Here is a 46,305-nt window from a genome sequence, read left to right as displayed (position 1 = left end):
TCCTTGATATTGTAAAGAAAGACTTAGAATCACTTCTCCAAAATACTGAACTAATATTTATATTATAAATAATTCTATCCTTTTGGGCCTCGAAATCATAATAAATTATTTTATCACAATCAACTTTTAAAGCGAATTTTCCATCTGGGGATATCTCACAAGAACCAGATATTGAAGGATATTTGATCTTATCATCAATAAATTTATTCTTCTTTAAACTGTAAACTAAAACTGTATCCTTTTTTTTCATTTTGTTGTATTTAATTAACAATCTGCCATCGCCATAACAATACCATAAATCGATCCAGTCATTTTTGCCCTGAGGCATATGTTTAATTTTATTTACAATTTTAGTTTTTATATCTAAAATATACACTTCTTTGTCTGTGTTTAATATTACTTTCGAACTATTTTTATCCCAAAGTATTTGTCTGTTTTCAACGGACATCGGTTTCTTTATAAGATACTTAGAACTATTATACTCATATACAAATAACGTATCCGTATCAAAAAAAGCGATATAATTGCCATTAGGCGACCATTGGGGCATTATGTAACCCCCATTGGCATTATGTGTAACTTTTAAATTGTATGACCACGGAGTGTAATACTCTATTCCAAACAATGAAGAATTGAGCATTATTAATAGCGCCACAATATATTTTCTCATTATTTCTCCTAATATTTATTGCTTATATTCTACTTATTTAACTCCCAACCAATATTATCTCTAAGCATATCGTAATAATGTGTACCACTAGGATTATCATCTTTTTTCAGCTTTCCCTTGCCTTTGCTTTCACGATCCTTAAATACTTTAATAAAACTTCCTTTAATGATAAATTAATATGGGTTGAAAAAAATTATTGTAAAAATCTAATCCCGATGAATTCGAATAAAAATTTGATCGTCGAATGCACTTCCTTTACCGCCACCAATAATAAAGAATTAATCCCAGCAGCATTAACCCCATTGAAGCCGGCAGCAGGTAGCGGTATACCTGGCCCCAGTTGGCCTCAAAATATTCCCGGGTCAGGGCCAGGCACAGATGGCTGGGGGAGATCAGCACCCCGCCCAGTCCGGCCACAAACGCCAGGACATACCAGTTGAGCGATCCTGCCGGAGACCCGAATATTCCCAACAGCAGCGGGAACGCCACTGCCACATAGCCCTGGCTGATTCCGGTCAACAGGCCGACCATGAACGGCAGTATTGTTATTATGGCCACCTTGGGCACCCCGCTGCCCAAAAGTATTCCGGGCAGGGCAGCTATGGCCCCGCTGGTCTCCAGCATCCCCTTGAAGACCATCACCCCGACGATCAGCAGCAAGGTCATCGGCTTGAATGATTCCCACAGCAGGCGGGGTATCTTTTTAATTTTATATTTCAATCCCATGGCCAAGCCTGTCACCGCAAGGGCTGTCATAATGGCCAAGTCGAATTTGAAGGCCAACACCGATATTATCACGAACAGCACCGGGGACATGGTCAGCAGCACATCCCTCCAGGCCTTTTTATAATCGTCCGCCTGATCCCAAACATCTTTCTTTACCCCGCGCCAGCCCACCAGCCAGCCTATGACGATAGCTCCGGCAGTATAGGGCCATTGCTTGTATATCAGGTCGGCCACCGGGCGGGCGGCCAGCACCGCCGCCAGCAGCAAGCCGGGGTACAGCGGGAATACCGCCTCCCAGATATGGCGGTACCAGTAGTTGATGAAGGTTTTCCGGCCGGGCGAAAGATCCATATGCTGGGCGGCCTCCTTCACCAGCGGGGCGGAGAACATGGCGCCCCCGGCCGAGGGCAGGAACCCGATAAATGCCGGCATGAAAGAGGCCACCAGCCGGTGGTCGCGGAACAGCACCTTTAAGGCGCCCACCATCCTGGCCAGCAGTCCGCCGGTCCGCAGCAGGTTCTCCAGAATGGATATCAGGTAGAGAACGATGATAAGATATATGGTGGTCTCAAAATCCAGGGCCGCCCTGAGCGCGCTCTGCCCCATATCCCCCGGCGATACCCTGAATAAAAGACCCAGGGACAGTGACGCCAGAAGCATCACCGGGCCCAGCGGCCACTTGCGCCATAACAGGAATATTATCAGGGCAAAAATCAGCAGTATTTTTATTATTATCAGCATCGTGGTTAATGGATATATTTTACGTTTCTCGCTACATTTTACTTTAATTGTCCTGTCAGGTCAATGCTTTTTAGCGGGTCTAATCCCCTTGTCTGGCTCCGTCATTCTGGGCCTGGCTCACTGCCCAACAAGTCGAAGAATCTATATGCCGAAGATCCTTCAATGGTCAATTATGTAGTAGCGTTCAGGATGACGACATAAAAATAGGGCCCCTCTCTTTATTGGTGGCGAGGGATCATTGTTTGTACTATTTTCTTGACATTCCCCGGCTGGTAAAATATACTTTTTCAATGAGTGATCGTAATAAAAGATATTCCCTGGTCAAACCAGATAATTGGGGCAAGGTCTATCCCCGAGTCATCCGGGCCGAAAAGGATTTTTGCCAGATAGAGCGCAGCGACAGGATACTGGTCGCTCTTTCCGGCGGCAGCGACAGCCTGGTAATGCTGGATATTTTGGCCCAGCAGCATAAGAAGCTTGGCCGCAGCCTGGGAATATCAATCATCGCCGGGCATGTGCCGGGAGAGTACCAGGGGAAACCCATCGCTCCGTTAAAAAGGCTGGAGGAGATCTGCGGCGCCATAGATATGCCTTTTGTGACTTTTGCCACGCCGCTTAGCGATGATATTTTTACAGATTGTTTCAAATGTTCGCTGGCCCGAAGAAAATCTCTTTTCGACCTGGCGGAAAAAAACGGCTGCAATAAAATAGCTCTGGGACACAATGCCGATGATATAGTGGAGACGGCCCTGCTGAATATCATGTATTCCGGCAAACTGGCCGCCATCCTGCCCAGGCAGTCTATCATCAGGGGCAAACTGCATATCATCCGCCCCTTGGCCTATGTGTGGAAGACTGAGATAATGAAATACTCGCGGCAGAGGTTCGGGCGGGTAAAAACCTTCTCCTGTCCCGGAGCAAAGGATTCCCAGCGGCTGGTCATCCGAAACATGTTGAATCGTTTGCAGTCTGACGGCTCCCCGGTAAAGGAGAATATCCTGAAAGCGATCTCCAACCCCAAGTTGGAATATTTGCCGACAATTAATGTTAAATGAAACAAGACACTAATATGCTTAATCATATCAGATTAAATGAGGTTTCTGAGCGCCAGTTCCTGGCATTCTCCGCAACCTACCGCCGGCACGATGAGGACCGGCATCAGTTAAAAGATGGCCAGACTTTCCGGGAATATATAGCCGCACTCAACCGCTATGAGGACCCGGACAACCTGCCGCCGGGAAAGGTCACGCAAATATCCTTCTGGTTCCTGAACGAAGACAATGTTCTTATAGGCAACAGTAGGCTCAGGCTTAGCCTCAACGAGTATTTATTGAACATCGGCGGGCATATCGGCTTTGACGTGTCCCCCGAACATCGCCGGAAGGGATACGCTACGGAAATACTGCGGCTAACCTTGAACGAGGCCCGAAAGAACGGGACCCACCGCGTCTTGGTCACTTGCAACGAGGGCAACCTCCCCTCTCGGAAAGTGATCGAAAATAACGGCGGAATCCTTGAGAACATTGTTATAGAGGACTCCACCGAGAAAAATATCCTGCGCTTTTGGATAAATCTTAATGAGTGCGGCAAGTAGTTGCACTTATCGCTCATGATGCTGACAAAAATGCGTCATTGCGACTTCTTGTCATACCTGCGAAGGCAGGTATCCAGAAGGTTTATACTAGATTTCCTCCTTCGTTCGCCATCGGCGAACTCCGGCGGACAGGCCCGCCGGAGTTTATATCCTGAGCAAGGCCGAAGGACGGGAATGACGAACTGACATAATTAAACTGTTATGGTAAGCAATCAATAAACCCCTCTGGTTGATAACAAAAAGGACTAATACCATGCCTTACGCTTTCAATAATATTGATAACCCCCACTCCGAGACTGAAACGATCGAGCAGACCATAAGGGACAACATCGGGTGGGCGGTAAACAACAAAAACTTGGAACAATTATATTCTTCGGTAGTAGAGAACAAGGAGCTATTCTTTTTTCAGACCGACTCTAAAAGCACCATCAATGGCATCGGGCAATTTAAAGAACTGGTTGAAAAACTCTTTATGCAGGATGCTTTCAAAGCGATAAAATACGAGCTTCATGAACTCAGGATCAATCTTTCGCCATCCCTGCAAACCGCCTGGTTTGCCTGTCTGCTGGATGATTTCAACACCTTCAAAGGACGCCCGGCCAACTGGGAGAAGGTGCGCTGGACCGGAGTCCTGGAGAAAATAGAGGGAAGTTGGAAGATATTCCAGATGCACTTCTCCCAGGCCGAGGATTTGGTAACAAAATAATATTAGGCAATTATAAAAAGATTTTATGGCTTGGGTAGTTCTTATATCAATGCTCCTTTCCGGCGGACTGTATCTGTTCTTCGGATACCGCAGCGTCGCCGGGTCCATTCAGGCCCTGGCCGAAGAAAGCCGGACCGACATGCGGGCTATGATCTTCCGGATCGTTTCGGTGGCAGCCCTGGTGCTGCATTTCATCTGCTTTCTGCTTTACAAGGCCTTCCCGGCCTTCAAATTCATCCCGGCCGAATTTTTATGGAACCGCTGGTTCTCCCTGGCCGCCGCGATCATAGTCGGCCTTCCCGCCGCTGTCATCTGGATTCGGGGGATGATAGACGCCGGCCCGGAGAGCATAGCCGTAAAAGACCGGCAAACGTCCGTCCACGGGATTTATAAAAATATCCGACATCCCCAGGCCCTGGGCAAGATGGCTCTCCCCCTGGTGGCGGCATTGATATTGAACTCCCCGTTCCTGGTGATGTTCTCCCTGCTGTGGATCCCCGCCTTTTACCTGCTGTGCCGCATCGAGGAGAAGGACCTGGAGCTGCACCTGGGCGCGGAATACCTGCACTACAAGGGAGCCACCGGGTTCTTCGTTCCCCGCAAGGCGGTTATCCATCATGCCCTGCCGGAGAACTGCCTCAACTGCGGGACAAAACTGCACGGAAAATACTGCCACGACTGCGGCCAGAAGAACACCGACATCAACGTCCCCTTCAAAGAACTGCTGCACGAATTCCTGTGGGACGAACTGCGGATTGATTCGCGCTTCTTCCACACCCTGTCGCCGCTGATCATCAAACCCGGTTTTCTGACTGCCGATTATGTAGCTGGCAGGAGGGTGCGCTACATTCCGCCCTTACGGACCTATGTGATCATCAGCTTTCTGCTGTTCCTGCTGCTGGCCATGGCCAGCAAACGCTCCCATTTGGAGGAGTTGCATGAGGAACCCGAGACAAGGACAGAAGCCCGGGCCGTGGAGAGCGCTCCGAAGCCTATTATCGGTCAGGATATCCCCGCTGCCGGGGAGGATACGTTAAGCTTCGACTTTCGTTTCACCAGGATGGTCGAGGAGGGCTACCGCCGTGGGGCCAAGAATCCAGAATTGTTTGTGGAAACGCTGATAGAACGTTTTGCTCAGGGCATGTTCCTGCTGATGCCGCTGTTTGCCCTGCTTTTAAAACTGCTTTATATCCGCTCCGGCCGCTATTACATGCAGCACCTGATATTCTCCATCCATTTCCACGCCTTTGTTTTTCTGACCATCCTGGCGATCACCGTTACCCGCTTTTTCCGGATACCGGTGCTCAGCCAGTGGATGAGCCTGCTGATCATGACCATTCCCCTGTATCTGTATCTGAGCATGAAGAGATTCTACCGGCAGGGCTTCTGGCCTACTTTTATCAAACTGAACCTGCTCTCCATTTCCTACGGGGCGATATTCACCGGGTTTATCCTGGTGATCCTGCTATCCTGGATAGTTTTATAAAAATAACCCCGGTGTTTTGAGTTGACTTCAGGTAGGATATATAAGATAATTATCATTGAACAACACAACAAACTTATTATCTGGCTTGATCTATGAACCATCCGGGATTGCTTTCATATTCGGTGATCATCTCCTTGAGCCTTCTGGTGATAATGTCGTACCTGTTCGACATTCTGGCCCGGAAGTCGCGCATTCCCTCGGTCCTGCTGCTTTTAACGGTGGGGATCATCCTGCGCTTTGTCGGCAGTCATCTGAACATCGCCTTCCTCAACTCCCGGATGTACCTGGAGCTGTTCGGCATCATCGGAGTGATTCTGATCGTGCTGGAGGCCACTTTGGAGCTGAGCCTTACCCGGGAGAAACTGCCGGTGATAAAGAAATCGATGGCCTCGGCGGTGCTGGTCTTCATGGCCTCCTCCCTGCTGATAGCCCTGGTGATCAAGCTGGTTCTGAATGCCCCGTTCCAAAGCTGTTTCGTGAACGCGGTCCCCCTGGCCGTCATCAGCAGCGCCATTGTGATCCCCTCGGTCTGCAACCTGGGCCCCGATAAAAAGGAGTTCATGGTTTATGAGGCCACCTTCTCGGACATCATCGGCATCATGATCTTCAACTTTGCCATCCAGAAAAGCATCTGGTCGGCCTCTTCGGTGTTCTCGTTCGTTGGCAACCTGACGGTCATCTCGCTGATCTCGGTGGTCTGTTCGCTGCTGTTGCTGCTGTTCATAGACAAGATCGCCGGGCACAATAAATTCTTCCTGCTGCTCTCCATTCTGTTCCTGGTGTATTCACTGGGCGAGCTGCTCCACCTTTCGTCGCTGCTGCTGATACTGGTGTTCGGCCTGACCATCAGCAACGTCTATCTGATAGTCCGGGGCCCCATCAAGAAATTCCTGAACCCCTACAAGCTGACCTACGAACTCCGGCAGCTCAAGCTGATCACCTCGGAGTCGGCCTTCGTCATCCGGACCTTCTTCTTCGTGCTTTTCGGCTACTCCATCCACCTGGCCTACCTGCTCAATATGGAGATCATCCTGCTGGGCAGCCTGATAATGGTAATGATCTTTACGGTACGTTATTTTCACCTCAAATATATCGCCCGGGTCAGCCTGTTCCCCGAGCTGTTCATCGCCCCCCGCGGGCTGATCACTATCATTCTGTATTACAGCATTCCCCAGCAGTTCATGCTGGCAAGGTTCGGAGAGGGGGTGCTGTTCTTCGTGATCCTGGTCTCCAGCCTGATAATGATGGCCGGCCTGATGTACACCGGCAACAAAGTAACCGAAGAAGCGGAATGTCTGAACATTTTAAGCAATGGCAAACAGCCGCCCCCTCAATCGGAAGGAAACTGAAAGAAAAATAATGAGATCCAAAGTAGCAGCATTAAAGGTCAAGCCGGAGAGCATACTAAATGATATCGCCCGGCTGATGGACCTGGCCGGTTTCCGGGAGCAGCTCGACCCCAAGAAAACCGTCATATTAAAGGATAACATCTCCTGGCATTATCCCTTCCCGGCGGCCAATACCACCCCCTGGCAATTAGAGGGAGTGATCAAGGCCCTGCGGGATGCCGACTATAAAGATATATCCTGCGTCCAGAACAAGACCGTGGTTACCGATACTTTCAAGGGCGAGGATCTCAACCGGTATCTGCCCATCCTGAGAAAGCACTCTGTTCCGGTGCTGTATAATTTCAAGGCGGCGGATATGAAATGGGTATCTTATGTTCCCCAAGCCAAGATGCTGGCCTTGGATAAAATATTTCCCGAAGGGATACTGGTGCCGGATTATTTCTTCGACAAGAACATCCTCCATCTGCCGACCATGAAATGCCACATCTACACCACCACCACCGGGGCCATGAAGAACGCCTTCGGCGGGCTGTTGAACACCAAGCGCCACTACGCCCACTCCTGGATCCACCAAGTGCTGGTGGACCTGCTGGCCATCCAACAGGAGATCCATTCCGGGCTGTTCGCAGTAATGGACGACACCACCGCCGGCAACGGGCCGGGGCCCCGCACCATGTATCCGGTGATCAAGGATTACATGCTGGCATCAAGCGATCCGGTGGCCATAGACGCCGTGGCGGCCAAAATGATGGGCTTCGACCCCATGAAGATAGACTACATCCGGCTGGCCCATGAACGCGGCCTGGGCTGCGGCAGGCCCGAGGAGCTGGAGTTGGTGGGTGACGACATCTCCGGAGAGAGCTGGAATTTCAAGGTGGGCAAGAACCTGGTGCGCCGGGTGGGCGGAGATATGATCTGGTTCGGCCCCCTAAGGGGCATGCAGAACTTCTTTTTCCGCACTCCGCTGGTCCACTTGTTCATCCTGGCATCGGAGGTTTATCACGATTACCTTCGCTGGCCTTTGTGGGACAGCCGGGTCTATCGCCGCTGGTTGAAGAATACATCCTGGGGCCGACTTTTCGGCAGTTACCCCGAGAGGTGATCGAACTGAAAACTCCTTTATAAGCTTGACAACCATAGCCTTAAAATATATAATGAACCTGTGTGACTGTCCTCAAACATCCCCCTGAAATTTATCCTCAGGGGGGTATGAGTTATATGGCAATGATCGAAACAAAATCTTAAAAAACCTACGGAAGAATCCTTATGTCCAGAGTGGTGACCACTAAAGAGGGCCTGGCCAAAATGAAGACCGAACTGGAAAAACTGGTATCGGTGGACCGGCCCAATGTATCGGAAGCCCTGGCCCATGCCCGCAGCTTGGGCGACCTTTCGGAGAATGCCGAATACCATGCCGCCAAGGAAAAGCAGGGCATGATCGAACGGAAGATCCGCCAATTGCAGACGGACCTCACCAACGCCGAGGTGATTGATCAGAGCAAGCTGGCCAAAGGGGTGGTGGTCTTCGGCAAGACCGTCAAGGTGAAGGACCTGGGCGACGGCACGCAGGAGACCTACATCCTGGTGGGGCAGCATGAGGGCGATTTCGACCAGGGCAAGATCTCGGTGGAAAGCCCCATCGGCAAGGGTCTGCTGGGGAAAAAGGTGGGCGATATCGCGGAGATAACGGTCCCGGCCGGCACCATCAAGTATAAGGTAATATCTATAACGTAAGGGTTTGATTTATCAAGCCTGAAACGATTGCCATAAATTAACCGTAGGGGCGATCGGTTATCGCCCGGTAGTAAAGGAGCAATATGCCAGACATTAAAGTTGCCGTCCTGATGGGATCCGACAGCGACCTTCCGGTGATGGAGAAAGCCATCGAGACCCTGAAAGAATTCGGGATAAAACCCCAGGTGAAGATCCTCTCCGCCCATCGCCTGCCAGATAAGGTGGCCGGGTTCTGCAAGGAAGCCCGCAGCAGCGGCTTCGAGGTCATCATCGCAGGGGCCGGGCTGGCCGCCCATCTGGCCGGTGCGGTGGCCGCCAACACCACCCTGCCGGTGATCGGCGTTCCTTTGAAATCCGGCGCCCTGGCCGGGGTGGACGCCCTGTATGCCACGGTCCAGATGCCCTCCGGCATCCCGGTGGCCACCGTGGCCATCGACGGGGCCAAGAATGCGGCCATCCTGGCGGCCGAAATATTATCCATCAAATACCCCGACATCGCCCAGAAACTGGAGGATATGCGGGCCAGGATGCGGCAGGAGGTGGAGAAGAAATCCGCCCAAGCGGAGCAGAAATACAATCAGTAATCTCGCCAACGCATTCAAGCCGAAATGGCCACCCCACAATACAAACTAAAGAACCTCTGGCTACAGGCCGGTGAAAGCTATTATGCCTATACCGTATATCTGCGCAAGGCTGAGGTGCTGGACCTGGCGGGCGAATGGCAGGAATCTGTAAGGCTCTTGACCAACAATTATGAGTTTGCCAAAATAGCTGGGGCCAAGAAGGAAACAGCCGACTCCGAGGTCAAACGCATCCGGTTGCTTCGTTATCTGGGAAAAACTCAGGACTTTCTGGTACCGCTCAAAAAAGCCCGGGCGATCTATAAAAAACTGGGCGATGAGGGCGGCCTGAATCAGGTCACCAACGAGATCGGGCTGGCCTATCGTTTTTCCGGAGATAACCGGAAAGCCGAAGACTGTTTCTGCCTCCTGATCGATAGGGCCGAAAAAAGCGGCGGTCTCAAGCACCTGATGAGCGGGCTGGGCAACCTGAGCCAGATATATATGCAGCAAGGCAAACACGATCTAGCTTTGGAATATCTCAACCGCTGTATGGACATTTCGCTGCGTCAGAACGACAATACTTTTTTGACCATTCTTTATGGGAGCATGGGTAATACTTATTTTTATCAGGACCGGCTGGATCTGGCCATGGAGCATTATCAAAAACAGTTTCATTCGGCGACTAAATTCGGCGACATCGCCAATATCAGCGTAGCCGTCGGAAACATCGGCAATATCCATAACCGGCATGGCGATTTCGCCCGGGCCCTGGAGTGTTATCGTGAAAAACTGGATCTCTCCCAAAAACTCGGCTACAAAATCGGTATCCTGCAAGCCTTGGGCAATATGGGCCTGGCTTTGACCGAATTGGGGGATATGACGGAAGCCCAGGGATGTTTTGAACGCCAGCTTGCCGTTTCCCGGGAAGCAAACGATCCCGAAGGCATCGAGGGGGCCTGCAGCGGATTGGGGGAGATCTTCACGCAGTTGGCTGACTATACCAGGGCTGAGGAATATTTTAAACTGGCCATCGCTGTCGACATTGAACATGGGCTTAGAAATGACCTGGCGGTGGATTATCTGGGCCTGGCCGAAATGTACCTTAAAAAAGGCGATGCCGGTCTTGCCCGGGAAGCGGCTAGCTTGGCCTTGGTAGCCGCCCGAGAGATCGGCGATGACGAACTTGTAGCAAAAGCAGCACGGCTTCAGAAACAACGGACCGACGTCTGAAAAAACAACCTGCCTGATAATATTATTCAAACCTTCACGTTAAATAAAAGAGGGAAACCGATTTCATGAAAACCATCACCCAAACCAACTTCCCCGATCTTAAAAAGATATCCCAGGGCAAGGTGCGCGACATCTACGACCTGGGGGAGCATCTGCTGATCGTGACCACCGACCGCATCTCGGCCTTCGATGTGGTCCTGCTCAACGCCATTCCCCAGAAGGGCTATGTGCTGACCCAGATCTCGAAGTTCTGGTTCGGCAAAATTTCCGGCATCATGCCCAACCACCTGGTGGCCACCGAGGTGGCAGACTTTCCTGCTGAATGTCATAAATACAAAAATGAACTAGAGGGGCGCTCCATGCTGGTCAAAAAGGCCCAGCCCCTGCCGGTGGAGTGCATCGTGCGCGGCTATCTGACCGGCTCAGGACTGAAGGACTACAATAAGACCGGCCAGGTCTGCGGTATAGAACTGCCCAAAGGGCTGGTGGAATCCAGCCGCTTGGATCAGCCCATTTTCACCCCCTCCACCAAGGCGGATATCGGCGCCCATGACGAGAACATCTCCTTCGAAAAAATGTCGGAGATCCTGGGAGGAGAAAAGGCCGATCTGGTCAAAAAACTTTCATTGGAGATCTATGGCACAGCCCGGAAGATCGGCGAGGAAAAGGGCATCATCATCGCCGACACCAAATTCGAGATGGGCGATTTTAACGGCGAGCTTATACTGATAGACGAAGTGCTGACCCCCGACTCCTCGCGCTTCTGGCCCCTGGCCGGATACCAGGCCGGAAAATCGCAGCCCAGCTTCGACAAGCAGTTCGTCAGGGATTACCTGAGCACCCTGGACTGGAACAAGCAGGCGCCGGGCCCGGAACTGCCCAAGGATGTGATAGACAAGACCAGCCAAAAATACCTGGAGGCTTTGGAGATACTGACCGGCATCCAGCCGCAGGGCTAAACCTCAATAATTTTAGGAACCAATCATTATGCTTCAGATTTTTCAGCGCGGCAGTACTTTGGGGATGATCTTCGGCTACGACATCTTCACCGGCATCATCATGGTCGGCCTGTTGTTGGTCTCCGTCTTTTCCTGGACGGTGATAATCTATAAACGGCGCTCCCTGAACAATATCGCCAAGGCCAATAAAAGGTTTATGGAAAAGTTCAAACAGCGCAAAACCTTCGATGACGCCTTTGCCTCATCCCACCCGGCTTCGCCCCTGTTCCTGATCCTGGCCGAGGGGCTGGCCGAGGCCCAGCGCCTGTCCGGCGGGCAGAAGCTTTCCTTTCCCCTGGAGGTGCTGCCCAACATCCAGGCCGCCATGGACCGGGCCATCGGCGATCAGGTGGAGGCCATCAGCCGGCGGCTGATCACGCTGGCCACCATCGCCAACGTCACTCCGCTGATCGGATTGCTGGGCACGGTCTGGGGTATCATGGTGGCCTTCGTGGACATCAAGCGCTTCGGATCCACCAGCATTCAGGTTGTGGCCCCCGGCATCGCCGAGGCCCTGGTGACCACCATCGCCGGGCTGGTGGTGGCCATCCCGGCCTCCATTGCTTTCAATGCCTACAACAGCCGCATCCGCCACATGGCCGGGCAGATGGAGAACCTGTCTTCGGAATTTTTGGGCGACCTGCGGGTCCATTCGGTGTTCGGGGGGAAGTAGCCCCATGAGACGGGAGCGTTTCCATATCCCGCCCCTGGATTCCATCAACATCACCAATCTGGTGGATGTCTGCATGGCCCTGCTGATCATTTTTATGATCACCGCTCCAATGATGCGCTCCGGGGTGGAGGTGGCCCTGCCCAAGGCCGATTCCTCCAAGCCCCAGATAGAGGAGGGCCTGACCATAGTGCTGACCTCCGGAAGCAAGATACTTATCAACGACCAGCCGGTATCGGCCAAGGCCTTTTCCCAGGTGGTAAGGGGGCTGCTGGCCCGGAACGCTGCCCGGCCGGTTTACCTTAAAGCCGACAAATCGGTGCCTTACGGTTTGGTGGTGGAGATCATCGGGCAGTTGAAGGAACTGAAGGTCAACAACCTGGGCTTGGTCACCGAACCCAAAGCCAGCAAATGAAACGGGAATTCTCCATATCGCTGTCCTTTCATCTGCTGTTGTTTCTGACAGTGATTTTTTTTGCCAGGGTGTTGAACCTGGCATCCCAGCCCTCCTATCCGGCGGTATATCAGGTCAACCTGGTGTCCCTGCCCCAAGTCTCGGGAAGCGAGGGCCAGGACATGGAGAGCGCCCCGGTTCCCGAAGCCAAGCCTTCGGCCCAAAAGGAGCCGGCTGCCCCCAAGGTCAAACCGCAGCCGAAAGCAAAGACTCCGGATAAAAAGCCGAAATCGGCCGGCGGCCCGGTGGTGCCGAACCTTCCCCAGGGAATGAAGGTGCTGGCCGCCGAAGGGGTCTCCCCGGAGGGGTCATACTACCTGGGCATGATATTGACCAAGATCAGCCAGCATTGGCGCAATCCCTACCAGGGCGAGAAACAGGTGATCCGGTCCACCATCTATTTCAAGATCGATCGGCAGGGGAATCTGCTGGAGGCCAACCTGGAGAAATCCTCCGGCGACGCTCTGTTCGACCAGGCCGCCATCCGGGCGGTCTACCAGGCCAAAACTTTCCCGCCCTTCCCGCAGGAGATGAAGGTATCGGTGCTGGGGGTGCATTTTGAATTTGAGTATGTGAAATGACCCGTTTTGCTCTGGCCGTACCGAAATTATCGCCGACAATAGAAGGCAATCTAAAGACCCTCATAACCTTCACCGAAAAGGCTTCTAATGAAGGGGCTGATCTGGTATTATTCCCCGAAGCTTGTCTGACCGGGCTGATAAATAATGACCAGCCTGATCATGACCTTTTGTTGGGGCAAACCGTTCCCGGCTCTATAACCGATAAGCTTTGTTCCTTGTCTGCGGAAAAGAATATCTCTATTGCCCTTGGACTGCTGGAGCGGGTGAAGAATTCTCTTTACGATACTGCCATATTGATTTCCCCGGACCAGGGCATTGTTTTAAAATACCGAAGGATGTCACCGGGTTGGCATGGGCTTCAAGCCGATCAGAACAGATATCGCCAGGGAACCGGCATAGAATCTTGTGGTATTGCCGGGCTGCGCACGGCGTTTTTAATCTGCGGTGATCTGTTTGTCGATGCCATCTGCAGCCGGTTATCCGCCGTTAATCCCCAAATTTTGTTTTTGCCCATGTCCCGCTCCTTTGCCAACGGGTCGGCAGATCAAGAGAGATGGAATACTGAGGAACTCCCCGAATATTCAAAAAGAGTAGCCGCCATTAAAGTTCCGACCCTGATGGTGAATTATATCGGTTGCCGGGAGCAAGGCGATACCAGTTTTGGCGGGGCGGTCGTTTTTTCGGCCGATGGGCAAATAAAAGACCAACTTCCTTTAGGGAAACCCGGCATGATCTATTTCGACCTTTAAATATTATTTATACACTATAGAATGACACTGAGCATATATCTAAATAAATATTTTATTTCGGCTGTTGTTTTTCTTCTGGGATGCCCTTTTGTTGCAGCCCAGACCGACGTCTACCTGAAGCTGTCCACCTCGGAAAGGCGGCCCATCGAGCTGGTGGTCACTCCCATCCAGGCCCAGGGGAAAATTTCCAAGGAGACTGTCGCCAAAGTTAAAGAGACCATCGATGTGCTGTCTGACGACCTAGCTTTCTCGCTGTACTTCCAGCTGATTGAGTCCCCGGACAGCGATCCGGGATACGGCTTCAAGAAAGGCCAGGTCCAGGCCGGGTCCTGGCAGCTGCTGGGGGCCAAGATGCTGTTGATTCCCGAACTGCGCAGCGACAAAAAGCAGGATCACCTTAAGGTCCGGATCTACGACCTGGGCGTGGGGCGCGATATCTTCACCAAAGAAGTAGTTGTGGATCACTCCCGTGGCCAGGCCCACCGGATCTGCGACGAGATCATCAAGGCCCTTACCGGGGAGAACGGCGTGGCCTCCACCAAGATAGCTTTCTGCCAGAAGAACGGCCAGAACAAAGAGCTGGCTTTGGTGGATTATGACGGCCACAACCTGCAAAAATTAACGGCCCTGAACACAATCAACCTGTCGCCCGACTGGTCGCCCGACGGAAGCAAACTTGCCTTCATTTCCTTTCAACGCAACCGGACAGAGATCTACTCGCTGGATATGAAGGCCTGGAAGCTTCTGGCCATTTCCCAGGTCGAGGGGCTGAACACCTCCCCAGCCTGGTCACCCGACGGCCGAAAAATGGCCCTGACCCTCTCCCGGGACGGCAATGCCGAGATATACCTTTATACCTTGGACAGCCGGTCCTTGCAGAGGCTGACCAACAGCTGGGCCATAGACTGCTCGCCGGGCTGGTCCCCTAATGGCCGGGAGCTGGTTTTCACATCGGACCGCCCGGGCAGCCCCCAGATCTATTTGATGGATACCGACGGCTCCAATATCCGGCGGCTGACCTATCAGGGAAATTACAACACTTCACCGGTGTGGTCGCCCAAGGGCGACAAGATCGCCTTCGTCTCCCGCATCAACGGACTTTTCCAGATCTGCGCCATGAATGTCACCGGCGACGGCTACACCCAGCTGACCTTCGAGGGCGATAACGAGGATCCCTCCTGGTCGCCCGACGGCCTGCATTTAGCGTTCTCCTCCAACCGCATCGGCAGCAGCCAGCTGTGGCTGATGCACTGGGAGGGCTCGGGCCAGAAGGCCGTCACCAACCTCAGCGGGGCCTTGATGCCGGCCTGGAGCCCGGTTTCAGTTCCTTGAAATACTAAACTATCACTATAACAATATAAAGGAGTTAATCATGAATAGATTGTTGATCCCGTTATGTGTTTTTGCCGCTCTGACTATGGTGTTTTCAGGCTGCGCCAAAAAACAGACCACTCCGCAGGAGGAGATCGTCAAGCCGGAACTCACCGTTGAGAAGCCGATCACCACGCCCGAAGAAAAAAAGCCCGAGGTGAAAATCGATTTCTCCACCGTCTACTTTGGCTTCGATTCATATTCAATAGAGGAGGCCTCCGTCTCCCTGCTCACCGAGGCCGCCAAACTCCTGCGCAGCTATCCCCAGGTATCGGTCAGGCTGGAAGGACATTGCGACGAACGCGGCACCACCGAGTATAACCTGGCGCTGGGCGAGAAGCGCTCGGTGGCCGTCAGGGATTACCTGGTCAACCTGGGGGTGGAGCGCTCCCGCCTGGCCACCGTCAGCTTCGGCAAGGAAAAACCGGCCGACCTCGGGCATAACGAGATCAGCTGGGCCAAGAACCGCCGGGTGGAATTCGTGATCGAAAAGAAGTAACATGAAGAAAACAATCCTGTTCATTCTCTGCCTTCCCCTGCTGGCCGGATGCGGTGTCAAGAAGGAATACGTCCGGATGCGCGACCAGCTGGACTACCTGGAGACCAGCCAGAAGAAGATGGAGAGCCAGATGACCCTGATGGACAGCCTGCTTCGGGCCCAGACCGATATCACCTATCAGCTGAACGCCGAGATGCGCACCCGCTGGGGATCGTTGAACGAGCGGATGATGAGCATGGACCAGCAATACGAGGATCAGCAGTCGCGGCCCATGGTCCAAACCCTGCCGCTGGGTTCCTCGAAGCCCGACAACAGCCAGCAGATAAAACCGCCAACCCCGCCGGAAAAACCCAAGGAGACTTCTTCACAACCCGACCCCAAACAGCTGTATGACACCGCCTATCTGGATATCACCCGGGGGAATTACGACCTGGCCATCGCCGGGTTCCGGGAATTCTTGAAGCTTTATCCCACCAGCAGCCTGGCCGATAATTCCCAATACTGGATTGGCGAAGGATATTACGCCCAGAAAAAATACCAAGAGGCCCTGGCCGAGTTCGAAAAGGTCATCGCCCTGTACCCCAATCAGGATAAGGCGGCGGCGGCCTATTACAAGTCCGGCCTCTGCTATAAAGAACTGGGCAATAAAGCAGCCGCCAGGGAAAACTGGGAAATCCTGATAAAGAAATTCCCGCGCAGCCCCGAGGCCGGACTGGCCCAGGACCGGATAAAAGAACTGCCATAACCCTATAACCATTTTTGGAGAGATAAGAATGCCCAAAGTTGCCGCCAAAAAAAAATCCAAGAAGAGAAGCAATGAACGCCGAACACCGCTTTCGGAGAAAGAATTCCGGGATCTGATCGAGACCGGCAAGGCCACCGAAAAGGAGCGCCGGGCCTGGGAGGAGCGAAGGAAAAAATGAGTTTTTTAAAGAATATCTTTGGGCCCAAAGGAACCAAGCAGGGCCATGCCATCAGCATTCAGCAGGGAGTGGCCGCCAACGCCCTTTCCATCCAGGCCCTGATAAATGTCCTGGTGGCCAAGAACCTCTGCACCCGCCAGGATTTGTTGGATGAGTTGAAGAAGATATCCAGCCAGAATCAGCAGCATGCCCAGCCCAAAAAATAACGACAGCGAGCTTTTCGCCCAGGCCGACCAGCTATCCCGCCACGGTAAGCGCAAGGAGGCCCTAAAAGTTTACCGGGAGATCCTGGCCATTCCGGAATTGCAAAAAGAGAATGCTTTGGTCCTGGAACTGGCGCATTGGGGTCTGGCCGAGCTTTTGATTCTGGAGAGGGATACTGCCGAAGCCGAGAAACACCTGCTGGCCGCCATAGGGCTCAATCCCAATGAGGCCAACTATTACCAGCAGCTGGGCTCGCTCTACAGCTATATGGACCGCTTTGAGGATGCCATCGTCCAGCTGAAGAAGTCCCTGGACATCCGGCCCACCCATCCCCAGACCATGCATCTGCTGGGGTGGGCGGTCTTCATGTCCGGCGATCAGAAGAGCGGCCGGCAGATATTGGAGCAGGCCGCGGCCCTGGATGAATGCGACGCCAGCATTCTGAATGACCTGGCGGTCTGCCTGGTGGAGATGAGATTATATGGTGAAGCCCTGAAACATCTGAACCGGGCCCTGGAGCTGGACCCCGATAACCAGCTGCTTGAATCCTACCGCCAGATGGTGATAGTCAAAAAAGCCTCCTTCTAAGGAGGCTTTTTTATTGTTTCTAAACTTTGGTAGTTTTACGTTTTTGTGCTTTTTTAGCTATCGCCTGATTTATCCGACGGGGTTTTTAGTGGTTAATTTTCAAAACGAACAAAACAATGTTTCCTTGCTTATTGTACGGCGATTCCGGCTAAAAATAAAACTTGGCCCAAAGCTCCACCTTGCTTTCATATTGCTTGCTGCCGTATTCGGAATTTCCTTTGCCGGCAAACAGGGACGGCCAAACGACCAACTCAAAATTTGTTATCGGTTTATAGCTGACGGGAACCCCTACCGAAGAACTGCGGTCTTCCAGATTATAAATCCATTGTACGGCCGGGGTGAAATACAGCCAGTTGAACGGTTCCGGCCAGGATGCCTTGAGATACAGATATTCCCGCATCAGGTTGGAGCTGCCAAAATATACCCGGCTGACACTTAAGGCGCTGGCTATGGCTGCATTGTCGCCCGAAGCGGCCGCATTTACCAAGAACGCATTGTACTCTTCAAATTGATCCCCGCTTAAGCCGGCATCATTAAGGTAATATTCCGCAATAGTGGTGATATTCCATCTATTCAGCCATCTCAGGCCAATAAGGTAGGAGGATCCGTCAATGTTGTCAGTTTGAAGGCTGTCTTGTAGAATATAATATCTGGACTGGTTGGCAAAACTGCTGAACTCTCCGTGGATTTCCAGGCTGGAAAGGATATTCCGCGAAAAATCAAATCCGATACTTTTGGGATTTATCCTGCTGAAATAACCCATCAGATCGATATCCGTATCCCAAAGCAGAAAATAAATCTTTGCGGCGAGGTCGGTCTTTTCCGCCTCCGCTATTTTGCCGTTAATTGTGTTGACCGCGGGCGCCAGGATCAGGTCCATTGATAAATTATTAAGCGCCCCCCTGGAAAAACTTTTGGTATATTGGTAATTCATTGACAAAATTCCCGATTGCGCCAGCTCGGGGTTTTCCGGATCTTTTTGGGGGTTGACATATCCCACCGGATTAAAGGCATACCCTTTGCCCCAATTAAACATCTTTTGCCCCAGCAGCAAAAATGAATTGCCTGGTAGGTCCACATTTCCATAAAGTTCATACAGGCCAAAATCCGCCTGGCTGGCGTCAAAATATTCCAACTGGGTTTTCACATGAACCCCGAGATCTTCGGTCCGGTAGTCTCCGTTTAAATAAAAATCAACCCGGCACGAAGTCAGAACATCGGATAACTGCCGATCGACGTACTGTAAGGAATACAGCGGGGAGTTTTTTCTGCTTTTCAAAAGGGAATATCTGGCGTCAAGCTGGCCGCTTAGCTCCAGGGTTTCCTTTTGAGTTTCCACCGGGGGCACTTCAAAAGAATAATCCTCGGCCCGGGAAACCGCACTGAAGATTAAAAGACAAAGCAGCCCCGCCAAAGACCTCATTTTCTTAACCCCTCAAGCTGGGACATAAAGTTTAGGGTGAACACTTCGTCCTTGAGGGTTCTGGATTTCACCTGGGTATAGATCATGGTTGAAAGGTATCCCTTATATAGCGGGCTGTGCGTTTCTATAACCGCCGGGCGGATCAGGCCATTGCCAAAATTCTTCATTTCCTTAAAGTCCAGGGTTTTTATCAGCATTCCGCTGGCGGAATAGCATTCTATTTTCTTCAAATTTTCGTCTTTGGTGGTCCACATCTTAAGCTTATCGTAGGCCACGGCTTTGTTTTTCGCTTTTAATTCCAGAATATATCCTGTTTCTGTTTTCTCTGTTTTTTCGACATCGTATTCCGCGCTGTAGTCGACCTGCATGATATCGGCGTTGTTGAACACCCCGCCGGTGATGGATTGCAGGCTGGTTATGCGTATCGGCTTGCCCACATTGGGTATGTAAAGCCACATATTATCGCCCAACCTTAAGGTGGTCCTGCCCTTTTCGCTGGCCGGGGAAAGATACAACATGGCAACTTTATCCTTCCCTTTTTTTACCGTATAGAAGATAAATTCTTTTTTTCGGCCGTTGGGCTCAATATTTATCAGCTTCCGGTAGGCCTCATAACTTTCCGGCATAAGTTTTTCGTCTATTCTTTTTAACAGATCGTTTCCGCTTTGGGCCAGGGCCAGTCCGGCAATGGAAACGAACAATATTGCCAGGAAAGCTATTTTGGTTTTCATGGATGATCCTTTCTTTTAAATATGCCTTAATGCTTCAACCGGCTCCATTTTGGACGCCTTGAGCGCCGGCTGCAGGCTGGCTAGGGCGGATATTATAACCACAATTATCAAGGCCAGCAGAACCTCGGTGGTCGGTATTTGAGGTGACAGCGAAAGCTTCATTGATCCAAAGGTGAAATTTAATTTTACCCAGCCGGTAATTAATATCACAACTATGCCTATGATATTTCCGGCTACGGCGCTGAATAAACCCAGCAAGAGCCCCTCGGTCAGGAACAGCGCCAAGATTTTTGAAGGAGCCGTGCCGATGGATGCAATGGTGCCTATTTCCCCGATCCGCTCGTAAACCGACATCATCATCACGTTGAGGATGCTGATCAAAACAATAGCCACCAGGACTATGCGCACCACCATAATCAGTAACGTAACAATCTGCGCTATGCTTGAAAACGGAGACAACTCCTCCCAGGAATGAATTTCAAAACCCGGCTTGCCGGTTTTTTCGCCCGGGTCTTGGGCAATGCTCTTTTTTAAAGAGGCATAGGCTGAGTTTAGTTTGTTAAAATCATTGAGTTTGATCGCAATTTCGGTGATTTCGCCGCCCTCGATCCTTAACAACGATCTGGCATCTTCAATATGAATGTACCCGTCCTTCCCCTGAGGGCCCATTATGTTTTCCGAAACACCCGAAATTTTAAAGGCCATCCCGTTAACCGAGCCGTCTTTATTGGTGGCCACCAGAACGGCATCGTCCCCCACTTTCAAGTTCAGGCCATTGGCGATGTTAAGCGGAATAACGATGGCACCGGGCTTCACGAAAGTGGCCGGATTGGAGTCCCCCTCTTTTATTCTTTTTACCAGATCGGGGCAGGTCATGCTTTCTTTTTCCGGGTAAACCGCGGTCAGCCTCATGTTGGTCGTCTGCGCAAAGTTGCTGATCATTGCCCCGAACCGGATCCTTTCGGAATAGGCCTTCACGTCAGGATCGTCGTCCAATGTAGCTTTGATCGCTTGTAATCCTTTTTCGCTGATGGTGATATCCAGCGGCAGATTATCCATTGACCCTACATAGCCTTTTTTGTGAATCTGAACGTCGCCCAGATTGGAGTTGGTAAGGATGCCGACCACCTCGCTTTTAAATGAGGCCCCAATGCCGCCGAATATTATCACCAGGGCCACGCCCACAGCTATCAGCGAGGATGTCAACAGCGTCCGGCGGGTGTACCTTAATAGGTTGCGCCAGGCAATTTTTATTACGTTCTTCATTTCAGGGATCCTCCTCCGGTGTTTTTATTTTCCTGGGCCTGGGTTATCAAACCGTCCTCGATGGTATAAATGATTTCCGCCTCGCCCACAACCTTGGGGTCATGGGTGGCAAAAATAAACGTGGTGTTGAATTCTTTCTTCATCTCGTGCATAAGTCCCATCACTTTGTAGGCCGTGTCGTGGTCCAGATTTGCGGTGGGCTCATCCGCCAGAACCAGTTTCGGCTCCGTCACCAGTGCCCGGGCTATGGCCACCCTTTGCTTTTGCCCCCCGGAAAGCTGGGACGGGTATTTGTCTTTTTGATCCTTCATCCCCACTTTCTCCAACAGCGCCAGCACCATTTGTTTTCGTTTTTCCAGAGGCACGTTCTGAACCATTATCAGCGGGTATTCAACGTTTTCATAAACCGTCAAAACCGGAATCAGGTTAAAATTCTGGAATATAAACCCGATGTTATCTCCCCGGAATTTAGCCGATGTTTTCCGGTCCATCCGATTGACCTCCACCCCGGCCACCGTGACGGTTCCCTCGGTTGGTTTATCCAAGCATCCGATCAAATTCAGCAGGGTCGTCTTCCCGCTGCCGGAGGGCCCGACAAAAGAAATGAATTTGCCTTTTTCTACCATCAGGCTTATCCCTCGCAGGGCCGGAACAATCACGTCTCCGGCCAGGTAGTTCTTCTTCGCATTTTCAATAATCAGTAGGCTCATCTTACCATCCCCTTTTTGTTTTTTGGTCAAATCAATTCTGCTGCAGTTGTTCTTTCGGGCTGTCGAAAAAACCCCACCATATAATTCATCTTTTTTGCGGCTTGCGATTACCGCTTAGCAATAATCGAACATATTTTAACCGTATATCAGGATACAATAGATTTATTCACAAGTCAAGCCATACCCCAGAAAAACGCTCTCAGACAATACACAGTAGTGCGGCAAATGATGCTATTCATTTCGTCAGCCATCGCATTCCTACCGCCAGATGGTGATAGTCAAAAAAGCCTCCTTTTAGGGAGGTTTTTTTAATACTACCAATCTTTGGCAATTTTACGTTTTGGATAATTATTGATTTAACTAATAAATACTTCAAGAGGTCATTCTCGCGAATGCGAGAATCCAGATCTGGTTGCCCATTTTCACGGGCATGACAACAAAATCGTTCGAAACACTGATAAGAATTATGGGGCTATTTAAGTGTCAGTAAAATAATCCTTCTGTATATTTTATTCCAGCTTTCTTTTGAACCGCATGACGCTGAGCGACAGGATGCCGATCCCAAAAATCAGCAGGGCCAGGGCATGGGGCCACAGTTCAACCAACCCCGATCCCCTTAGGAATATCCCCCGGATGATGGTATAGAAGTACCGCAACGGCAGCAGATAGGTAAGGGCCTGGACCACCAGGGGCATGTTCTCTATGGGAAATACGAACCCGGACAGATAGATCATCGGCATCATCACGAAGAAGATGGCCGTCATCATGGCCTGCTGTTGGTTGGAGGACACAGTGGAGATGAACAGGCCCAGCCCCAAAGTGGTCATGATGAACAGCAGGCACAGGGAAAACAACAGCGGATGGCTGCCCCGGACGGGAATCCCGAACCACTGGGTAGCCACCAGCATCACCAGCAGGATGTCGATGACCCCGATGCAGAAGAAGGGGGTCAGTTTGCCGATTATCAGCTGATATGACTTGATGGGAGTCACCAGCAGCTGGTCCATGGTGCCGTTCTCCCGCTCCTTGACTATGGCCAGGGAGGTCAGCATCATGGTCATTATCATCAGCAACAGCCCTAGCACGCCGGGCACCATGAAATTCCGGCTGCTGAGTTCGGGGTTGTACCATATCCGGATCTCGGGGTTAACCGAAAGCAGGGCATTTTTTCGGGGGCCCGGGGATCCGGCCAACTGGAGGCCGATATAACGGTTGATGATTTGGCTGGCATAGGCCAGGCCGATGCCGGAAGAATTGGCATCCGAACCGTCAGCCAACGCCTGGATCTGGGGCTGTTTGCCAGCCAGCAGATCGTTTCCGAACCCGGCCGGGATCACAATCCCGACCGAAGCTCTGGTCTCGGTAAGGGCAATATCTATATCCGCGGTTCTGGTGGTGCTTTCCACGGTGCGGAAATATCCGGAATTAGTGAAACCGCTCAACAGCTGACGGCTGTAATAGGAATTGTCGTGGTCGCAGACAATCATGCTTACCTCCCGGACATCCAGAGTGGCCGCATAGGTAAAGACCAGCAGTTGTATGGCCGGAGCGATGATGTTGATGGCCACCATCTTGGGATCCCGCATAAACTGCAGAAACTCTTTTTTAATTATATGAAGAATTATTTTCATGTCTTTGTTGCGGTCGAGTTCGATCGACATTCTGTATTTATTATCATAGCCCCGCCCTTTTGATCCTGATGGCGCTCACCGAAAGCATCACCGCGGCAAATCCCATCAGGAAAAGCAGCTGGTCCCAGATCGCGCCGAAACCGGCTCCTTTTAGGATTATGCCCCTCAGGGCCACCAGGTAATACCTGGTGGGCACGGCATAGGTTATCAGCTGTATTGCCTCCGGCATATTTCGGATGGAAAAAACGAATCCCGACAGCAGAAAGGACGGCAGGATGGTGGATATTACCGCCACCAAAAAAGCCAGCTGTTGGGTTTCGGATATTGACGATATCAGCAGTCCCATGCCCAAGGCGCCCAGCAGAAAGATAAAAGTGGTTAGAAACAGCAATAACAAGCTGCCCGTGACGTAGACATCGAATAAAACATAACCCACCACCAGTATGATTGCCGTCGACAGCAGCGAAATAGCAATATAGGGTATCGTTTTGCCCATTATCAATTCCAAGGGTTTTATCGGAGAGACCAATATCTGCTCCATGGTGCCCCTTTCCTTTTCCTTGACTATCGACAGCGAGGTGGAGATGACCCCCACCACCATCAGAATAAAGCCGATCAGCCCGGGAATAAGGAATTTTGCGCTCTTCAATTCGGGATTGAACCATATCCTGGGCCGGTAATCTATCGGCTGGTTGATGGCGGCGGCCCCCATCCGCCGGGCGACCTTGATGGTAAGACGATACGAATAATTTTGGAAAAAAGCATTAAGGTATCCCTGAATGGTGTTGGCGGCATTGGCGTTTACCCCGTCCAATATCACCTGTACCGTCGGGCTCCGGCCCCTGGCCAGGTCAGCTGCATATCCTCGGGGAATCACGATGGCCGCCCGTACTTTTTCACTGCCCAGGAGATGGTCCAGCTCTTTTACCGCTGCCGGCAAATGTTTTACCGTAAAATATTCGCTGTGGGAAAACTCGCTGATCAAATGCCGGCTTTCCTGGCTGATGTCCAGGTCCACTACCGCCAGGGAGGTGTGCTTAACGTCAAAATTCAGGGCATAGCCGAACATCACCAGCATGAACAGCGGAATGAAGAACAGTATCCCCAAGCTCCGCTTGTCCCGCATTATCTGGCGTAGTTCCTTTTTAATGACCGAAGCGACCCTGTCTGTTTTTGTGCCGGGGCTAATCAAAGGCATCGTTCATTTTCCTTCCGGGTTTTCGGTCGGTGTCTTTTTTTCTATTAGGGTGATGAAGACATCCTCCAAGGTAGGGCTTACCTCCCTTATATTTTCAGACTTTATATTTTCCGTCCCCACGGCTTTGATTATCTCCTTTTTGCCGGACTGGACATCCTTGACGCTGACATGAAGCGAATTGCCGAAGATGGTGGTCTCCAGGGCCCAGGGCAGTCCCTGGATCAGGCCCATGGCTTTGACCACATCGTCGGACTTGAATTCCAGGATGGGGTTTTTGATCCATTCTTTTTTCAACTGATTGGGGCTTCCGCTGGCTACGATCCGGCCGGCATGCATCAGGGTGATCTGGTTGCAGTATTCGGCCTCGTCCAGGTAGTGGGTGGTGACGAAAATGGTGGTCCCCCCTGATGACAGTTCGCTGATCAGGTCCCAGAAGCTTCGCCGGGAAACCGGGTCCACCCCGCCGGTGGGCTCGTCCAGGAACAATATCTTGGGTTTATGGAGAATGGCGCAGCCCAGAGCCAAGCGCTGTTTCAGCCCCCCGGCCAATTCGCGGGTCAGCGAACGCTCGCGGCCCGACAACCCCGCCATCTCCAGAGCCCATTGCTTCCTTTTTTTCAGATTTTGCCCATCCAGACCATAGACCCCGCCGAAAAATTCGATGTTTTCCGCTACGGTCAGATCCTCGTACAACGAGAATTTCTGGGACATGTAGCCGATATTTTTTTTAACCAGGTCGGCCTGGCGGTTGATGTCATATCCGCCCACTTGGGCGGTGCCCGAGCTGGAGGACAGCAGCCCGCACAGCATCTTGATGGTGGTGGACTTGCCGGCTCCGTTGGCCCCCAGAAATCCGAAGATCTCCCCTTGCTTCACTTCAAAGCTGACGTTATCGACCGCCACAAAACCGCCGAAGCGCTTGCTTAGCTTGTCCGCTATTATGGATGGGGCAATCATCGTATCAATACTCTCCCAGGGCTTTTTTTAATTTATCTTTGGCGATCTGGCATTCCACCAATGCCCCGGCGTGGCCCACCTTGGCTTGAAGCAGCAGGACCTCGGCGTCCAGCAGATCGGAATTGGTGGCCATTCCCTCAAGGAACAGGTTCTTGACGTTGCGGTAATTCTCCTGGGCCTGGTCCAGCCCGCTCCGGGAGACCTCGGTCTTCTCTCCGGCCTTCTGGACATCCAGCACCGCTAAATTAATCTCAACCCTGACGGCGTCCTCCAACAAAACCAGTCGGTCCTCGGCCTGCCGAAGCAGAGAGCCCGCCTGACGCACCTGGTGTTTGGTGCTTTGCCAGTTCCAGAGATCCATCGACAGCATCACCCCGGCGTCCCAGGTGGCATCGAACTGGTCCCGGGCCGGAAATATGCGGGGATTGGGATTGGCATAGGTGTAATTCCCCACCGCAAACACCTGGGGATACCAGCCGGATTTGGCGGCCATCCTTCCCGCCGCAGTAGCCTCACGGCGGTATTTCTGGCCCGCAATATCCTGTCTTTCGGCCAGGGCCCTCTGGATCAATTCCGGCGGGCTTAAATTCGCAACCTCCAAAGTATCGGGAATGGAGGTGGGGTCTATCTGCGCATCCAGCGGACGGCCGATGAAATTATTGAGATGTATCCCTATGGCCCTGCGGTTGTTTTCGGCATCTATCAGCATCAGCCGGGCATTGGACATCTGCAGTTTTACCTTAAGCCGGTCATTCTCGGTGGCCAGGCCCTGGCCCAGCAGGTTGCCGACATCATTGAGATGATTTCCCAAAATACGGAGGTTCTCTTCGGCCAATTCCTTCACCTTCTGCGCCTGGTAGAGCCTCCAGTATAAGATCTTTATATTCAGGGCCGCCTCGCAGCGCTGAGCCAGATAATCGCTTGAATCCGCCTGATAATTTTTACGGTTCATTTTGATATTGCCGGTCACCCGCCCTCCGGTAAACAGCGGCTGCTGCAGAGTCAATTTGATATTGCTGTTGTCCAGCACCGGCTCGGCGATGGTTATGGTTCTGGGGGCCGGAAAGCCGGGGATGGTCATCTCGAATGACGGAACATCGCTAAGCCGGCTGTAGCCGGCCGACAGTTTCAGGCTGGGCAGAAGAGCCGTGGCTGACTGGTCGGCCGCCGCCCGGCTCCCCTGGGCCCTGGTCTGGACGGCATCCAGGCCCTTATTATTTTCCAAACCGGCTTGGATACAGGACTCCAGGGACATCGGTTCTTTTCCCTGGGCCCAGCCAGAGCCAAACGAAATGAATACTATTGATATTATGATTATACTGCGCATCTTTTCACCTTTATTTTGGCTTCATCAGTTTTATGAACACATTCTCCAGCGAGGGAGAGACCTCCTGCCATTTGTCGCATTCCACTCCCGCCGCCGTAAGTTTTTCTATCAAACCTGGCCACTGTTTTTCCTGGTCGGCCATCATCACATTAAGCCGGTCGCCAAAGGTCTGGACATTGACCGGGCCTAATTCTTCCGATATCATCTTGGCCGCCTTTTTTATATCCTGGCAGACCAATTCCATCACCTGGCCGCCCATCAGCAATTTTATGTTCTGGGGACTGTCTAGGGCCAGGATATTGCCGTTATCCAGCATGGCCACCCGGCTGCACCTTTCGGCCTCGTCCATGTAGGGGGTGGTCAGAAAGATGGTCAGGCCATCGGCCAGCAGGCGGGACAGTATCTTCCAAAAATCCCGGCGGGAGACCGGATCCACTCCGGTGGTGGGCTCGTCCAGAAATATCACTTTTGGGGTGTGGACCAGGGTGCAGGCCAGGGCCAGCTTCTGCTTCATCCCGCCCGACAGTCTTTCGGCCAGACGGCTGCGAAATGGTTTCATCCGGGTAAAATCAAGCAATTCGTCCCGCCGGGCCCGGTAATCACGCACCCCGTGGATCTCGGCAAAAAACTCGATATTCTCGTCCACCGTCAGGTCGCCGTACAGGCTGAACCGCTGGGAAAGATATCCTATATGGGGCTTGATCATATCCATCCGGGACGGGACCTCATGGCCCAGTACGCTTATCCTGCCGGATTGAAAAGGCAGCAGGCCACAGATGGCCCTGATCAGGGTGGTCTTCCCGGCCCCGTCCGGCCCCACCATGGCCAGCATCTCGCCCGGCAGAACATCAAGATCTATACCCTTCAGCACCTGATGCGGGCCAAAAGATTTCTGTAGGCCGGATATTTCGACCAAAGGCTTGGTCATAAGTTTTTACTGCTGCCCCTTGATGAAGATTGTCGCATCGGCCGGGATGCCTGCCTTAAGCTGCTGCTCGGGATTGGGGATTTTCAGCTTGACGCCGAAGACCTGCTTGACCCGGTCCTGCTTGGTCTGAATATTCTTGGGGGTAAATTCGGCCTGGGGCGAGATGTAAACCACCAGCCCCATAAATGCCTTATCTTTAAATGAGTCTATTCTGATCTCTGATCTCTGCCCTAATTTTACGTATCCCAGCTCTTTTTCGTTTACATACACCACCAGCTCGACGGTATCCATTTTGGATATGGTGAACAGGATGGATCCGGGTCCGGCGGTCTCGCCTATTTCATAGGTTGAATTGGTGATCATCCCGGCCAGGGGGGCTGTAACATAACAATCGGATATGTTTTTCCTGATCATATCCGCGGCGGTCCTGGCCTGCTCCAGCCGGGCTCCGGAGGCCCGGAATTTGGCATTGACATCATCGCGCTGTTTCTGGGTGACGCTGCCCTTTTGAAACAGCTCGCTGGTGCGCTGGTCATCTTTGCGGTCGTTTTCGTATTGGATCCGGGCCAGTTCCAGCCCGGCCCGTGACTGGCGCAGCTGCAGATCAAGCATCTCATGGTCCATTGTTGCCAGGGTGTCGCCCACCCGAACAGCAGCCCCTTCCTTTCCCAAAAGGCCTTTTATCTGGCCGCCCATTTTGGCCGAGACATTAACCTGAATGGCTTCGATAGTCCCCGTAGCCTCTATCCTTTCCCTCTTACCGTTGTTATTCCCGCAGGAAACAAGCAGCAGCGGCAGGATTGCGATCATTGTCAGGTATCTTTTCATTTGTTTTCCTCTTTTATTTTTTTTAGGAAATTTTTTCTGGCCGGTTCGGTCAATATCCCCCGGAACACCACCTCCACGATGGTTTCGAATACCTGGGCCGCGGTAAAAGGTATCTGGCTGAACAATTTGGGGTCGATCATGTTCTGGATCAGGGTGGTGAAGACTATTGTCACCAACTGGGGGTCAACATCCTTCCGGAACACCCCCTGCCGGGTCCCCGATTCCAGAAGCTTCCGGAAATTGAGCAGTATCTTCTCCCGCCGGAATTGGTCGATCTCCTCCCACATCTCCGGGGCGTTGCGGCGCAGGTCCTCCCCGAAAGGCCGGGCCATCCGGCTGACCATCCCGCTGAGATGGTTCATCAGCCAGGACAGCTTCCGGGGGAAATCCATTTCCCGGTCGTTGACGATGCCCTCGATTATCTTCCCGTTCTCATTTATCATATTGCTGACCACTTCGTACAACAGGGCCTGTTTGCTGGGAAAATGCAGATATAGGGTCTTTTTGCTGATGCCCAGGCCGGAGGCGATCTGGTCCATGCTGACCCTGGAGAAACCCCGCCCGAAGAACAGCCGGCTGGCGCTGTCGATGATGCGTTCTTTTAATTTATTGGCTCCTGCTTTCATAATACTGTGGAAACTTATTTAGTGTTTATGGTTTCCTCTATTATACACCTTTTATTTTATTTGTCAATAGGGAAATAAAAAACGGGGCTGATGCCCCGTTTAAAGAATGCCCAAATACCTATTTTATATTCATGGCCTTGAACATGGCCTGCAGCGAACTGTCATCCGGCAATAGCAGGAAATAGCCCTGCAGCACGGTCTCGTTGCCCTGAAAACGGAAATCGTTCTCTATTATCACCGCCAGCTCCTCGGCCCCTCCGGCCTGCTCGGCAAAGCCGGCCATCATCTCCTCCGGGGTGCCTATGATCAGGGACGGGGTGGTGGGGACCACCATGAAATTGAGCATCTCCCCCAGGGCGTTCATATAGGCGCAGGTCAGTATGTTGGAGACCTCTCTTAAACCCGATCTGTCCAGCTCCGACAGGGCCTTGACCGTGCCGATGGGACGCCGCATCAGGCAATCGCAGAATTTAAGGGCGTCGTCCTGGCTGAAGAACAGCAGGGTCCGGCCCACTATATCCCCGGAAAGATCGATCCGGATGCCCAGGATCTTCTGCCCGGAATCAGCGCACTTTTTAAAAACCGACGAGATGGGATCTATGCTGATAACCGGGATATTGATGGTGACCTTCTGCCCGGTAAGCTCCGACAGGGCTGTAGCGGCATGGCCCGAGCCGATGTTCGACACCTCTTTTAGGGCGTCCAGCTGGATATTGTCTAACTGTTTCATCATTCCCTTCTAATATGATCTTGCATTTGATAATTGTGCCCCAAGGACGTTTATATTGGCCGCAAACCCCAGGAATATAAATTTTCTTATGTACCCGTCGCTCTAAAACAAACCTGTTCATAAACAAAATAAATTTTAAAAATTATATCCCAACCGAAGGTTTGCCAATAAAGTGTGGTGGCTGCCGCCCATCACGTCTATTTTAATAGGACCGACCGGAGAAAGAATGCCTAATCCGAGAGCTATTCCGCTCACTAAATTATGCCTATCAAGTTGATCCCTCCAATACCCATCCCCGGCTTTCCCTATATTCCAACTGCCGGTTACGAATCGATTGGGGAATGCTTCGTATTGCGCGCCAATCCCCAGCCCCATAATATTATTACCGTCCAATTCCATCGGCTTCAGGCCGGCCATCGGAATAACTCCCTGCCTTTGGTCTAGGCCACCCAGATAAAACCGGTAATGTTCGGGGATATCAAGGCCGGATACATTGCCCCAAAACATGTTCCCGTTAAACGACAGTTTTTTGTTCAGGGGGAAACATCCCTGCCACTGACCCAATTTCTTAAAAAAATCGGCCCGGCCAGCAATTTCACGATTTGCCATTCTATGACTCAGGATGACTTTATGACCCCGGGTTGGAAATTCGCTTCTATCATATGTGTCCATGTTCAAGGAGACCATCAAAGTAAGGTGCCGCCCGCTGATCTCGGGAATCCCCATCGGGGCTATATCCGGCTTTTTTTCAAAATACTCCATTCGTATTCCACCGCCCACTTCCATCGATTTGGAATATATGGTTCCCAGGAATATATCCCCTGATCCTATAGTGTAGTTAAAACTTGCCCAGCGTTGTCCTTCCCGGTACAGAAATACCGGATATTTGACAATGCAAAGTGATACCCTCTCGCCCAAACCCGGGCCCAGTCCGGGGTGGATGAACTCCGATAGTTTTAATTCGGGACTATCGCCAAGGCGCAGATCGGCCGCCAGCTGGGAGCTGTGCCCCAAAAGATTTCTAAAATTCAAACTGAACAGGATTTCGGCATTGGTATTGCTATCATAACGCAAACCCAGCCCCAGAATCTGGTGATCTTTCTCAACTACTTTTACCCTGAGGCAAACACCCCCCTGGCTTGGCTCCAGCCGGTAGCTAACACCCTCAAAGAATTGGGTGTTGTAAACCTTGTCAATAGCCAGTGCTAAATTATGAGACGAGATCCAACAATGGGGTTTCAGGGCCAGCTCGCTTAAAACCGATTTTTTAGAAACCCGGCTCAAGCCCTCAACTTCTATGTTACAAATGAATATGGACTCCGGCGGGGCTGAATTATTAATGGGCCTGTTGATTTTTCCTAGTCCCATGGAATCTATCAGTTTCTTCAGTTCCGGCAGGGCTTCCCGGGCCGCCTGTTCACCTTTTTTTATCAGGTCTTCCACCTGATTGAAATCGGCCGGGGTATACTCGGACAGATCGGGAACCAATAACAGATTACAAAGCTTTCGTTGTTCCTGAACCGAGGCGTAAGTTTGAAAGCTCATGGTCTGGTCCAACACATTGAGCAATGAATTTATCTGTTCCCTGGAGCGCAGGGCGGAGCTGACATCAACACCTATTATTATATCTGCCCCCATTTTCAACGCTTCATCTGCCGGCAGGTTATCCACCAATCCTCCGTCTACCAGTAATTGCCCGTCGATTTCCACGGGTCTAAACACGGTTGGGATGGACATACTGGCCCTGAGAGCTTCGGGTAGAAAGCCCCTGTTCAGCACCACCCGCTGGCCGTTTTCCAAATTGGTGGCTAAGCAACAAAACGGGATCGTTAACTTTATAAAATCATTCACCTGGTGGGCCGGCCAGGTTAATCTGGTCAGCAGGGCCTGAAGGTTTTGCCCGGAGATCAGACCATAAGGCATTTCCACTCTGCCTGGCTTGATGGGAAATATTGCCATAAAGCGGTCAGCCTGATCTTTCTCCACCATCGGCAATAATCTTCGCGAGGCTTGGCCAAGGAACAGATCCATCCAATTCTGGCCTATGGCAATTTCCTTTATTTGCCCCGGTGTATAGCCGATGGAGTATAGGGCTCCGACGAACGCACCCATGCTAGTGCCAGTAATATAATCAATCTTTAAGCCCGCTTCTTCAAGTACCTGCAAGACCCCTATATGGGCAAAACCTTTGGCTCCGCCGCCGGAAAGCACCAACCCCACCTTCGGCTGGTGTTGTGCCTCTTGAGCGTTAAGAACGGGTGGCAACAGGAACACATACGCCAATGTCACTAAGGCCGTTAGCTTTTTGATAAGATCAATATATTTATTATTCATAATAGTTTGATAATAAAACAGGGACTACCTTCCAGCGGACTTTATGTCTCGAAAACAATTGTTTCCATTGCCGTCCGCAATATTCTGCACGTTACGGGGCTATAATGTTACTGTAATGTAGGACAGCACCGCATAATTATTTTTCCGCACCGAGGGATAACTGCTATAGCTGCCGCTATGGTAGTAGCTTAGGTATTCAAACGACCACACCACTGAATGATATACCATCGCCTGTAAGCCTGCCCGACTAAAACTTACAAATTCAGTTCCTTTCGCTCCGCTGACGACATGCAGCCAGGTGGGATCATATGCCGCATATACTTTCCCCAGATCAGCAAATGCAACTGCCGTTTCCATTTTCCCACCGAGGCCCGGCCCCAGATTGTAGTCACGTTGCATCGCCTGGGCATACGGGGAATCAACGCCACCCATCAGTATTACCGACGCCATGGCGAAAGACTTTAATGAAGCCCGGGCCGAAAGTGTGGTGTTTGTTAGCAGCCCGGTTCCCACGCTGGTGCCACCAGCTCGGTATATTGCGGTATTAAGATAATTAAAATTTTTGAAAATCCCGACAAGGGTTTTATCGTGATTGAATAATCGAATGCGTTTTCCGGCCAATAGTCCGCTTCCAAAAATATCGAATATTGTATTATGCGTCGTAAATCCCAGGCCAAAATGTGCGGTAAAATAATCGAACGGCTTGACGGGCACAGCAGTAAACGGGTTTCCGTAAGTCATCTGATATTTAAGATAACCGTGGGGCTGTTTTTGGTATAGTCGTCGATCCTCAAACAGGCCCAGCATGCCGGCTGAAACCGAAATTGAATAATCAGGATTACGTGGCCGGGGGTTAACCCGCCAACTTTTCCCGCTGATTATTCGGTTCAGGCCATTCATTGGCGAAAGAATGCCGGCCGCAGCTTCTCGCCATATTCTTTCCCCACCCGTTGTACTTTCATTCAGCAAAAGGGACGAAACCCTGAATGTTATTTCACCGAGAACTATTCCGCTGGCTGTCGTATTTATCAGGTCGTTAATGGATGGCTGTTCGGCCTCCATTGCAAGTTCCCACATCAAACTTCCTGCAAATGGATAGGCAATTGATTTCCAAAAACTCAATCCGCTCGACCTGGCGGCTGTATGTGAAAGCGCCCCGCTATAGGGATGAAACAAGTAATTCATTTCAAAGCCATCGGAATCCCACACAAAGCCATGCGTGATGTTGTATTTAACTGTTTTACATGATATATTCGTCCAACTTGGATTTCCCAGCGCATGTTTGTTAAGAAAAAATACAAAAACATTAATACCGGCCGTTTCTAGTGCCGGGACAAGATACTGGTTGTATGTTGGTGTAGCTGGGCGTTGGCTGCCTGTGGCCGCTTCGTTAGAAACCGCATCAATGGAATCTGCCGGGGTTGGATAATTAGGCTGACCTTTTAAGTCATGCGTAACGCCAACTAACAAAACAATTAGTATAATAATTTGAAACCGGCTGTTGTTCCAATGCCAAAAACATAATGAGGCAAAGTTCACGACATGTAACCTATAAAATATTTATCATTATTGCCCCCAAGCACCGTCATATTGTCGGCAGGTAGCTTGTAATATCTCACCTGGTCAATTTCGATATCAGGCTGGCATATTTTGAATAGCCGGACGCTAATGATTCGCGTTGACCCTGGATATAATCCTGATATTCAAACCCCGGGGAAACCGTGGTGCCCAATAGCGCATATTTTCCGCCTTGCTGCAGGGAAGCTCCCTGCCAGACCCCTCGGGGGACCACCAGTTGGACCAACTGTCCGTTTTGGATATCCTGACCCAGCATCACCTCCCGGCCAGTCCCGTCCGGATAAAGCAGCAGCATTTCCACCGGGTCGCCCAAGTAGAAATGGAATATCTCGTCGCTGTTCACTTTATGAAGGGTCGAAAAGTTGTCCGGGGTCAGCAGATAATATATGGCCGTTCCAAAACACCGGACGTTATAATAAAACGCCGGCAAGGCTGCCTTGGGAATGGTATCTTTAGACCGATAGGTCTCTCTGAAAAACCCGCCTTCTATATCCAGCGGCTTAAGATCCAGCAGTTCGATGATCTCTTCTGGTTTATATGTTTCCATCTGCAATTGATTATTCAAATTAACAGACCTCGCCGTCAATGGCGAGGTCTTGTTTTTATCTTATATCTTTTCTATCTTGATCGAAATGCCCTTAAATACCGGGGTCTTTAGCTTTGCATCATATTGGAACGGAGCCAAGACATTCCCTCCGAAGTGTACCGGCACAAAAGCCGTCTTTTTGTAAATATTGGGATTGGCCTTGATGACCGCCACCATCGATCCGGCATCGGAGACCACCTTGGCCTTCCATCCGGCGCGCAGGCCCAGATCGGCGATGTCCTCGGGATGCAGTTCTATATACCCTCCTGTGAATTCCCGTGCCAGATGGTAGCTGTTGAATATCTGTCCCTCATCGCCGTAGAGATGCGGATAGACGCTGCCCAATTCCAGGTTGAACGGCAGAGCCTCGCTCTCTATCTCGATCGTCTTGAAGGGATCCAGCTTTACTACCTCTGGCTCCGGCAGTTTTTCATTTATCCCCAGTTTTCCGCCCATGGCTTTTGCCAGATATTCCAGGATATCCCCCAAAGCCCGGCTGTCCTTATCGGGCGCGCTGGCGGCCTTGAAGGGCTGTTCTTTGCCATCCAGGTTATAGAAACTGCCGTCTTTTTCCAAAGACAGCTGCCAGGGGAGGACCACCTCGGCCTTTTCGGAGCAGTCGTTGGGATAGGAATCTATCACGACCAGGGTCTCCAGCTGGGCAAGAGCCTTCTCCACCGATTCCCTCCCCGGCATCGTCTTCAGTGGATCCTCACCTATCAGAATCAGCCCCTTGAGGCGCTTTTTGCCGGCCGCTTCGATGATCTCCATGTAGCTCAGGCCGTCCGGCGAATTAAGGATTCGGCCGGCGCCGTAGTCGTTGGCTCCGTTCATCACCGGAAGCACCGATAATCTGTCTTGCAGCAGCAGAGCTATATTCGACAGGGCGGTCCAGGCCTCAAAAGCTTCCGGTTGGTGCAGCAGATTTTTTCCGAACAGCAGGACCGGCGACTTGGCCGAGGAAAGGTCCTTGGCCAGGGTTTCCAGGTCGGTATGGTTGACGCCCGAGCCGTCCAGCAACTGCCCTGGCGAAAGTTTGGAGAGGGTTTCCTTCAGTTTGCGGAATTCAGGATCGGCTGATTGAATATTATGTTTTTCCACCAGCTGTTTTAAAAGTGCCGTCAGCACATGGCCCTCCCGGCCCGGCCGGGACCACAGGAATAGTCCGGCATGCTTTGCCAGCGGGTTCTTCTGGCTGTCCAACACTACAAGCTTGGCCGAAGGCCCGGGGATCACATGGGCCAGATCTGGAGAAACATAAGGCCGGTCGTCTTCCGGCTTGCACCGGGAAAGCACCCGCTGACCCAGGATCGGATTATCCTCCAGCAGATTGGACCCGATCACCACTATCAGATCGGCCTGGTCAAGGCTCTGGGAACCCGCCTGGTTGGGGAACTTCATGGGCACGGCGCACAGCCGCGCCGCGCTGTCGTAATTCTGGGTCTCCAGCGCCGACTGGGCAAAAGCCTTTACAGTATAAGCCTCGCGGTTGGTCAGTCGGGATGAGGCAATGATGCCTATACTGTTCTGGCCGTGTTTTTCCCGGACCGCCTTCAATTTTTTGGCCGCCGTCTCCAGCGCCTTGTCCCAGGAAGACGCCGACAGTCCCTGGCCGTTCCTGATCACCGGTTGTTTGACCCTTTTATCTGCGGTCAGCAGCTGATGAGCGGTCCATCCCCTGGCGCACAACTGGCCCTGTCCCAGGTAATGATTCTGGCTGGCACTTACCCCGCTTACCATCCCGTCCTGCTCCACCAGGTAAAAGCCGCAGCCGCAGCCGCAATGCGGACATATGCTGTAATTATGTTTCATCGATCCAATTCTTGCTTGGTTTTTTCTTGCTTTTAACATCGATCCCTTTGCTCCTCCGCCGTTGAACGGGCAGAGTCTGTCAGGTTGTTATCAATATGCCCGGCGGCGGCCAGCGGGGAATATATCAGTATGGTGTTTTCATTTGGTCGGCCATTTCGGAAAATGCCCGGAAGTCAACACTGCCGGTTTCGGCAAAACGATAAAAGCCCAGCCCAGATAGTATTTTTTGATCCTCCGATTTGGCGGGATCCAAGGCCAAGATGGCATCCTTGACCATGTCGTCCATTTCGGTATGGCCGCCCTGAAGGGATGCCAGCGCCCAGTTGGGCACCGGTTGGCCGGTCGCCAGGACTTTGTAATATTTGGCCAGGCTGTCGTTCCAAAGAGACAGGGGAACGAAACCGGCCGCAAAATCGCCCTTATCCAGGCTGGCCAGCACCCGGTCCAGCTGTCCGACGGTTACTATCCTCAGATCGCGTTCCGGATCGATCCCTTGGTCAAAAAGATATTTTGCCTGGGAGAGATAGCCCTCGGACGACTGCTTGGAGGCGCAGCAGATCGCCCGGTCCTTTAGCTTGGAGACGTCGTTGATCCCCTTGGCATATGCCGGAAAAGATGTGATTATCAGTCCGCTGGTTTCGGCGGAGCCGGACTGGTCCCGGCCGATGGCAAGAGCCACGGCATTCTTGGTCTTCTGCAGGGTCAGGAAGGTCAAGGCGTCGCAGATCACCAGCTGGGCCTGGGAATTTTCTATGGAAGCCCCGAAGCTGGCGATGTTCTCGGCGGAGATATACTGCATGTCAAAGCCGGTCTCACGGGAAAGCTTGTCCAGCAGTGGCAGAAATCTGGCGCTCATGGCGGCGGTGGAGTAGGCCGGCAGCACCGCTATCTTAACCGCCTCCTGGCCGTAGCGCCCCTGGGGCAGGTTCCCGCAGCCAGCTAAATTCAGAAAGCAGATGGCAGAAAACATAATTGTTGCCATATAGTGCCGGCTGAACTTTTGCTTTTTGCTTTTTGCTTTTTGCTTTTCAAATTGTTTCATTTCCACATTCCCTCCCGGATCGGCCCTTCAGCCGAAACCTCCGCCTGCACCTTCTTGGGAGCCAGACCCAGGGCCACCGCCACTCCGTAAAGGATGGCCTCGGGCCGGGGCGGGCAGCCCGGTATATAGAAGTTGACCGGTATCACCTTGTCCACCCCGCCAATCACGTTGTAAGTATCGAACCACATATTTCCACCGCACCCGCAGGAGCCCACCACGATCACCAGCTTGGGATCGGGAATGGCGGCATAGGCCCGCTTTAATGACGGCAGGGCCTGCCGGGTGACCGGCCCGGAAACCAGCATGATGTCGGCATGGCGGGGAGAGCCGGCCAGCTTGATCCCGAACCGTTCGGCATCGTAGTAGGGCGTGATCACGTCCACGATCTCGATGTCACAGCCGTTGCACGACCCGGTGTTGATGTGGTAGATCCACAGCGATTTAGTGAACGCTTTGGCGCAAAGTTTTTTTAGGAACATATTCTACTTTCTGGCTTAATATACTGTGATGGCAATACGATTGAAATTCCTATTGTGATACAATGGTTATGCTTTTGTTATTCAGGGCCGTTTGCTTTCTTATTCAGAGAACTAATATAATTGTTAAGTTTTACGGAAAGATTTTTATGTTTAGCTGAATATTCCGCTAACTGAATATCTGATATGTATTTCCTTCGGTGACTGAATAATACATGGCTTTTTGTTTCTGCTAATGAGCCGCGGGAATAAATACAAAAGCGAGTTCTTTCTTTATAAGTATATCTGCCAAAGCCTTCGGCTATGTTGGCCCCTACGGAAACCGCCGATCTTCTCATCTGGGAAGTCAAATTAAAAATTTCCTCCTTGGGAAATTCTGCAGAAATGTCATAAACCCAATCAGCTAAACCCAGGGCCAGTTGATATATTTCAAGATCTGTAAAATCTTTTATCTCCCCGCCCATCTTTGCGCACCTCATCGCCAATTATAACAATCGTATCCCCATTGTATCTCCATCGTATACCTGCTTAACCCCTTGCTTGTCTACTTGTCAGTATTTTCCGCCCCCTCTTTCACCGGAATAAACTCCCCGCCCTTGACCCTCCAGATGACATACGGCGCGGCCGTGATGTCGCCCTTCGCATTGAAATCAATCTCGCCCAGGGCCCCGGAGAACTTCTGGGAATGCAGCACGCTGACCAGCGAATCCCCGGCGGTGATCCCGGCCTTTTCGATGGCCTGCAACAGCACCATGGCGGCGTCATAGGAATAGACCGAATACGGCCCGATCTCGCCGTAGCGGGCCTTGAACGAGCCGTAGAACCTGCCGGCCTCGGGCATGTCCTCCACCGCCGGACCGAAGGTGAAATAGGTGCCCTCCGTGGCAATGCCCCCGGCTTTTAGATATACCGAATTGGCAATGGCATCGCCGGCCATGAAGACGCTCTTTAACTTGCGCTCCTTGATCTTCCGCACCAGCACCGCTCCTTCGGGATAGCTGCCGCCGAAGTAGACCAGATCCGGCTGAATGCTGATCAGCGGGTCCAGCACTGCGTCATAGCCGGGGGCCTGGCCCTCATTGACCGGCTGCAGCTCGGCTTCGGCCACGATCTCAACTGCCGGAATGGCGTTTTTGCCTCTGGAACCGGCCGGCAGCTGTATCGAAGCGATGATCAATTTCTTGAACTCCTCGGTAAGTCCGCGGCCATAGGTGGTGCCATCGTTAAAGAGGGCCACCTTTTTTACCTTCAGGTTATTGATCGCGAAATCGGCCGCCACCCGGCCCTGCTGGTCATCGCGCCCGCAGGTGCGGAACACATTAATAAATCCCTGCTCGGTGAATTTGGGATTGGTGGAGGACGGAGAGATCTGCGGAAGCATTCTTTGATTATATATCCGGCTGCCGGCGATGGAGCAGTGGCTGTTGTAGTGCCCGACTATTCCGCAGACGCGCTGATTGGCCAGCTTCTCGGCCACGATATATGCTTCCTTCTCATCGGCCCGGTCATCCCCGGCGATGATCACTATCCTTTTGCCCAGCACCCCGCCCTTGGCATTCCATTCGGAGACCGCCAGCTGGACGCCATGCAGGACATCCTGTCCGGCCTTGGCCTGCTCTCCGGTCAGCGGGGCGGCCACCCCGATCCGAATCTGTTCCCCGCCGCCCTCGCAGCCCGAGAGAACCAATAATGTCGTTGCGGCCAGTAAAATTGTTACCGTAACAAGTGCCTTTTTCATTTTATACCTATCTGTATGTTTAAGAAGTTTAATATGTTCAAAAGGGTTAAAGGTATTTCTCGCCTTTAATTTTGCTTTTCTTCAAATATGTAATCATGTTGCTTATCATAGCTGAAAGTCCAGCGGCTTTTTCTCTTGACGAGTTAAAATCCGTATCAGTGATATATTGCTGATCTAACGCCACTACAAAATGGCTTCTTAACTCGCCACAAGAGCTTTTCGCTATGTATAAAAACTGGATAAACTCTGTATTTCCTCCCCGTTCAAAACCCTCGGCAATATTAGCCATTATTGATACAGCAGCTCTTCGCATTTGGTTATTCAGGCTATTATCTTTGAGAAACTTGTTTTGTCCGGTTAGTTTATAAACAATATTTGTCAATTCTCTGGCCTGTTGCCATATTTTCAACTCTTCAAAAGATTTTGCCATAACTTAAACTTCTTAAACTTGTTTAGCCTGTTAAACAATGTAATACAATTACAGTTAGCCCCCGATCAATATCCTCAAAATGCACTTGGTGGCGCTGTCCAACAGGGGATGCATTATCTGGGGAAACACCCCCAGCACGATGGCCGCGACAGCCAGCAGGACCATTCCCACCCACATGGCCGCCGGAACCTCGGTGGCGGTGGTGGCCTCGGCGCCGACTGCGTGAACTTCCTTTTCCGACCAGAAGATCTTATACCCGGCCCGAAAGAAGCAGACCAGGGTGAACAGCGAGGTGATGATGCCGATGATGGCCGCCCACATCAGTTTGGCCTCGCCCAATGCCAGGAACAGGGTAAACTTGGAAACGAAACCGTTAAAAGGCGGCATCCCCGAAAGTGCAAACACCCCCACAAAAAAGGCGAAGGCCGTCAGGGGCATTTTGAATTTTACTTTGGATAGCTCGGATATCTTGCGTTTTCCGGCCGAATAGATGATGGCTCCCACCGCCAGGAACAGCAGTCCCTTGATAATAGTGTGGTTGATCAGGTGCATCAGCCCGCCGTAGATCCCCAGGTAGGTGCCCATGCCCAGCCCCTCGATGACATAGGCAATCTGGGCCACCGAGGAATAGGCCAGCATCCGCTTGAGGTCGTTCTGGGTCATGGCCATCATCATGCCCACGACCATGGAGATGGAGCAGAGGATGGCGATGAACAGGGGAATGGTGCCGTAGTGCGGGGCGAACACCGAGATGGTCCTAGCCAAAGCGTAGGCCCCCACCTTGATGACTATGCCGGACAACAAAGCCGACACCGGAGCCGGAGCCTCGGCGTGGGCGTCGGGCAGCCAGGCGTGAAAGGGCACCAGCCCGGCCTTGGTTCCGAAACCCACCACCATAAAGGCGGCGGCCAGCAGCACGATGTTGCTGGGTATCTTGGTGGCGATGGTCCCCAGCTCGGTCAACAGCAGCACCCGGGAGACCGGCAGGAACGGGGTGGCCGCCGAATACAACAGCACCGAGCCCAACAGTGCGAACACCACGCCTACCGTAACCAGCAACAGGTATTTATATCCCGCCTCCAGGGCCGGTTTGTTCCAGTGGAAGGTCACCAGAAAAACGGTGGCCAGGGTGGTGAACTCCAGAGAGACATACAGCATGATGATGTTATTGGTGGCGCAGGTCCAGTTCATCAGGCCCAGAAAGACCAGGATCTGCCCGTAGTAAGTGGTCATGCTGGTGTAAGGGTGGGCCTCCTCTATCTCGGTCTTGGCCCCGAAATATTTCATGGAGTAGACCACCACTATCACCCCCATCACGCTGGCCGCCAGCTCCATCAGGGTGGACAGCCCGTCCACGTAGAAATTGTTGCCCCACCAGGTGAGCACCTCTCCGTTTAAAACCCGGACGGTCATCATGATGGCGATCAGCAGGGTCAGGCCTATACCGGTCAAAGCCAGGCCATGGCGAACGATCTTTCCCAACCGGCCCAGGGCGAATATCAGCCCGCCGAACACCAAGGGGACCATGAAAACCAGGAACGGCAGTATCGACACCACCATGGGATTGATAGTTACAACCATATACTTACTCTACTTTATTGCTTTGATGCTTATTAAATTATCTTGTCGCTGTCTTTGGTCATTGCGAGACGGCTTCCCCGACTATCTGACGAAGCAATCTAAAATGCCTGGATCGCTTCGTTTGCCCATCAACGATAATCTTCTCGCGATGACTAACAACTTATTGACTCTGAGCGGCCATGCTGACCAATTGCATCCTGGTATCTTTTAATCGCGAGGCCAGCACCTGCAGTATCAGCTGCAGCATTTTGATCCCCATCTGGGGCTCAGTGGTGCACAGTTGACATACCTGCTGCCCCTCGGCCACCAGCGCTTTGACGTCGCTGACCGCCCGGGCCGAGGCGGTGCCGCCGCTCTGCACCAGGTCGAAGGCGTCGGACCATTCGATGATGCGGCCGGGGCTGATCTCCATGGTCAGCACCAGACGGTCGGCATTTTCGGAAAGGCTGGTGGCCACCTCCACCGCCACCTTGCCCTCCACCAGGATTATCATCTCTTTGTTGGGCGCCCGTTCCGGGATCATTACCTGATCGGCGCTATAACTGCGCTGGCTGAACAGCGGAGCCAGTTTCTCCAGCTCGGCATCGGAGAAATCGCTGAAGAAGTTCAGCTTTTTCAAAACATCCTTGTTGACCATTTTATGCTCCTTTTCTATCGTTTCAGGCTGGACAGCTTCATGGTATCAGCGCTGCCGAAGGCCTTGTAGATGCTCTCGGTGAGGAACAGCAGCATCACCGCGGCCACCACTACGTTGGAGACTATCCCCAGGATGGTGGTCACCGGAAGCTTGGGCACCAGGGTCACCAGGGCCAGGTGGACGCCGTTCTCTATCAGGTGCAGGCCGATGATTATCTTGACCGCATCACGGTGGACCACCAGCACGTACAGTCCCAGTACAAAGATGGTGAAGGCCAGGGCCAGCGACGAGCGGGCCGGCTCGATGGTGGCCTCCACCGTCGGGGCGATGAAGCCCACATAGGTGCGGATCATCTGGTAGAAGACGATCAGGAATACGGACAGGATTATGAACGACACCACGAAGCTCACCAGAGGCTTTACCTCAATGAACTCGGTGCGTTTGATGTGCCACCACAACAGCCCGGGGATGATTATCACCTTGGTGATGAAGGTCATTACCGCCCACCAGTACAGGGTGTAGTTCTGGCTTTTCTCTGCAAAGGCCACGATGATGAACGACAGCAGCAGCGACTGCACCAACAGGAACAGGGTGGCTGTCTTTAAATTCCTGATCTCGGCCGCACCCACCGAAGCAATGAAGTGGCAGGCCATTAAGGTTGTGATTAAATCACCCATACTCTCTTCTTGATAAAAGCTTAAATAATGTTTGAGGAGTTAACGATATATGACGTGCACTGTTTGAGATGCCTGCTTCTTTAGCCAATCGATGATATTGCGTCAGAGATGTCCCTCTGAAGGTCTGGCGAGGTTATGCCCGCAGCGATTTTTCCAACGCCAGAAGCTTGAAATATAATTTGTCTAACAATGGTTCTGCTCCTTTAAACTCCGCCGGGGAAATATATTTTCGGGCGACGCCGATTTTGAGATTCGCTATTGTTTCCACCAAAGAGCCGACAGCAGTATTGATATAATGAGCGAAATCTTTTTTGGTATGCTTACAGCTTCCTTCCGCAATGTTCAGGGCAATTGAAGTTACCGATCTCTTTCCTTGCTGTTTCAGGATATATTCTTCGGACTTGGGATACTTCTCCAGCAAAGCGTACACTTTATCGATGCATTCCAGTGAAATATTCCATACTTCCAGTTTCTGAAACTTCAGTTCCATATTTACTCCATCCTTTCGTATACACAATTAATCATCATCATGCCATCCTGTCTGGCATTTCAGACATCGCCAGACTTTCTATTGCGCTTCTCCAACTCCCTACGGTCGTTACGCCCCCGTCCCGTTCCTGAACCCCACCGTCATCATTTTGTCTATGATGGTCTGGGTCTCAAAGCACCGGCCGCAGCGCTGGCAGGTCCCCATGTAAACCTCGGCCGAGATATGCATGTCGTTGTGGACGTCGTTGGTGGCGGTTTCGAATTCCTGGGTCATGGTGATGGCCTTCTCGGGGCAGACATCGGCGCAGCGGCCGCAGTAGGTGCAGCGCTCCAGGTAGAAGTCCAGCTTGCGGACAGCTTGGCGGTCGGTGATCACTATCAGCCGCGAGGGGCAGACATTGGCGCAGCCGGCGCAGCCGATACACTTGGCCACGTCTATGGTCAGCTTGCCCCGGAAACCCTCCACCGGAAGGGCCTCGATATTCCGCTTCAGCGGATAGGGGAAGGTGACCCGCAGGTTCTTGAAGCAAATGAGGGCTTCTTTTAATTTTGATAGTATCATATAAAATTCTTCTGTTAAGAGTTACTTGCTTTTTACCACAGAGCACACGAAGATATTAATGGTTCCCCTATAATCCAATCCCTATTATCTAATGACTAATTTACGCTCCTACCAACGCAAACACCAGTCCCACCAAAGCCGTCAGCACCACGCCGAAATAATAGATCATGGCCTGGTCTATCCGCAGACGGGGATTGACCACGTCCACCAGCCCGACCAGCAGGACCACCACCAATATCTTGGCGATCTGTGCCAGCACCGCCCACAGGCCGGAGAGGCCGAAGGTCCAGGGGAAGAATATCTGCACCAGGATCAGGGAGAATATCAGCTGTTTGATGATGAAGCCCCAGCGGTACAGGGCGAAGGTCGGCCCGGAGATCTCGATGAACGGTCCGCCCATCAACTCGCCCTCGGCCTCGGGGATGTCGAAAGGCAGTTTGGACAGCTGGGCCTGGATGCCCAATAACAGCGCGATGCCGGAGATGATCATGGAAAGTGAGGTGCCGGAGGACTGCTGGTAGAAGGCCATGTCGGAAAAGCGGAAGCTGTGGGTCTTCAGGGCCGCCGTGATCAGGGTGATGAACAGCACCGGCTCCACCGTCAGGGAGGTCATCATCTCCCGGGCAGTGCCCAGAAAGGCGTAGGGCGAGCCGGAGTCCATCCCGGCCAGCATCACGCACACCGAGGCGAAGCCTATCATATAGAGGAACAGTATCATATCGCCGCCGGCAAAAGCCGCGCTTCCGCCCACCGGCACCAGCAGCCCGGCCATCAGGACGGCGGCCAGGCTTAAGTAGGCCGGCAGCGCCCCCAGCATGGAATGGGGAGAACGGACATCATCCTTGCCCAGCAGCTTGAGGGTGTCCCAGTAGGGCTGCAGCAACGGCGGCCCGATCCGGGAATGCACCAGCGCCTTGAATTTGCGGAGGATGCCTTCCAGCAGCGGGGATATGAAGAGCAGGGCCATTACCATTATTAATATTCTGAGCATCAAATTACCCTTATTGTTTGAAATGTTCCTTATTTAAAACTGTTCGTTATTTTTCGTTTATCCATTTTAATTGATCCACGGTTGGTGGTATAAATTTACGCCTTGGATCGTTTCTGTACTCTTCTCTTTCCGATTCGCAAATATAAATATTTACACCCCGACAACCAGCGTGCGGTAGCTTTAGAAAATATTTCTTGAAATTGGGATCATCTGTTTTAACAACCTTTAAGTCTAAAATTTCTCTGCAATACTTACATGTTTCTTTATCTATCAATTCACTCCTTATAACTGCAACAATTGGGTTCCCAGCCTTCTTAGATAATTCAATTTCTTTTTTTATCCTTATATACTCTTTATTATTTTTGTTATATACAATTTTATATACCGTCAGAACAAGCAAGAATATGACAATAATGATAATATATATCATTTTTCACCCAAAATAAAAGTTGGCAATGCTAACGTTTTCTAACAATTCTATCTGACCAATCAATGGTTATTGGGTTAGAATCAGAAGTAAAGTTTTCAACAACAAATTTATTGTCTCTAATAATTTGCATATATAGCATTCCCTTTCTTTCCTTTTTCTTTAATGTTATAGAAAGGGTTTTACAATTTAGATAAATAATATAGGGTGTTGTCCCCTCAACTTTTTTTATTTGATTTCCCTGATCTGTGCCTGTTGCTACATATGTCCCTTCGAATTTTAATGGCTCTGGGCTATCAATGCGGATTTTTATGTTATTAACATTATTGCTATCATAGGGGAAAGAAAACAGGTTCATCCACTGTTTGGTTAAATTAACGCTTTTCCTAAAAGCATTGAACTGGGATGTAAAAGCATTAATAACAAATTCTTTTTCTTTTTTACTGAGCTTAAATTCAAAACCTACCCGTCCTTCACCATAAGGGTATGTTTGTATAATCAATTTGTTATCAATTAAACCCCATGTATTATAACAACCACTTTTAGTTACGCTATCAATTGCACATAAAGAACTATCAAGTTTTATTATGCTTTCTTTGTCAAATACCAAGTAATCCACATTTTCAACAAATACATCTTCTTTGTTTTTATTGTTAAAAAGCGTTGCTTTATTATTAAGGTTGATAAATACCACTTTTGTTACTGCCCTATTATCTATAGTATCACCCATAATTATAAAACCATCTAATAAATT

At 51.4% G+C, this 46,305-nt stretch carries 51 protein-coding genes; 20 read left to right on the top strand and 31 right to left on the bottom strand.

Annotated elements, in window-relative coordinates; translation table 11 throughout:
• Both KJ869_01250 and KJ869_01245 read right to left on the bottom strand, forming a co-directional pair.
• Nucleotides 1–670 (bottom strand): hypothetical protein (locus tag KJ869_01250; GenBank protein ID MBU1575819.1); only part of this gene is annotated, 670 nt, incomplete at its 3' end.
• 255 nt (nucleotides 671–925) lie between these two features.
• Nucleotides 926–2,137, bottom strand: a complete 1,212-nt coding sequence (locus KJ869_01245) for a DUF401 family protein (GenBank protein MBU1575818.1) — start codon at nucleotides 2,135–2,137, stop codon at nucleotides 926–928.
• A gap of 290 nt (nucleotides 2,138–2,427) precedes the next feature.
• Between KJ869_01245 and KJ869_01240 the strand changes: the two genes are divergently transcribed.
• The 20 genes from KJ869_01240 (at nucleotide 2,428) to KJ869_01145 (ending at nucleotide 17,836) form a co-directional block, all read left to right on the top strand.
• Complete coding sequence (locus KJ869_01240; protein ID MBU1575817.1) at nucleotides 2,428–3,192, top strand: hypothetical protein; 765 nt, start codon at nucleotides 2,428–2,430, stop codon at nucleotides 3,190–3,192.
• Nucleotides 3,193–3,206: 14 nt separating this feature from the next.
• Nucleotides 3,207–3,731 (top strand): GNAT family N-acetyltransferase, encoded by a 525-nt coding sequence (locus KJ869_01235; GenBank protein ID MBU1575816.1) that lies wholly within the window; start codon nucleotides 3,207–3,209, stop codon nucleotides 3,729–3,731.
• A gap of 253 nt (nucleotides 3,732–3,984) precedes the next feature.
• Entirely contained in the window at nucleotides 3,985–4,437 is a 453-nt protein-coding gene (locus KJ869_01230; GenBank protein ID MBU1575815.1) for a nuclear transport factor 2 family protein, read from the top strand.
• A 25-nt stretch (nucleotides 4,438–4,462) separates the two neighbouring features.
• Nucleotides 4,463–5,923 (top strand): DUF3667 domain-containing protein, encoded by a 1,461-nt coding sequence (locus KJ869_01225; GenBank protein ID MBU1575814.1) that lies wholly within the window; start codon nucleotides 4,463–4,465, stop codon nucleotides 5,921–5,923.
• 92 nt (nucleotides 5,924–6,015) lie between these two features.
• On the top strand, nucleotides 6,016–7,272 hold the full coding sequence (locus KJ869_01220; protein MBU1575813.1) for a cation:proton antiporter: 1,257 nt from the start codon (nucleotides 6,016–6,018) through the stop codon (nucleotides 7,270–7,272).
• A 10-nt stretch (nucleotides 7,273–7,282) separates the two neighbouring features.
• On the top strand, nucleotides 7,283–8,374 hold the full coding sequence (locus tag KJ869_01215) for a DUF362 domain-containing protein (GenBank protein ID MBU1575812.1): 1,092 nt from the start codon (nucleotides 7,283–7,285) through the stop codon (nucleotides 8,372–8,374).
• A 164-nt stretch (nucleotides 8,375–8,538) separates the two neighbouring features.
• Nucleotides 8,539–9,006 (top strand): transcription elongation factor GreA, encoded by a 468-nt coding sequence (greA, locus tag KJ869_01210; protein ID MBU1575811.1) that lies wholly within the window; start codon nucleotides 8,539–8,541, stop codon nucleotides 9,004–9,006.
• A gap of 83 nt (nucleotides 9,007–9,089) precedes the next feature.
• Complete coding sequence (purE, locus tag KJ869_01205; protein MBU1575810.1) at nucleotides 9,090–9,590, top strand: 5-(carboxyamino)imidazole ribonucleotide mutase; 501 nt, start codon at nucleotides 9,090–9,092, stop codon at nucleotides 9,588–9,590.
• Nucleotides 9,591–9,614: 24 nt separating this feature from the next.
• Nucleotides 9,615–10,799 (top strand): tetratricopeptide repeat protein, encoded by a 1,185-nt coding sequence (locus tag KJ869_01200; GenBank protein ID MBU1575809.1) that lies wholly within the window; start codon nucleotides 9,615–9,617, stop codon nucleotides 10,797–10,799.
• Nucleotides 10,800–10,864: 65 nt separating this feature from the next.
• Nucleotides 10,865–11,758: a phosphoribosylaminoimidazolesuccinocarboxamide synthase gene (locus tag KJ869_01195; GenBank protein ID MBU1575808.1), complete on the top strand. Its 894-nt coding sequence runs from the start codon at nucleotides 10,865–10,867 to the stop codon at nucleotides 11,756–11,758.
• A 28-nt stretch (nucleotides 11,759–11,786) separates the two neighbouring features.
• Nucleotides 11,787–12,470 carry a MotA/TolQ/ExbB proton channel family protein gene (locus KJ869_01190; GenBank protein MBU1575807.1) on the top strand — a complete coding sequence of 228 codons (684 nt, stop codon included), beginning with the start codon at nucleotides 11,787–11,789 and terminating at the stop codon, nucleotides 12,468–12,470.
• A 4-nt stretch (nucleotides 12,471–12,474) separates the two neighbouring features.
• Nucleotides 12,475–12,882 (top strand): biopolymer transporter ExbD, encoded by a 408-nt coding sequence (locus KJ869_01185; GenBank protein MBU1575806.1) that lies wholly within the window; start codon nucleotides 12,475–12,477, stop codon nucleotides 12,880–12,882.
• Nucleotides 12,879–13,502: a TonB family protein gene (locus KJ869_01180; protein ID MBU1575805.1), complete on the top strand. Its 624-nt coding sequence runs from the start codon at nucleotides 12,879–12,881 to the stop codon at nucleotides 13,500–13,502. The genes KJ869_01185 and KJ869_01180 overlap by 4 nt, the downstream gene beginning before the upstream one ends.
• Nucleotides 13,499–14,251, top strand: coding sequence for a carbon-nitrogen hydrolase family protein (locus KJ869_01175; GenBank protein MBU1575804.1), 753 nt, complete (start codon nucleotides 13,499–13,501; stop codon nucleotides 14,249–14,251). The genes KJ869_01180 and KJ869_01175 overlap by 4 nt, the downstream gene beginning before the upstream one ends.
• 21 nt (nucleotides 14,252–14,272) lie before the next feature.
• Nucleotides 14,273–15,583, top strand: a complete 1,311-nt coding sequence (tolB, locus tag KJ869_01170) for a Tol-Pal system beta propeller repeat protein TolB (GenBank protein MBU1575803.1) — start codon at nucleotides 14,273–14,275, stop codon at nucleotides 15,581–15,583.
• A 40-nt stretch (nucleotides 15,584–15,623) separates the two neighbouring features.
• Nucleotides 15,624–16,121, top strand: a complete 498-nt coding sequence (gene pal / locus KJ869_01165; protein MBU1575802.1) for a peptidoglycan-associated lipoprotein Pal — start codon at nucleotides 15,624–15,626, stop codon at nucleotides 16,119–16,121.
• A 1-nt stretch (nucleotide 16,122) separates the two neighbouring features.
• The gene (gene ybgF, locus KJ869_01160) at nucleotides 16,123–16,866 is read left to right on the top strand and encodes a tol-pal system protein YbgF (GenBank protein ID MBU1575801.1); all 744 of its coding nucleotides are present in this window, start codon (nucleotides 16,123–16,125) and stop codon (nucleotides 16,864–16,866) included.
• A gap of 28 nt (nucleotides 16,867–16,894) precedes the next feature.
• Entirely contained in the window at nucleotides 16,895–17,044 is a 150-nt protein-coding gene (locus KJ869_01155) for a hypothetical protein (GenBank protein ID MBU1575800.1), read from the top strand.
• Nucleotides 17,041–17,250: a hypothetical protein gene (locus KJ869_01150; GenBank protein MBU1575799.1), complete on the top strand. Its 210-nt coding sequence runs from the start codon at nucleotides 17,041–17,043 to the stop codon at nucleotides 17,248–17,250. The genes KJ869_01155 and KJ869_01150 overlap by 4 nt, the downstream gene beginning before the upstream one ends.
• Nucleotides 17,231–17,836, top strand: coding sequence for a tetratricopeptide repeat protein (locus tag KJ869_01145; GenBank protein MBU1575798.1), 606 nt, complete (start codon nucleotides 17,231–17,233; stop codon nucleotides 17,834–17,836). Before KJ869_01150 ends, KJ869_01145 begins: the two co-directional genes overlap by 20 nt.
• Before the next feature lie 148 nt (nucleotides 17,837–17,984).
• On the opposite strand, the gene KJ869_01140 is transcribed toward KJ869_01145, so the two are convergent.
• The 29 genes from KJ869_01140 to KJ869_01000 form a co-directional block, all read right to left on the bottom strand.
• Nucleotides 17,985–19,259 (bottom strand): hypothetical protein, encoded by a 1,275-nt coding sequence (locus tag KJ869_01140; GenBank protein ID MBU1575797.1) that lies wholly within the window; start codon nucleotides 19,257–19,259, stop codon nucleotides 17,985–17,987.
• Nucleotides 19,256–19,990: an outer membrane lipoprotein-sorting protein gene (locus KJ869_01135; protein ID MBU1575796.1), complete on the bottom strand. Its 735-nt coding sequence runs from the start codon at nucleotides 19,988–19,990 to the stop codon at nucleotides 19,256–19,258. Before KJ869_01135 ends, KJ869_01140 begins: the two co-directional genes overlap by 4 nt.
• A gap of 15 nt (nucleotides 19,991–20,005) precedes the next feature.
• On the bottom strand, nucleotides 20,006–21,256 hold the full coding sequence (locus KJ869_01130) for an ABC transporter permease (GenBank protein MBU1575795.1): 1,251 nt from the start codon (nucleotides 21,254–21,256) through the stop codon (nucleotides 20,006–20,008).
• Nucleotides 21,253–21,966, bottom strand: a complete 714-nt coding sequence (locus KJ869_01125; GenBank protein MBU1575794.1) for an ABC transporter ATP-binding protein — start codon at nucleotides 21,964–21,966, stop codon at nucleotides 21,253–21,255. Before KJ869_01125 ends, KJ869_01130 begins: the two co-directional genes overlap by 4 nt.
• Before the next feature lie 509 nt (nucleotides 21,967–22,475).
• Nucleotides 22,476–23,597, bottom strand: a complete 1,122-nt coding sequence (locus tag KJ869_01120; GenBank protein ID MBU1575793.1) for an ABC transporter permease — start codon at nucleotides 23,595–23,597, stop codon at nucleotides 22,476–22,478.
• A gap of 43 nt (nucleotides 23,598–23,640) precedes the next feature.
• A complete protein-coding gene (locus tag KJ869_01115; protein MBU1575792.1) occupies nucleotides 23,641–24,795 on the bottom strand; it encodes an ABC transporter permease in 1,155 nt (384 codons plus the stop codon).
• 3 nt (nucleotides 24,796–24,798) lie between these two features.
• Entirely contained in the window at nucleotides 24,799–25,752 is a 954-nt protein-coding gene (locus KJ869_01110) for an ABC transporter ATP-binding protein (protein ID MBU1575791.1), read from the bottom strand.
• A gap of 4 nt (nucleotides 25,753–25,756) precedes the next feature.
• The gene (locus tag KJ869_01105) at nucleotides 25,757–27,079 is read right to left on the bottom strand and encodes a TolC family protein (protein ID MBU1575790.1); all 1,323 of its coding nucleotides are present in this window, start codon (nucleotides 27,077–27,079) and stop codon (nucleotides 25,757–25,759) included.
• Nucleotides 27,080–27,089: 10 nt separating this feature from the next.
• Nucleotides 27,090–28,007: an ABC transporter ATP-binding protein gene (locus KJ869_01100; GenBank protein ID MBU1575789.1), complete on the bottom strand. Its 918-nt coding sequence runs from the start codon at nucleotides 28,005–28,007 to the stop codon at nucleotides 27,090–27,092.
• A gap of 6 nt (nucleotides 28,008–28,013) precedes the next feature.
• Nucleotides 28,014–28,835, bottom strand: coding sequence for an efflux RND transporter periplasmic adaptor subunit (locus tag KJ869_01095; protein MBU1575788.1), 822 nt, complete (start codon nucleotides 28,833–28,835; stop codon nucleotides 28,014–28,016).
• The gene (locus tag KJ869_01090) at nucleotides 28,832–29,461 is read right to left on the bottom strand and encodes a TetR/AcrR family transcriptional regulator (protein ID MBU1575787.1); all 630 of its coding nucleotides are present in this window, start codon (nucleotides 29,459–29,461) and stop codon (nucleotides 28,832–28,834) included. Before KJ869_01090 ends, KJ869_01095 begins: the two co-directional genes overlap by 4 nt.
• 118 nt (nucleotides 29,462–29,579) lie before the next feature.
• Nucleotides 29,580–30,194 carry a chemotaxis protein CheC gene (locus KJ869_01085; GenBank protein ID MBU1575786.1) on the bottom strand — a complete coding sequence of 205 codons (615 nt, stop codon included), beginning with the start codon at nucleotides 30,192–30,194 and terminating at the stop codon, nucleotides 29,580–29,582.
• Between the two features lie 132 nt (nucleotides 30,195–30,326).
• On the bottom strand, nucleotides 30,327–32,525 hold the full coding sequence (locus KJ869_01080) for a patatin-like phospholipase family protein (GenBank protein MBU1575785.1): 2,199 nt from the start codon (nucleotides 32,523–32,525) through the stop codon (nucleotides 30,327–30,329).
• Between the two features lie 99 nt (nucleotides 32,526–32,624).
• A complete protein-coding gene (locus tag KJ869_01075; GenBank protein ID MBU1575784.1) occupies nucleotides 32,625–34,064 on the bottom strand; it encodes a DUF3943 domain-containing protein in 1,440 nt (479 codons plus the stop codon).
• Nucleotides 34,065–34,140: 76 nt separating this feature from the next.
• Nucleotides 34,141–34,650: a cupin domain-containing protein gene (locus tag KJ869_01070; protein ID MBU1575783.1), complete on the bottom strand. Its 510-nt coding sequence runs from the start codon at nucleotides 34,648–34,650 to the stop codon at nucleotides 34,141–34,143.
• Nucleotides 34,651–34,710: 60 nt separating this feature from the next.
• Nucleotides 34,711–36,501, bottom strand: a complete 1,791-nt coding sequence (locus KJ869_01065; GenBank protein MBU1575782.1) for a molybdopterin-dependent oxidoreductase — start codon at nucleotides 36,499–36,501, stop codon at nucleotides 34,711–34,713.
• A 124-nt stretch (nucleotides 36,502–36,625) separates the two neighbouring features.
• Nucleotides 36,626–37,543: a phosphate/phosphite/phosphonate ABC transporter substrate-binding protein gene (locus tag KJ869_01060; GenBank protein ID MBU1575781.1), complete on the bottom strand. Its 918-nt coding sequence runs from the start codon at nucleotides 37,541–37,543 to the stop codon at nucleotides 36,626–36,628.
• Nucleotides 37,540–38,022 carry an NADH-quinone oxidoreductase subunit B family protein gene (locus KJ869_01055; protein MBU1575780.1) on the bottom strand — a complete coding sequence of 161 codons (483 nt, stop codon included), beginning with the start codon at nucleotides 38,020–38,022 and terminating at the stop codon, nucleotides 37,540–37,542. Before KJ869_01055 ends, KJ869_01060 begins: the two co-directional genes overlap by 4 nt.
• 77 nt (nucleotides 38,023–38,099) lie before the next feature.
• Nucleotides 38,100–38,483: a four helix bundle protein gene (locus KJ869_01050; GenBank protein ID MBU1575779.1), complete on the bottom strand. Its 384-nt coding sequence runs from the start codon at nucleotides 38,481–38,483 to the stop codon at nucleotides 38,100–38,102.
• An 80-nt stretch (nucleotides 38,484–38,563) separates the two neighbouring features.
• Complete coding sequence (locus KJ869_01045) at nucleotides 38,564–39,757, bottom strand: branched-chain amino acid ABC transporter substrate-binding protein (GenBank protein ID MBU1575778.1); 1,194 nt, start codon at nucleotides 39,755–39,757, stop codon at nucleotides 38,564–38,566.
• A 46-nt stretch (nucleotides 39,758–39,803) separates the two neighbouring features.
• On the bottom strand, nucleotides 39,804–40,187 hold the full coding sequence (locus tag KJ869_01040; protein ID MBU1575777.1) for a four helix bundle protein: 384 nt from the start codon (nucleotides 40,185–40,187) through the stop codon (nucleotides 39,804–39,806).
• A 54-nt stretch (nucleotides 40,188–40,241) separates the two neighbouring features.
• Entirely contained in the window at nucleotides 40,242–41,768 is a 1,527-nt protein-coding gene (locus KJ869_01035; protein ID MBU1575776.1) for an oxidoreductase, read from the bottom strand.
• 160 nt (nucleotides 41,769–41,928) lie between these two features.
• On the bottom strand, nucleotides 41,929–42,405 hold the full coding sequence (locus tag KJ869_01030; GenBank protein ID MBU1575775.1) for a cyclic nucleotide-binding domain-containing protein: 477 nt from the start codon (nucleotides 42,403–42,405) through the stop codon (nucleotides 41,929–41,931).
• 14 nt (nucleotides 42,406–42,419) lie between these two features.
• Nucleotides 42,420–43,082, bottom strand: a complete 663-nt coding sequence (locus tag KJ869_01025; protein ID MBU1575774.1) for an NADH-quinone oxidoreductase subunit K — start codon at nucleotides 43,080–43,082, stop codon at nucleotides 42,420–42,422.
• Nucleotides 43,083–43,215: 133 nt separating this feature from the next.
• The gene (locus KJ869_01020) at nucleotides 43,216–43,572 is read right to left on the bottom strand and encodes a four helix bundle protein (protein ID MBU1575773.1); all 357 of its coding nucleotides are present in this window, start codon (nucleotides 43,570–43,572) and stop codon (nucleotides 43,216–43,218) included.
• Nucleotides 43,573–43,680: 108 nt separating this feature from the next.
• On the bottom strand, nucleotides 43,681–44,133 hold the full coding sequence (locus KJ869_01015; GenBank protein ID MBU1575772.1) for a 4Fe-4S dicluster domain-containing protein: 453 nt from the start codon (nucleotides 44,131–44,133) through the stop codon (nucleotides 43,681–43,683).
• 100 nt (nucleotides 44,134–44,233) lie between these two features.
• On the bottom strand, nucleotides 44,234–45,124 hold the full coding sequence (locus KJ869_01010) for an NADH-quinone oxidoreductase subunit H (GenBank protein ID MBU1575771.1): 891 nt from the start codon (nucleotides 45,122–45,124) through the stop codon (nucleotides 44,234–44,236).
• A 46-nt stretch (nucleotides 45,125–45,170) separates the two neighbouring features.
• Nucleotides 45,171–45,554, bottom strand: a complete 384-nt coding sequence (locus KJ869_01005; GenBank protein ID MBU1575770.1) for a hypothetical protein — start codon at nucleotides 45,552–45,554, stop codon at nucleotides 45,171–45,173.
• A 28-nt stretch (nucleotides 45,555–45,582) separates the two neighbouring features.
• Nucleotides 45,583–46,305 (bottom strand): hypothetical protein (locus KJ869_01000; protein ID MBU1575769.1); only part of this gene is annotated, 723 nt, incomplete at its 5' end.

This window comes from Candidatus Edwardsbacteria bacterium (genome assembly GCA_018821925.1).
In the GTDB taxonomy this organism is placed as follows: Bacteria; Edwardsbacteria; AC1; order AC1; family EtOH8; genus UBA2226.
The sequence above is the reverse complement of the archived record's forward strand: the minus strand, read 5'-3'. Positions and strand labels throughout refer to the sequence as shown.

Excerpts from the sequence above, each read along its gene's own strand:
- KJ869_01155 (MBU1575800.1), top strand. The coding sequence starts at position 16,895 with ATGCCCAAAGTTGCCGCCAAAAAAAAATCCAAGAAGAGAAGCAATGAA.
- KJ869_01085 (MBU1575786.1), bottom strand. The coding sequence starts at position 30,194 with ATGATGAAACAGTTAGACAATATCCAGCTGGACGCCCTAAAAGAGGTG.
- ybgF (MBU1575801.1), top strand. The coding sequence starts at position 16,123 with ATGAAGAAAACAATCCTGTTCATTCTCTGCCTTCCCCTGCTGGCCGGA.
- KJ869_01035 (MBU1575776.1), bottom strand. The coding sequence starts at position 41,768 with ATGGTTGTAACTATCAATCCCATGGTGGTGTCGATACTGCCGTTCCTG.
- KJ869_01045 (MBU1575778.1), bottom strand. The coding sequence starts at position 39,757 with ATGAAAAAGGCACTTGTTACGGTAACAATTTTACTGGCCGCAACGACA.
- KJ869_01245 (MBU1575818.1), bottom strand. The coding sequence starts at position 2,137 with ATGCTGATAATAATAAAAATACTGCTGATTTTTGCCCTGATAATATTC.
- KJ869_01060 (MBU1575781.1), bottom strand. The coding sequence starts at position 37,543 with ATGAAACAATTTGAAAAGCAAAAAGCAAAAAGCAAAAAGCAAAAGTTC.
- KJ869_01180 (MBU1575805.1), top strand. The coding sequence starts at position 12,879 with ATGAAACGGGAATTCTCCATATCGCTGTCCTTTCATCTGCTGTTGTTT.
- KJ869_01230 (MBU1575815.1), top strand. The coding sequence starts at position 3,985 with ATGCCTTACGCTTTCAATAATATTGATAACCCCCACTCCGAGACTGAA.
- KJ869_01175 (MBU1575804.1), top strand. The coding sequence starts at position 13,499 with ATGACCCGTTTTGCTCTGGCCGTACCGAAATTATCGCCGACAATAGAA.
- KJ869_01185 (MBU1575806.1), top strand. The coding sequence starts at position 12,475 with ATGAGACGGGAGCGTTTCCATATCCCGCCCCTGGATTCCATCAACATC.
- KJ869_01090 (MBU1575787.1), bottom strand. The coding sequence starts at position 29,461 with ATGAAAGCAGGAGCCAATAAATTAAAAGAACGCATCATCGACAGCGCC.
- KJ869_01225 (MBU1575814.1), top strand. The coding sequence starts at position 4,463 with ATGGCTTGGGTAGTTCTTATATCAATGCTCCTTTCCGGCGGACTGTAT.
- KJ869_01125 (MBU1575794.1), bottom strand. The coding sequence starts at position 21,966 with ATGAGCCTACTGATTATTGAAAATGCGAAGAAGAACTACCTGGCCGGA.
- KJ869_01065 (MBU1575782.1), bottom strand. The coding sequence starts at position 36,501 with ATGAAACATAATTACAGCATATGTCCGCATTGCGGCTGCGGCTGCGGC.
- KJ869_01145 (MBU1575798.1), top strand. The coding sequence starts at position 17,231 with ATGCCCAGCCCAAAAAATAACGACAGCGAGCTTTTCGCCCAGGCCGAC.
- KJ869_01050 (MBU1575779.1), bottom strand. The coding sequence starts at position 38,483 with ATGGGCGGGGAGATAAAAGATTTTACAGATCTTGAAATATATCAACTG.
- KJ869_01020 (MBU1575773.1), bottom strand. The coding sequence starts at position 43,572 with ATGGAACTGAAGTTTCAGAAACTGGAAGTATGGAATATTTCACTGGAA.
- KJ869_01220 (MBU1575813.1), top strand. The coding sequence starts at position 6,016 with ATGAACCATCCGGGATTGCTTTCATATTCGGTGATCATCTCCTTGAGC.
- KJ869_01200 (MBU1575809.1), top strand. The coding sequence starts at position 9,615 with ATGGCCACCCCACAATACAAACTAAAGAACCTCTGGCTACAGGCCGGT.
- KJ869_01240 (MBU1575817.1), top strand. The coding sequence starts at position 2,428 with ATGAGTGATCGTAATAAAAGATATTCCCTGGTCAAACCAGATAATTGG.
- KJ869_01025 (MBU1575774.1), bottom strand. The coding sequence starts at position 43,082 with ATGGGTGATTTAATCACAACCTTAATGGCCTGCCACTTCATTGCTTCG.
- KJ869_01080 (MBU1575785.1), bottom strand. The coding sequence starts at position 32,525 with ATGAATAATAAATATATTGATCTTATCAAAAAGCTAACGGCCTTAGTG.
- KJ869_01120 (MBU1575793.1), bottom strand. The coding sequence starts at position 23,597 with ATGAAAATAATTCTTCATATAATTAAAAAAGAGTTTCTGCAGTTTATG.
- KJ869_01105 (MBU1575790.1), bottom strand. The coding sequence starts at position 27,079 with ATGCGCAGTATAATCATAATATCAATAGTATTCATTTCGTTTGGCTCT.
- KJ869_01010 (MBU1575771.1), bottom strand. The coding sequence starts at position 45,124 with ATGCTCAGAATATTAATAATGGTAATGGCCCTGCTCTTCATATCCCCG.
- KJ869_01030 (MBU1575775.1), bottom strand. The coding sequence starts at position 42,405 with ATGGTCAACAAGGATGTTTTGAAAAAGCTGAACTTCTTCAGCGATTTC.
- KJ869_01140 (MBU1575797.1), bottom strand. The coding sequence starts at position 19,259 with ATGAGGTCTTTGGCGGGGCTGCTTTGTCTTTTAATCTTCAGTGCGGTT.
- KJ869_01070 (MBU1575783.1), bottom strand. The coding sequence starts at position 34,650 with ATGGAAACATATAAACCAGAAGAGATCATCGAACTGCTGGATCTTAAG.
- KJ869_01055 (MBU1575780.1), bottom strand. The coding sequence starts at position 38,022 with ATGTTCCTAAAAAAACTTTGCGCCAAAGCGTTCACTAAATCGCTGTGG.
- KJ869_01190 (MBU1575807.1), top strand. The coding sequence starts at position 11,787 with ATGCTTCAGATTTTTCAGCGCGGCAGTACTTTGGGGATGATCTTCGGC.
- KJ869_01215 (MBU1575812.1), top strand. The coding sequence starts at position 7,283 with ATGAGATCCAAAGTAGCAGCATTAAAGGTCAAGCCGGAGAGCATACTA.
- KJ869_01150 (MBU1575799.1), top strand. The coding sequence starts at position 17,041 with ATGAGTTTTTTAAAGAATATCTTTGGGCCCAAAGGAACCAAGCAGGGC.
- KJ869_01195 (MBU1575808.1), top strand. The coding sequence starts at position 10,865 with ATGAAAACCATCACCCAAACCAACTTCCCCGATCTTAAAAAGATATCC.
- pal (MBU1575802.1), top strand. The coding sequence starts at position 15,624 with ATGAATAGATTGTTGATCCCGTTATGTGTTTTTGCCGCTCTGACTATG.
- KJ869_01110 (MBU1575791.1), bottom strand. The coding sequence starts at position 25,752 with ATGATTGCCCCATCCATAATAGCGGACAAGCTAAGCAAGCGCTTCGGC.
- purE (MBU1575810.1), top strand. The coding sequence starts at position 9,090 with ATGCCAGACATTAAAGTTGCCGTCCTGATGGGATCCGACAGCGACCTT.
- KJ869_01005 (MBU1575770.1), bottom strand. The coding sequence starts at position 45,554 with ATGATATATATTATCATTATTGTCATATTCTTGCTTGTTCTGACGGTA.
- KJ869_01040 (MBU1575777.1), bottom strand. The coding sequence starts at position 40,187 with ATGGCAAAATCTTTTGAAGAGTTGAAAATATGGCAACAGGCCAGAGAA.
- KJ869_01100 (MBU1575789.1), bottom strand. The coding sequence starts at position 28,007 with ATGACCAAGCCTTTGGTCGAAATATCCGGCCTACAGAAATCTTTTGGC.
- KJ869_01135 (MBU1575796.1), bottom strand. The coding sequence starts at position 19,990 with ATGAAAACCAAAATAGCTTTCCTGGCAATATTGTTCGTTTCCATTGCC.
- KJ869_01130 (MBU1575795.1), bottom strand. The coding sequence starts at position 21,256 with ATGAAGAACGTAATAAAAATTGCCTGGCGCAACCTATTAAGGTACACC.
- greA (MBU1575811.1), top strand. The coding sequence starts at position 8,539 with ATGTCCAGAGTGGTGACCACTAAAGAGGGCCTGGCCAAAATGAAGACC.
- KJ869_01235 (MBU1575816.1), top strand. The coding sequence starts at position 3,207 with ATGCTTAATCATATCAGATTAAATGAGGTTTCTGAGCGCCAGTTCCTG.
- KJ869_01095 (MBU1575788.1), bottom strand. The coding sequence starts at position 28,835 with ATGAAAAGATACCTGACAATGATCGCAATCCTGCCGCTGCTGCTTGTT.
- KJ869_01015 (MBU1575772.1), bottom strand. The coding sequence starts at position 44,133 with ATGATACTATCAAAATTAAAAGAAGCCCTCATTTGCTTCAAGAACCTG.
- KJ869_01115 (MBU1575792.1), bottom strand. The coding sequence starts at position 24,795 with ATGCCTTTGATTAGCCCCGGCACAAAAACAGACAGGGTCGCTTCGGTC.
- tolB (MBU1575803.1), top strand. The coding sequence starts at position 14,273 with ATGACACTGAGCATATATCTAAATAAATATTTTATTTCGGCTGTTGTT.